The sequence below is a fragment of the Sphingobacteriales bacterium genome, assembly GCA_012517435.1.
Classification (GTDB): domain Bacteria; phylum Bacteroidota; class Bacteroidia; order CAILMK01; family JAAYUY01; genus JAAYUY01.
In genome coordinates, this window is the sequence record JAAYUY010000147.1 from 1 (window position 1) to 52,040 (window position 52,040).

Below are 52,040 nucleotides of genomic sequence, written 5' to 3' on the forward strand. Positions count from 1 at the left end.
TATTTGTATTCCTGTATTCTTTTTCAGCTCGGTTTTAAACTGAATATGTTTTTGATACCATTCTTCCCATTTTTCGTCAAACAGCTCAATATCGTCAACTGTTTCAAGCAGAAGTGGATATTGTTCGGGCAGATAAAACGGAAGGATAACCTGATTTGGAGTGGAACGAGCCATAGTTTTTTATAACAAAAATATCACCCCTTCGGGGTTCTATTGTATTTTTTCGTTACAAAAATATCACCCCTTAGGGGTTCTATTGTATTTTTTCGTCTTACAAAAATATCACCCCTTCGGGGTTCTTTTGTCTTTTTTCATCTCCAATAAATAATGTCACCCCTTCGGGGTTCTAATGTATTTTTTCATCTCCAATAACAATAATGTCACCCCTACGGGGTTCTATGGGTGTATGTCACCCCTTCGGGGTTTAAGTGGCATTTATCATGATTAACCCTCAAATCAAAACTGTTTCTCGCATTTTACACGGATCAGATCGGCTTCAACGCTTTCATCTGAACAGGACAGGTGATCGCAGGTAACGCAGGTATTTACCCTTCTTCTGGCAATACGCTGAATGTTGAGCAGGTGCTGAACACTGATATTGTCGGTGGTAATGTTTTTTCCGCCACTGCCACAGGCAAGTGTCATGGAAGGTTGAAGCATGTTAAACGTCCCTCCCAATGCTCCCTGCGAGGCGGGTGTATTGACAAGAATTCTGCCGGCATTCATGATGGTTGCAAATTCCTTTATCTTTTCCTCATCATTTGAAAAAATGCTGACCGTATGCCCAAGTCCACCCATTTTATTGATTTTTCTGCACATTTCAATGCCTTCCCTGAAACTTCCTACTTCATAAAAGGCAAGAATGGGTGCCAGTATTTCCAGCGATAGCGGATAATCAAAACCAACCTGATCTTTCTGATATTCAGCAATCAATACTGATGTATCTTCAGGAACATCAATACCTGCCATTTTTGCTATTTTCCATGCAGGCTGCCCTATTACTTCTGCGTTCATCACCCTGTCGCTCTGATTTATGGCTATTTTTCCAACCTTTATTTTCTCTTCCTCATTGAGGAAATAAGCCTTTCGCCATCTGAATTCTTCTCTGACGTTTTCTGCATTGTTTGAGCTCACAACCACTGCCTGCTCGCTCGCACATACGGTACCATAATCAAACAACTTGGAATGAAGTATCTGATCCACAGCAAGTTCTACATTTGCCGATTTCCCGATATAAACGGGAACATTTCCCGGTCCTACACCAATCGCTGGGTTTCCTGAATGATAGGCAGCCCTGACAAGGCTAACCGAACCTGTAGCCAAAACCAAAGCAACTTTTTTATGCCCCATCATTCTGATGGTTTCTTCCTGCGTGGAACGGGGAATCCACTGGATGCAGTTTTCTGGTGCACCTGCTTCGAGTGCAGCCTCATAACATATTCTGGCTGCTTCATTACTGCATTTTTTTGCAGCTCCATGCGGGCGTATGATAATAGGATTACGTGTCTTGAGGGCAATTAATATTTTAAACAATACGGTGCTGGTTGGATTGGTAATTGGAGTAATACAGAAAACAGGTCCCAACGGACGGGCTATTTCAGTAATATAATCGCTTTCTGCAACAACCCCGACCGTTTTTCTATCTTTGATGTCTTCATAGACAAACCGGGTAGCGATGGTGTTTTTACGGGCTTTGTCCTCCCATCTGCCCAGCTTTGTTTCTTCATAAGCCATTTTTGCCAGCCTGATACGGTTGTTGAATCCTGCCCGGTAAACTGCTGCCACAATTTTATCCGTTTCTTCCTGACTATAGGTGGCAAAATGTTCTGCTGCCACTGCAGCATTTTGCATTATTTCTTCGATGTCAAGCCCCGGAGTCGTATAAGTATTTTTCATTGCTCTTTAATTTCGGTTTGTCTGAAGGTAATGAATTAATATGCAAAAATATGAATATGAATTAAACCGGCCTTTCATTTTCTATAAATCTGTTGATAAAATCAAAAATGTTACTTCATGTTTTGAGTAAATTTGCCGCCCATGTATGTCATAACAGATATTGAAACGACAGGCTTAAACCCACGCTGGGACAGAATTACAGAAATATCTATGATTGCCTTTGACGGAGAAAAAGTTATCGAAGAATTCAGCACACTTATTAATCCTGAGCGTTTGATTCCTGCTCAGATCACACAACTGACCGGAATTACCACTTCCATGGTCGAAAAAGCCCCAAAATTTTATGAAATAGCGAGAAAGATAGTCGAATTCACGGAGGGAAAAATTATCGTTGGACATAATATACAATTTGATTATAATTTTCTACGCGCTGAATTTCAGCATCTTGGATATGAATTCACCCGGAAAACCCTTTGTACGGTAAAATTATCTAAAAAGCTGTTTCCCGGTTTTCGTTCCTACGGACTTGGAAACCTTTGTAAAAGCCTGAACATACAGGTTAACGACCGTCACCGGGCAGCCGGAGATGCCATGGCTACCGTGGAAGTTTTCAGAAAGCTTTTAATGATGGAAGGGAAAAACGGCCAAAGCTTTCAGGATGTTTCTGCCATCCCTTTTAAAGACCTGAATCCTGCCCTGAAAAGACAGACAATTGAAAACCTGCCGGAGAGCTGCGGGGTTTATTACCTTTTCAATGAAAAAAAAGAATTGATTTATGTTGGTAAGAGCCTGAATATCAGGAAAAGAATCATTGAACACCTGCGCAAGCCATATGGTATCAGAGTAAACGACATGCGTCAACATATTACCGATATCAGCTATGAGTTGACCGGCAGTGAGCTGATTGCCCTGTTGATGGAATCGGCAGAGATTAAGCTACATCAACCCTTGTTTAACCGTCAGCAAAGGAAAACCCTTTTCAATACCGGATTATATTATTTTTTCAATGAGGCAGGCTATTGTTGTTTTACGATAGAAAAAGTTAAATCAGATAAAAATCCCATTGCATTATTTACCTCAAAAATGTCGGCTCGGGGCTATCTTGAAAACCTGCAGCGTCAATATGGCTTATGCCAGAAGCTGTGTGGCCTCTACCCTGCTTCGGGAGCTTGTTTCGAATACACCATTCAGCTTTGCCGGGGTGCCTGTTGCGGTGAAGAACCGGCAGAAAGCTATAATGAGCGTGCTTTGAGAGCTATTGAAAAAACAGAAGGCCCGAAAGAAAACCTGTTTATCATCGATAAGGGAAGAACCATAAAAGAAAGAGCAGTGGTCAAAATTGAACAGGGACGGTACAAAGGATATGGATATATTGATCTCGACTGTTTTTCAGGGAGTCTGGAAGAATTAAACGATTGTGTTCATTTTCAGGAAGATAACCGCGATGTGCATTTTATTATCCGTCATTATCTGCAAAAGAATAAGGTTGAGCAAATCATCAGGTACTGAGTCGGGTATTATTTCCCCTAACTTTCTTGCATTTTCTTTCAATTCATTTATAATCAATCACTTATGATTTTTATAAAAAGATTTTCCAATGCTGAAAAGCTGTTATCTTTGCAGGCATTAATAAAGTAACAGTTTTGGCTAAAATCATCAATACTTATATTAAGTTGATATTGTTAGTGAAACGAAAAAATGAACAAAGATAAAAAATGACAAAGCGGTTTTATTCAGTCATCAAAGGCACGGGAGCATATATTCCTCCGAAGAGAGTAACCAATGAAGATTTTTTAAAGAATGAATTTTACAATCAAAACGGAGAAAAATTAGAAAAAGAGAACAGTGAAATTATCCGTAAGTTTTACGAAATCACAGAGATAGAAGAAAGAAGATACGTAGATGACGAATATGTAACTTCAGATATAGGTTATTTTGCAGCAGCAGATGCACTCGAGTCAAGTAAAACGGATAAAGAAGAACTTGATTATCTGATCGTTGCACACAATTTTGGGGATGTCAGAAAAGACAATCCCCGCTCAGATATGGTGCCCTCTCTGGCTGCAAGGATTAAAGCAAAATTAGGTATCAAAAATCCGTTTACAGTAGCTTTCGATTTACCATTCGGATGTCCGGGCTGGCTTCAGGGAGTCATTCATGCCGATTATTTCATCCGCAGCGGAGATGCCAAAAAAGTCATGGTGGTTGGAGCTGAAACATTATCAAGAATTTCCGATCCGCACGACATCGACTCCATGCTTTACAGCGATGGTGCCGGTGCTGTCATTCTCGAAAGTGTTGAAAGTGAAGTCCCTGTCGGGATTTTGAGTCACCTTACCCGTTCCGATTGTGTGGAATACAGCCGATTGCTCAGCATGGGGCCATCCAATAATCCATTTTACAAGGGAACCGAAATATTTCTGAAGATGAACGGGCGTAAGTTGTATGAATATGCTCTGAACACTGTTCCGCAAATGGTCAAGGATTGTCTGGCAAAAGCTGGCGTTCTTTTTCAGGATGTCAGAAAAATTCTGATTCACCAGGCAAACTCAAAAATGAATCAGGCCATATTAAGCAGGTTATACAAATTGTTTGGAAATAATGAAGTTTCCGGAACCATCATGCCGATGACGATCAGTAAACTGGGAAACAGCAGTGTCGCTACCATTCCGATTCTACTGGATATGATTTTTAAAAATAATTTCAGCGGTCAGCAAATAGAGCTTACAGATTGCTTTGTGATGGCATCGGTAGGTGCCGGTATGAATGTCAATGTAGTGGTATATCAAATGCCAACGGAATAAGTATAACATTCTCAACTGCCTTTTGTTTTTAAAGAAATAAGATTGTAAATGGTGATGAGTGATGAGTGATGAGTGATGGGTTCAGTTTCACGGATTTTTGTGCCAACTGAAAACTGCCTACTTTTTAATTACCTTCTGCCTGTTTCAGAGAATCATGTAATATCCCTGATAAAAATTCAAGATTAACCAACTGTGTATTACGCTGTTCTGCCGGTCACACTCTGTTAACCATCATTGAACCAATGCTCAATTAATTCAGCTTTAACAATAATGGCTTTATACCGGTGCTTGCAGAAATTTATTGACCATTTCGTGCAATTCTTCCATTTTAATAGGTTTTGCCAGATAGTCGTTGCAGCCTGCTGCCAGAATATCTTCCCTGTCGCCCGACAAGGCATAGGCTGTTACTGCTATCACCGGCACTTCCGGCCTTATTTTTTTTATTTCCCTTGTGGCATCCAGACCATTCATCCCGCTCATCTTAATGTCCATCAACACCAGACGAATGTCGGGATTTTCCTTAAATACCCTGACAGCCTCTGCCCCGTTTTCGACATGTATCACTTCCACGTTCAGGTATTTAAGCATTTTAAACACCACCAGATAATTGTAATACTCGTCTTCGGCAAATAATATCAAAGCCGGTTTCTGCGTTTCCTGACTCATTTCTCCTACCATTGCTTTATGTTAATTTTTTATCGGTATCGTAACATGAAAAACAGTACCTTTTCCAAGCTCAGATTCCACCCTGATCCGCCCATTCAGTAATTCTGTATAAGCCTTACATATTGCCAGCCCAAGACCTGTTCCCCTGAAAAGCTGGCTTTTATCGCTTTCGACCTTGGTAAATTTTTCAAAAATAAATTCATGATTTTCAGGTGCTATGCCAATTCCGGTATCACTGACCCTGAAACACAACTCATTCTCCCGCCTTTCACACATCAGGCTTACCTCACCCTTCTCAGTGAATTTAAAAGCATTGGAAAGCAAATTGTTGATGATTTGTTTTAGCTTGGTTTCATCGGTTAATACTTCCTTCTCAGCCTCTGAGATTGAATTAACCAGAATAAAGTTAATTTCAGGATTCTTGTTTTTGTCCTCATATTGTCTGTAAAGGTTATTTATCATTCTGTTTACATCGAACATCCGGTAAACGGCTTTTTCCTGACCCGATTCTATCATAGAATAATTTACCGTTTCGGTAACCACATCGATGAGCTGATAGCCGCAATCCTTGATAACTTCAATGTATTCCTGCAATTCTTCCATGGTCGTGCCGGGAGCAGTCAATAATTCGATAAAGCCGATTATCCCGTTGAGAGGTGTCCGTATTTCATGAGAAATATTATTGAGGAATGAAGATTTGAGCCGGTCGCTTTCTTCTGATTTTTCCTTGGCGGCAATCAGATCTTCTATCATTTGTTTTTTCTCGGTAATATCTTCTTTTACGCCCAGAAAATGTGTAATTTCTCCATCTGCAGAAAAGATAGGGGCTATTCTGGCTGATTCCCAGTAAAATTGCCCGTTTTTCTTCCTGTTGTAAAATTCCCCCTGCCAGATTTTTCCTGATGTAATAGTTGACCATAGTTCCTGGTAATAGGCCTGGGGATGAAATCCTGATTTTAAAATCCCCGGCTTCTTCCCTTCCACCTCTTCAAATGAATAACCTGTAAATTCTTCGAATTTCGGATTGACATACTCGATGAGCCCATCTTTATCGGTTATTACAATAGCTGCCGGACTTTGAACAACAGCTGTCGAAAGTTTTTTGGCTTCTTCTTCTGCCCGTTTAAGGTTAAGATAAATGCTGAACTGGTTGGCAATGATTTCAAAAACATCGAGGTCTTGCAGGCTGTAAGCATCCGGATCATGATAATTCTGGGTTACCATGGCTCCCAAAACATTATTTTCGTTGATTAAGGGAACACCCATCCAGCACTCAGAGCGTGAGCCAAGATGTTTTATAAGCCCTTTTTCTGCAAGATCATCAATATCCTTCTTTTTTAACAGCAACGGACGTTTTTCATGTATCAGGTAACCTGTGAGTGATTTTTCTGCCGGCCACTCCTGAATATTGTCTTTTTCATCTGTCAGGAAGGGAGTTGACAACATGCCTGTTTTTGGATTGTAAAGTGCTACATAAAAATTGGAAGTATCAAATAACCTGTTTAAAACGGATTTCACTATTTTATAGAGTTCATGGGCAGTTTTTGCCATCAGAACGGCATCGGCAATGGCATATTGCACCATCATAATGAGGTCGTTACGATGTTTTTCAGTTACATCCCTGATAATGGCCCCAATACCCGGTCTGTTTTCCGATAATGTCAGCGGGAATTTGGTCGTTTCAAACACCTTTTTTCCGATGTTTTCATAATTCACCACTATTGTTTTTTCATTTATGACCCTTTCGTCAGATTTCAGGCAGATACTAGCCTGCTCTTCACTCATCAGCTCAAAATCCGTTTTCCCGATGATTTCTTCCATGCTCCGTTTAAAAAACTTTTCTGTCGCTCCGTTCACGATTAAATACTTCTTGTTTTCATCCTTGATAAACATCAGATCATTACTGGCCTCCACAAATGAATTATAGATATTTTCCTTTTCCCTGAGCAATTCCTTTGTTTTTTTCATGGAGGTCATGTCCATGACGGTTACAATCAGTCCTTTTTGTTTATCAGCCGGATTGAGGTGGTTGGCTGAAAGATAAATATGCATCGGCTCTCCGCTTTTTCTGATCCAGATGGTTTCTGTTTCTGCAATTTCATCCCTCTCCATTTCAGCGATTATCTTACCTATTCTGTTGTACTCTTCTTCATCCGGATAAAGAAAGCGGGCATTTCTGCCAATCAACTCTTCCCGGCTATAACCTGTTATTTTACAAATTGCTTCATTGATCTCGATGATAACTCTGTTGATCAAATGACAAATGCCCATGGTTGAAGCATTGAAAATGCTTTTAAGCTTTTCATGGTTAATTTTGTTTTCCTCCTCAATCCTGATTTTTTCTTTTCTGAGCTCTTTTTCTTTTAAGGCATGTCCCATGGCTGAACCAAGCCTGCGGATATGCTCCTTGATGACATAATCCCAGGCCCCTGCTTTCATGCATTCCACTGCGGTCTCTTCGTTCAGTGAGCCTGTCAGCATGATGAAGGGTAAAGTCGGATCTTTTTCAATGACTATTTTAAGTGCCTGCATGCCGGTAAAGGCAGGCATATTGTAATCGCTTAACACGATATCAGGTTGAAATTGTTCGAGGGCTGATATTAAGCCCGCTTCATTATCGGTAACCAGAAGGTCAGCATCAGGAAAACTGTGTTTTATTTCTCTTTCAGCAAGTGTGATATCTGCCTGAAAATCCTCCAGTAAAAGTACTTTTAAGACATTTTTCATCAGAAACATTTATTTATTGAGAATACAGGATTGAGCAAAGGTAAAGTTATGTGATAGCAAAAGCAAATTAAATTTTTTTTGTTTATTTAGATGGTTCATTAATCAGCAGCCAGTAGAGGCCAAGATTTTTCACCGTTTCAAAAAAAGTATCAAATTCGACAGGTTTGACCACATAACTATTGGCACCAAGCTCATAGGCTTTTTTTATGTCGGGGTCTTGCCTTGAAGAAGTAACAATGACCACGGGAAATTTTCTGGTTTCGGAGTTGTTTTTCAGAATCTGAAGCACTTCCAGCCCGCTGATTTTAGGGAGTTTCAGGTCGAGGAAAATCACTTTCAGATTTTTGTTTTTGGGAACACCTGAATATTTTCCTCTTGAGAAAACAAAATCAAGTGCTTCGGCACCATCTTCCACCAGAAAGATTTTGTTCATTAGCCCACCTTTTTTCAAGGCTCTCAGCATCAGTTCGGCATCTGCCGGATTGTCTTCCACTATCAGAATTTCAACTGCCTGAATGTCTTCCATAAAACATTTATTTTTAAGTTGAAAAAATGAATCTCTATTTAAAAAATAATTTTTTCATCCTTCCAAAGGTAATGAAAAATAAAATTTAGCCCCCTCCCCTGGTTTTCCTTCCGCTTTTACATTTCCCCCATGTTTGCTGACTATTTGTTTGACAATTGCCAGGCCTACTCCTGTTCCTTCAAATTCTCTTTTGTTGTGTAAGCGCTGAAAGACCTTGAACAAATTCCCTTTAAAGCGATTATCGAATCCGACTCCGTTGTCCTTTACATAGAATTCACAAGTTCCTTCTTTTTTTGCACATCCGATTTCAATGACAGGATCTGAAACATTGGCACTGAACTTCAGTGCATTGCTGATCAGATTGATCCATACCTGTTTGAGCAGAATGTAGTCTCCTCTGACCTTGCTCAATTTATGAATTTTAACCTGATATTTACTTTTTTGTTCTTCATTCATGATTTCATTCAGTATTGATTTAACCAATGTTTCATTATTAACTTCCTCTTTCTGAAGCTCTGCCCTTCCTACTCTCGACAAGCGAAGAAGGTCTTCAATCAGATGCCCCATTTCCAATGCGTTTTCCGCAATGATCCTGCAGTAATGTTTTCCCTCATTGTCCAGATTTTCCGCATATTCATTCAAAAGAATTTTGGCAAAACCATTGATTGCCCGTAAAGGTGCCTTGAGGTCATGTGAGACTGAATAAGTAAATGCTTCCAGTTCCCTGATCGTATTTTCCAGCTGGATTGTCCGCTCTTCCACCAGCTTTTCCAGCTCTTTTCTGTATTTTTCCAGTTCTTTTTCTGCTTTAACCTTTTCGGTAATGTCCTGAATGATACCACCCAGAAGTATTTCATCTTCTGCCACCTCTATTCTGAATTTCTGAGTAAAAAGTACATGTTCAACACCATATTTGTCTTTCCACGTTTCTTCATAACTGCAATATCCCTTTTCAAGAGCCTCTGTGTCTTTTGCTATCATTACGCTGGCTATTTCAGGCGGAAAAGTTTCCTCTGGTCTGCGGTTTTTCCATTCCTCGAAAGGAAAATAATGGCAGAATTTTTCATTGGCATAAATAGGCCTCAGTTCCGCATCTTTTATCAATATCATGGCCGGGATGTAGTTCAGCAAAGCATTGAGCTGTGCCTGATTTTCGCGTAGTGTAGCCTCTATCTTTTTGGATTGAGTGATGTCGGAAATGACATGAACGGCACCCTGAAATTCCCTGTTTTCATTTAAAATCGGGTCAACCGTAATCAGATAGGTGTTTCCATTGATAACCATCTCCATTACTTCCCTTTCCAGGCTTTTTTTCATCCTGACAAAGGGGCAGCCTTCGATGGGGCAAGTGGTCTGGTGAACCTTCTCATAACAATATACACATTTTCCGTTTCCTCCGTTGTTCCCGAACATCTTATCAAAAGCATGGTTCGTTTTCAGTATTTTCTGATCACTGTCCAGCAATATAATTCCGTCCTGAATGGCATCAAATGTAATACGCCATTGTGTTTCAGAGCGTTTCAGCTCAGTTTCCCTGATATATTTTTCAGTTACATCCTGGTCAAAAACAAGGAAGGCAGGTCTTCCTTCCCATTGTATATTGGTAACTTTCCTGTCAAGCCACCTGATCCGGCCGCTTTTATCAATGATTCTGAACTGATAGTTTTCAGGGATATTCAAACCAGCCGTCCTCTTTTTCAAATAATCAGTAACCATTGGCCTGTCATCGGAGTGAATGATTCTTAAAGGATCGCCATTGTTCAGTTCTTCAATCGTATATCCTGTAATATTTATCAGATTAGGATTAGAAAACCTGATTTTCCCGTCCTGAACAACTGAAATTGTTTCCATGGCATTTTCAACCAAAGCGCGGTATTTTTCTTCACTTTCCCGTAGTGCCTTTTCAGTATTTTTTAGCGGTGTGATATCGAGCATGGAAACAATAATAAAATCTAATTCGGGAGCATGTCCTATGGTTAAAATAGCGTCCCTGATCTCCCCGCTGGCATGAATCAGGCGTGCTTCATATCGCTTGGGAATGTTTTCCCTGGCAGTAAAACGTTTCTGAAAATAATCCAACATCAATGGAAGACTTTCAGTCGCCACATATTTTTCCCATTTTGTCCCTATCAACTCCTGCTGTGAATAACCTGTTATCCGGTAACATTCCTCATTTGCCATTGTAATGACGCCATCCTCCCTGACAATAATGGTTGCTGTTCCGGTGTTCTCAAAAAGGTTCCGGTAGAGAATATGCGATTTTTCCAGTTCCTGACGTGCTGCTATTCTCTCTGTGATATCCTGAATAACGGCCAGAAAAACCTTTTTCCCTTCAAAATCAGACAATTGCAGATTGACCTCCACAGGATATTCGCTTCCGTCTTTCCGTAAGTGAAAGGTTTCAAACCTGACAACTTCTTCTCTCCTGTTTTTTAACGGCTCTAATAATTCATTGAATGTCTTTTGATTAAACCTCTTTTTTAAATCAAGTGGTGTCATTTCACGGAGTTGCTCCATGCTATAGCCCAGATTCCGTAATGCTCCCTGATTGACATAAATAAACTTGAGAGATTCAGCATCGAAAATATAAACTTCATTGACCGATCGGTCAATGGTAAATGTCAACATTAATTTCTCCTGAAGCAAAGCCTTTTCATCTTCCAGTATGCTTAAAAGTGCCTTGCGTGATCTTTCAGCTTCCTCAAGTAAATTTTTTTGCTGTTCGAGCAGATTCAGGTTGCTTACTTTCTCGCTCTGCAGCTTGTCAATCATTTCGTTTAGTTGTTCCTGATGTAAACTACTTTCGGCCCGAAGATTCCGTAATTCGAGGTGAAGGTTAGCCCTGAGCACCAGCTCTTCGGTATCGACCGGCTTTGCCAGAAAATCAACTGCTCCTGCCTGATATGCTTTTAACCTGTTTTCTATGTGGCTATAGGCACTCAGCATAATTACCGGCAAATTATTAAATTTCTTATCCGAAAGCAAAGATTTACAAAATTTAATGCCATCGCTATCAGGGAGTTTGATATCGAGGAGAACGAGATCGGCCATGTCATCCGACAAAATTTGGCGTGCTTCGGCAGCACTTCCGGCTACTATTGTCTGAAAACCATTGATTAACAGGACTTTTTTAATTAATTCCACCCATTCGGCTTCATCATCAACTATCAGGATTTTTCTTTCTTTTTCCATGTATTCAGGATTAGTTTTGACTAAATTTATTGGAAAGCGGCAGGTAAAAACCAAAAACACTTCCTTTTCCCTCCTCACTTTTAACCTCCATGTAACCATGGTGGGCTTCCACAATTTTTTTTACAATATAAAGCCCCAGCCCTGTGCCTTTCTCCCCTGAAGTTCCTTTAGCACCAAGGGTCTGAAAGGGTTGAAACAAGAGTTTCATGTTTTCAGGGCTTATTCCTTTTCCATGGTCAGCCACAGAAATATGGATAAAATCTCCTTTTTTCCTGCACTTAATTTCCACCACGGAGTTTTCAAAAGAAAATTTAACGGCATTGCCAATGAGGTTATTAAGAACCTGTGTCAGCTTTCTGCTATCTGCCTGAATTTCAATTTTTTTCAAAGAGGATTCGAATTTCAGGTTAATCTTTTTTCCGGAAGAAAGTACCTGATTCAACTCAACATTTTGCCGGATAAATTCCACCAAATCAATCTTTTCAGGGATGATTTCAATTTTCCCGGATTCAATTTTCGAAAAATCAAGCATATCTTCTAATAAATTCACCATGAAACGGGATGATTTTTCAATAATCTTCAGGAACTTAAGTTGCTCTTCTGTCAGGTTGTTTCCGGCATCAAAAATCAGAAATGAAGCATAGCTGGAAATAATACTCAATGGATTTCGCAGGTCGTGGGCAGCCATCCCGAGAAACTTGTTTTTCAAATCATTCAATTGAATAAGCTCTGCATTTTTCTTTTCGAGTTGCCGGTGAAGATTGATAAGTTCATTGTTGAGCTTTGAAATTTCATAAAAAATTTCGTTAATATCTCCCTTATCCGGAATACTTTTTTGCCGGTTCCTTTCCTTTATCAGTTGCCTGATCTGATTGGCCTGCTCGTTACTCAGATTGAATAGCTGCTCAACCCAGTTGTCCGGCCCTCTGTCGAATTCTGCTCCGAAAATTAACACTTCCCCATCGAGGACTGCCCCTGTGAATTGCAGCACTTTCAATCCTTCTGGCGTTACGACAACCAATTCATATCCCTGAACATACCTCTCTTCCTTGATTTTAATGAAAAAATCGAGTGCTTTGGATTGTGAACCCGGATCAAAAATTTTCGAAAACAAATGGCCTTCTATCTTTTCTTTCTTAAAACCAAAGTCATTTTTTACCAACTCAACGACAAAACCGTTGTCGTTGCACAACATGGAGAATATCTTTGTTTTAAGCATTGTCTGACTCATATTTCAACCATTTTTTCAGCTTCACAGACAGCTCCGAGTGCATCGGAGGCATAGGCATCGGCACCGAAAATATTCCAGTTTTTACTGAATTCGTTAATAGCCACCCCGCCAATTATAATTTTCAGGTCTCTGGCATATTTGCTTTGACGAATTTGAGAAATTGTGTCTTTTAATAAAGAGCGATGGTAAGGCAAAGCTACCGAAAGCCCCAGCACATCGGCCTGATATTCTTCGGCAGCATTGATCAGAACGGAGGCAGGTGTATTGGCACCCAGATAATAAGTATCCCATCCTTCCATTTCGAAAAAATCGGCTACCATGCGTATGCCTATTTCGTGAAGTTCTCCGCCCACACAGGCACCAATAAAGGTTTTGCCTTTTTTTTCATTGTTGAAAATATAGGGATACAACTGCGACATAATCATCTGGGTGGCTGCTGAGCAAAAGTGCTCCTTAGCCACACTGATCTGATTCGACATCCAGAGCCTTCCTACTTCATACTGTGCAGGTTGAAAGATTTTCAGGTAAATGTCTTTAACGGGGCAACCTTTCATAAATGTTTCCATAATCAGGGAGGCAGCTTTATTTTTATCTCCCGAAAGCAAGGCATTCAGATAGGCTTTCAGCACATCTGCAAGTGGTTCATCTTCCTGAATATAAGAGGAAATACTTTGCAAAGGCTTATTCAATTCATTCAAGCCTGCCTGAATAAAAACGGCAGTGATCTGTCCATATTCCGGTGAGGCTTCTTCAATAGCCAGTTGTGTGCATTCGAGCGTTTTGGGCACTACATCATCCGGAAATTTCAGATTATGGAATAAAGTTTTCACCCATACCACATATTTGCTGAAAATCTCCGGATTGTTTTCGGCAATGGCCTCACCCAGAAAAGGCAAATGATATCCGGCATCACGAATACTGAGTTTTTTACCCTCATCACCATAGGTTTTCCAGAAATCAGGCTGCATGCCATACTGTAATTCCACTATCCTGACGGCCAGATCATTTTTTCTGACTTCGAGAAAATCTTTAATCTGCTTGCTTTTTTCCATTATCATATTTCTTTGTATTTAGGAGGCTGACCCAGCTTTGTTAACAATTCGTTCACTTCTTTTTTCAATTCAATATTCCTGCTCTCCCTGCCGACAGTCACGGAATACCAGCGCTGGAGTTCGTCCAGTTTTTCTCTCAGCTCTTTTTCCATCTTTCTCTTTTCGGTGATATCTACCATATAGCTCAGCACCAGTTTTTTACCACCTGCCTGAAGTAAAGATGAAAACATGATAAATTCTCTTGACATGCCATGATCTTTACTTTCAATTACAAAAGGAAAATTCAGGCTGTATCCTTTTTGCCTGAGTTCTTCAAAATGCCTGAAATGTTGCTCTTTCACCTGATCGCTCAAATTAAGAAACGGAACATCTTTCACATTAAAGCCGATAATAGCCTCTTTTTTCATATTCAAGGCATTCAGCAAAGCATCGTTGACATCAACGAATTGCATATTTTGCATATCTATCATAGCTCCCGGCAAAGGGCTCCCATGAAATGCCTTCGAGAATCTCTCCTCATTCTCGCTGAGCAGTTCTGCCATGCGTTTCTGATAAACCACTTCATACAATACATCAGCCATGTATTCAACAATTTCGAGATCGTTTTGGGTATAGTCTGCGGCTTTGTTTCCCACTCCCAGAACCGCAACAATTTTATTATTCCTGAAAACAGGGACAACCAACTCGCGGATCACTTCAGCATGCCCTTCAGGCATTCCTTTTTTGTTTGGTAACGACTGATAGTCATTATGAATGATGGCTCTTCGTTCCCTGATACAATCGACCCAAACGCCTGCTTCATTAATATTATAATGCAGCCCTGAGCCTTCAGCCTTGCAAAATTTCTCCTTTGTCTGCGTTGACCATGCCTGCAACTGCAGGTGTTGTTCATCTTCAGCCACGAAATGATAAAATCCTATATTGCTATCAACAAGATTTACAGTTTCATCCAGCATTTTCGTACAGGTTTCTTCAACATTATGATGAGCAGCGTATTCGAACAATCTGAGCCTGATATCTATCATTTTCTGTGCAAGACGCTCTTTGGTCTGGTCTCTGAACACGAGGACAACACCTAAAATATTACCATTTTCATCTTTGATAGGGGCGCCACTGTCGGCAATGGGTATTTCCTTTCCTGCTCTGGAAATCAGCAAGGTATGATTAGCCAGTCCGACCACCGTGCCCTCTCTTATAACTTTATCGAAGGGGCTTTCCACTTCCTGACGGTTTTCTTCGTTAATGATCCGGAAAACTGTCCTCAGGTGTTTGTGCCTTGCTTCTTTTTCGGAATAGCCGGTCAGGCGGGCAGCTTCCTCATTCAAACGCGTAACAATCCCTTTTTCATCAGTAATGATAACACCATCACCTATGCTGTAAATAGTTGTTTTCAGTAACTCTTCACTTTCTTTCAAGGCCAGTTCAGCCTGTTTTCTGATGGTAATATCCTGAAATGCGGTAGCAAACCTGTCAGGAGCAGGACAAAAGACACTGATGGAAAAATACTTGTTCAAAGGTTCAAAAAAGGTCTCAAAATGATAGGGGTCAGCGGTCCGGGCAACCTTTAAATATGTTTCAAAGTAAGGTGGTTCGTTGGTTTGATATGCTTCGGTTGCCAGTTTACCCACCACCTCAGAAGCTTTCAGATTTAGCAACTCCTCATATTTTCTGTTTACATTGAGGATTCTGTAATTGACTGCCTCGCCTTGCTCATTGTAAACAATCTCATGCAGGCAAATGCCATCATTGGTCGATTCAAACAAAGACCTGTATTTTTCTTCACTTTCTTCAATTGCTTTCTGTAATCTTCTTTCATCTGTCTGATCCCGGAAAACGAGGATGGTGCCTGTTATATTTCCACTTTCATCTTTTACAGGTGCGCCACTGTCGGCTATGGGAATTTCATTACCATCCCTCGAAATCAGTAAGGTATGATTGGCTAATCCAACAACAGAGCCTTCCCTTTTCACCCGATCAATAGGATTTTCAACTTCCTGCCGCGTATCTTCGCTGATGATCCTGAAAATCTCCGGAAGCTGACGATCAATGGCCTCTTGTTCACTATAGCCTGTAAGCCTTTCTGCTTCAGGATTCATGATTTCAATGAAGCCGTCCTTGTTTACAACCATTACGGCATCTCCGATGCTGTATAGTGTGGCTTTAAATTCTCCCTGAGTAGTGTAAAGTTTTCTGTAAATACCCGCCTGCCTTGATTTCATTATGAAAAGGCCGGTGAAAACAATAAAACCAAACAAAACGGCAAACAATACAATCAACAATGCAAGTTCATGATAAACATCATTATATAGTTCCTTCCTGTCTGTTTTAGCCACCATTACCCATGATGTGCCGGGGATTTGAGCCAGATAGGCAATGACCTTCACCCCACGGTAATCTTTTCCTTCAAACATGCCGGTCTGACCTCTCAATGCCCTGACGGCAGGTAAATTTGTGTTGCTTAAGGGAAATTTTATTTTCAAAGCAGCATCCTCATTAAACCTTAGCCTGTTCAGGAAAACCACACTGTCGCCATCCGCACGGGCAATAAGGGTTTCGGAAGATTTACAAGGAACCGGCCATTTGCTTAGCACGGGATATAGAAAAGAATCCGGAGAAACCCTGCAAACCAGCACTGCCAGAATATTTTGGTTATCATCATACACGGGGGACATAAAATCAATATGAATCTGCCGGTGAACCTTGCAGGAATAGAGGTCTGATGATATAACCTGCCTTTTCATTGCACACTCTTTTATTTTCTGTCTGAAAACCACATCGGTTTGAGCCGAATCAGGAACTGCAGAAAGCAGGATATTTCCATTCGTATCGGCAAGCAAGATGTTCTGTAAACTATGTAGCTTCTTGTTAATCAGCAGATTATAACAGATATCGAGACTGTCTTCAGAGAGTTTTTTTTCCAGCCATCGTTTAAAATAAAACTTTCGCAATTTGCCTTCTGATAACAATTTTGTGTCATGTAACTGGTCATTATACCATTCCGAAATATCATCTATTTTTAACCGTGCAATGGCTTGCAATTCATTCTTAAGCACCCGTTTTTCACTGTTTATTTCATTTTGGATATATATTACGGCACTTACAGTCAGAATGATAAGCAAAGAAATATACAGCAGTTTAAAGAGGGGGTTTTTGCTTTGTGGTAATTTTATATGGTTACTCATCCGGTAAATTTTTAATGCTCGTTCAGGAAAATGCCTCAAAAAATCAGTTCAAAGTTAAATAACACGAAAATAAAATACAAATTTTTTTATAAGTAAGAAAACATCAACGTTTTACCTTAGTATGAATAAAAATTTTACTGATAATATAGAAATACCCGAGAGAATTACTCCACTAAAAAACATCTGTTTCCATTAATTGATTTAACTTTGAAACGAAATAAAACGGAGTAAATACAGAAAAAACCTATTAAAATCAAAAATATGAAAAGGAAAATGCTTTTTTTACTGGTAATTGCCCTGACAGGATGCAAAGTAAGCAATTACTATCAGCTTTACACGACATCACCGGAAAACGGACAGTTAAGTGCGTCCAGTATCAGCTTTGAAGATGAGAACCTGCTGGTCAGCTACAATCTCTGGGGCGTTGGCGGGGATTTCAGCTTCAGTATTTATAACAAATCCTCAGAAGATGCCGTGATTGAACTCAGCAAATCATTTTATGTGATGAACGGGTATGCCAATGATTATTTTAAAAACAGGGTCTATACCAAATCAACCAACACGGGTGTTGTCAGTCCGCTGGTAACCACACCGGTGGCCGGTTCTATGTCGGGCTATTCCACTTCCTATTCCGAAAACCCGGAATTAATTATTCCGCCACAAACCAAAAAACTCGTTTCGGAATATACCATCAACAGCAGCTACTACGACCACTGTGATTTACCAAAATTCCCCCCGAGAAAAAACAACCACTCGCTGACTTTCACCAAGGAAACCTCCCCTTTTGTGTTTTATAATATCATTACCTATAGCCTCAATGGCATTGAAAAAAGAATTGAAAATCATTTCTTTGTCAGTGAGATTATCAACTTGCAGCAAAAAGATATGGTTAAACTGGAAGAAGTGAAAAGATGCGGGAAAAAAACAGGACTGATGACTCAGGTTTTTACCAAAGCCTCCCCTGAAAAGTTTTATATCCCCTATCTGAACCTGAGTACACCTCCCAAAAAATAGACCGGCAGAAGAAAGGTCAGATTTTTAACAAAACGTCATAGCGAATTGATTTTGAGAATTATCTGATATGGGTAATGGGTAATGAGTGATGGGTGATGTGTGATGGGTGGGTGGAGATCAATGAATGTTTTCAGAAAGCTTTGGAAAAAGAATGTTGAAATATTAATGAATAAAGCTAAAAGGTTGTTAAGGAAAAACTATCTGATGTTCTGACTTTATCTTTATTGCAGGTGAATCGCAAAAAAGAATCACTGCGATTGTCAATCGGTAAAATTCATGTTGTATAATTTCCGGTTACAGTTATTTTTGCAGGCCAATGAAAAGTAAAAATTTTTAAATTAAATTAAATTATGAGAAAAACAGCATTATTCAGCCTGATGATTTTAGTCATGATTTCCTGTGGAAAAAAACAGGCAAAAGTTACTGAAATCGACATCAACAAATTTGAAGAGCAAGCTGCTACCCTGGTGGATCAGCAAGTGAGTATGACCGGCATGGTAGTTCATATCTGCAAACATGGCGGGAAAAAAATGTTCCTTGTTGGTGAAAATCCGGACAATAAAATTGTTGTATTTGCCGGAGAGCAGATCAGTGAATTTCCTGTGGAACTGGAAGGCAAGAAAGTGAAGGTTTTTGGAATTATAAAAGAAGAAATCATCACCGAAGATACTATCAGGCAATGGGAAGCCGAAGATGCCGCCAACGACACAGCAAACAAAAGCATAGAAGTCAATGCCGGAAACGCCCAACCTGTTGATGCCAAAGCAGTGAAGGAAGGAAAAGTGGAAAATGTAGCTGTAAAAGATACAGCAAAATCAGAATGTATAGATGAGTCAGCCGAACATAAGGAAGGAAAATGCGAAGACGACCGCTATGCTGCCATCCGTCAGAAAATTGCCGAAAGCAAAGACGGCAAATACAGACGCTACTGGATAGAAGTAACTAAATTCGAAGAAGTTAAAGAATAACGACCTACCTTTAAAACATCCAAAGAGCTGTTTCCTCCGGAGACAGCTCTTTTTTTGAATTTTTTGCCATGAAAATAAACTGGAGAAAATGGAACAGGGTGATACACCGCGATTTGGGGTATTTCTTTTTTGGTGTTACCCTTATTTACGCCATTTCAGGTATCGCCATCAACCACAATGAAATCTGGAATCCCAATTACATCATTAAAGGGAAAGATATTTCGGTTAAACCTGTTGCAAAGGAAAGCATATCAAGAGATTATCTCGACAGTCTGATTACCGCTCATGGCGAAAGGGGTCTGAAAGGTTTTTATTTTCCGAAAGCCGGATTGGTAAAGGCTTTTTTCAAAGAAGGACAGATTGTTATTGATTATTCTACCGGAGAAGCACGGATAGAAAGCATAAGGAAAAGGCCTTTTTTCAATCAGATCAACTTTCTGCATTATGACCCGGGACGCTGGTGGACTTATTTTTCAGACATTTATGCCATTTCGCTGGCATTGATGGCTATCACAGGGCTTTTTATTGTCAGAGGTAAAAACGGACTGCTCTGGCGCGGACTCATTCTTGCCCTGGCCGGACTGACCATCCCCATTATTTTCCTGTTGTTTTTCAGGTAAATACAAACAAGCTTCAGTAGAAATAATCAACCAAAGGCAGGCAGATTTCCCTTCAAAACCATTATCAGGTTTCCTTTACTAAAATATATTGATTTTAAAGATTCTGCTTCCACGCTCAGTATCCACCCTGACCAGATAAATCCCCTGCCGGGCAGACGGAATTTCCATATAAAGCTGATTGCCCTGAACAAAATGTTTATCCGTTATCATCACTTTCTGCCCAATGGCATTGAAAACTTCGGCAGAGATAATGTTTTCCTCCGAAAGAATATAAAACTTCCCGTTATTCGGATTGGGATAGAGTGAAATATTCAGCTGTCTATTTTCTTCTGAAATACTGCCACATTCATACACATTCACATAACGGATAACAGAATCTGCCACATTCCCGCTGGCATCCTTTGCATGATAAACGATGTTGAAAAGCCCGACATAACGATTGGGCAAATATTCCTTGTAATAAGTACCTGTTACCAAGGCAGACGGATTCTTGTCATAGTTATCGGTTACATCGAACAACAGGTCTGACGTATCGGCTGTTTTATACCTGCATACATTCAAAACGCTGGCTCCCTTGAGTTTGATGACAGGCTTTATCCTGTCAACCACCTGAATGGTAAAGTTCAGATAGGCCTGATTTCCAGCTTTGTCGGAACAATAATAGATTAAAGTATAAAATCCAAGTTGCCGGGCAATACCATCCGGAAATGCCTGATAATAGCTGCCGGCAGAATCAATGTTAACAGATGGATCATAATTGTCGGTGGCTTTCACTTTCAGCCATGGGATTGCATGATCGACATCCACAATTACAGTATCCTGGTCATTGTATAAGGCTGTGAACTGAGGCCTGATGTCGTCATACACCACGACCACACGGGAAACAGAAACCGGACCGTTGCCACAGGAATCGCTGACGCTGTATTTTAAAACATAAGTGCCTGTTTTTGCTACATCTACATTGCCGGATATAGTAATACTGAGTTTTTTATCATAATTATCGGTTGCCGAAGCACCCGGATCAGACCATGTTGTAAAGACTCTGACAGAGTCAACAGACTTGCCAATCAGGTTTATCGCAGGAGGAATTCTGTCAATGACATAAACATCCCTGAGCACCGAAGCAATGTTTCCGGCCATATCCATCACCTGATACTGGATTTGATATTTGCCTAAAAATTTGTTTTTCAGCATGTTATTGATAATCGTATCGTAAATACCGCTACAGGAATCATAGGTTAAAAATCCCGGATCGAAATAAGTATCTCCTACATCAATGGTATCAGGATTGTTACCCAGTAATTTCAGATAAGGTGCATGTTTTTCAGGTGTGATAATGACAGTTCTTGTAGCCTGGCCATGGTTTCCGAAACTATCACGAACTGCATAATTTATCTGGTACGTACCAGGGGAAGTCCAGTCAACATTATCTGTTTTTAAAATCTGAGAGGTCATATTTCCGAAAAGATTTGAAACAGCAGTAGCTCCCGGATCATTGAATAAGGAGCATTGTTCAACAGAAACGGTATCGTTTCCTATCAGCGTCACAACGGGTGCCAGGGAATAATTCCTGATAATTACTTTATAGTCTTCAAATTCACCAATGAGATTTGTTCCGCAAGGCAGATTGGGAAATCCTGCAATACAGACCCCTATTCTCATTTTAGTCGGGCCTGTCTGAGCGTAGCCGGGTACCCTGATGGTATCCGTATATGAAAGTGAAGTACCGGAAGGCTGATATAGTACTTCTTCCCCCTGATCGTTGAAATCACCGTCAATATTCCAGTCAATCCAGACTTTTCGTGTCATGGCATTTAAATTTGTATTTCTGGAAATGGTGATGACATGTTTGGCATATTTGTCAAGGTATGTATAATAATCTTTGGAATAATCGCTATAAGCTTTTGATCCTGAAGAAGAGCTGCAATTGATAGTGCCTATTTGAACACGGTTTATACCGATATCACTGTTCAGGTTGTTGACCACCGGAATACAGTAATCAATCGGATAAACATAACAAGTTCTGGTAAATGTATCTTTGCTGCTCCCGTATGAAGCAATGAGGGTAATGGTATAACAGGTAGTTTCATTGAAGATAATCTTAGGATTGTTACCGTTCGGATAATCCGAAACAGGGGTAAAACTGGAAGGATTGATGTCCCATTTAAAACTATTGGCACAGCCTTTTGTCAGGTTGGTGAATAATACCTCATCTATTGATTTTCTTGGTTTTACATTGTCAGCAATGAAATCAGCCTGAGGAACTGTAGTCGGAGAAATAATGACAATATTTTTGACAAATACAGAATCGCCACCGCAGTTTTTAACTTTCAGTTTTACCGGATAAACCCCCGATGAATTAAAGGTATGTAATCCATCTTTTGCTGTTGACTGAGCAATACCGGTTCCTTCAAAATCCCATTCATAAATCAGGTCGCTTCCGGTGGATAAGTTCTGGAAAGCAATCTCAACCCCTACACAACCTGAGTCAGGGCCGGTAAAATAAGCCGCAGGTTTTGATACCTGAGACTGAGTTCCAAACCATTCTCCCAAAAATCCCTTGTTAGTGCCGTTTGCGTTGGTGGTAAACTGGAAAAACATTCTGCCGCTGGTAGCGGTAAGTGTTTTCGGAAAAGTACTGCTCGACAGGCTTCCGGTGAGTCCATTGGCTCCATAGGTATTGAAATCCCATAAAGGTGTCCCCTGACTTCCTGTGCCATCATATACTTTGAGATAATCACCCGAAGAAAGTTCAAATTCATAAAAGGTAAATGTCAGGGTATCGACACAGGGAGTCAGCTGGAGGGTACAATTCAGATTATTGGAATAGTCGCCCTGAGGTCCGGAGTCATCTGTCAGGAGTCCAAATGGAGAAATGGCAACTTCCGGCAAAACATACTGACACATGTATTGTAACGGTTTGACAATGATATATTTATTCACCCTGACGCTATCAACACCTTTTGAATTTTTCACGATCAGCCTGACATCATAAGCACCAGCCACTTCAAATCTGATGATAGGATTCTGGCTGTAACGATCGGTAAAATTGATAAAATAGAAGGTAGGAATATTACCGAGATAAGGATCGTTAAAGGTTTCAGGAAAAATCTTCCATTCCCATTCGGAGGGGCAGCCGGTGGAAGCATCAAAAAAATTGACCTCATCAAAAGGAGATATAATATTTTTATCACTGAGAAAAGCGGGAACAGGCTTACTCAGAGGTGCACGTATATATACCGTATGGGTAAATGTATCGCTTCCGTAACAATTGGTACTGATAAGCATGATGGTTGCCGAGGTCATATTCTTTGGAAAAACATGAACAAGGTTCAGTGAATTTGTATCATAAACTCCGTTAATATACCAGGCATGGCTGACCGGATCAAGAGCAGTGTATTTATTGAAAAAGGCCACAGGCGATTCATTGCAGATGGTATCCTGCGTGATAAAGCCTGCGGTTGGCTTTATCCCCTGATAGGTCGGTTCATCAGCTCCCAGAAATCCGGCATAGGGGCAACGTGAATCACCATCCACATCTTTACTGAGCCATGTTTTCTTTCCGATATACGGGGGCTGTGTGGATACCAGATGTAAATTAGCGGAAGAAATAAAATTGGGATTTTTCTGATCATAGGAATATTTGTCGTGCGGTACGGCAAAGTATGTATTATCTGTTTTGAAACCTGTCAGGTTCAGATAAGATTTGTTGTTGATAAAAAACTTACGGTTGGTGGTTCCGACATAATAATATAAATTAAAATCGAGCTGAGGCAATATGGTATATGAAAGCACCGTCATTGAAACCAGCAGGTTTTTATTGGAGCTGACAAGAATATTGTTGAAAATTTCGGAACCTCTCGTATAAAACAGACAGATAGCACTCGAAACGCTGTCATCATTCGTACCGTTAACCACAATAGAGTTGTTGTAAATTCTCAGCATTAAATCGTAATAGGAATAAATACCCTGTTGTAGGGCACTGTTGGAAAAATTGTAAATCATATTATTGATAATAAATGAGCTATCCGAAATAGCCGCATTTTCGGCATTCAGGGAAATACCACAACGCCCCGGATTGATAATATTCCCGTCAATGACGGTTCCTCCACAATAATAATCAGACATAATGCCTACGGCCTGAGCTGATTTCATATTGGTAATGGTATTGTACTGAATAGTCGTTCTGACCATACCCGACTGTAATATTGCCGCATAATAATGTTCGGAAAAATTATTTCCGATGACCTTGTTGTAATAGCCTAAAGATGAAGCTCCACCACTTAATCTGACACCGGTATGACCTCCGGTAATGCTGTTTTGATAAATCAGGTTGTTGTTGATATTCATATTCTGCCCGCTGCTGCCGTTTTCATCAAATGCAAGCAGAATGCCCGCCACAGTTGAACTGCTATAATTTCCGACCACAATCGAGCATTCTCTGATGGTGTTGTGATGAGAATTATTTCCGATATACACCCCCAGTTCATAGGAAGTTCCTGTGTTAATTATTTTCATTCTTCTGAAAGTTACATAGGAGCATCCGTTTAAAACCACTGTAGCCCTGTCGGAAGAAGAAACTCCGGCATAACTCAGGCTTACTTTAGTTACATCCTGTCCGTCAAAAGTAACCGTATTGGTGGATGACATCCCTGAAATATCAGGGATAACCACTCTCCCGTTGTAAGTTCCCGGCAATATGTTAAAAGTAACCGGACCTGAAATACCACAGTTTTGCATAGCGGCCACTGCAGCTCCAAAAGTCTGAAAATCACCATTGGTGCCAATAGTATAGGTTCCGCTGATGCCTGTGCAGATACCTTTAAGGATGGTATCATTGGTAGGATCAGAATCAGCACCTGTTCCATTCGGATTTGCAACCCAGACCTTTAACTGATGAGAGCCGGATGTACTTACATTTAATGAAGTGGTAAATTTATAAGATTTTGTTTCTCCCGGGGCAAGAGATGTTGTTATATTTGTTAAGGTTACAGGAGTTGAATTGTCAAGCTTAAATCCTGCATCAAATTTTGTGATGGTGTTTGTTGAGAGATTGGAGTATTTTATCCAGATAGTATTGGCTCCTGTTCTAAATACGATGGGGCTGTCAATACTGGTAAGTGCCAGATCAGTACCTCCGGGCTTTACAATGGTCAGGTTAAAATCTTCGGTTTCCCCATAAAACTGAGAAACACAAGGATCTGTCGGTATTGAATAATAATTTGTCCTGATTCGCACTCTCTTCACACCTATGGATACAGAAGAAGGCACGTACATGGTTCCGGTAGCGGAAGTGGAACTGGTTGTTGTACTGAAAATACTTTCGCCTGCATCGGCAAAATCCCCGTCATTGTTCCAGTCGGCCCAGATAATAATACCGGTCTGTAAAAGACCAGCCAGGCCTATCGTAAAAGTGATGGTATCGGATGGAACTCCCACAAACATGTCTTGATGAAGCACATAGGAATTAGCAGAACATCCATTGTTGGGAAGGTTCAGATTGGTTACCGCTCCTGAGGTAACGACAGTGAGGATGGGGGCATAAAAACAATTGCTTGACGGAATACAATAATTTTGTGCAAGCAAAAAATGAGTATTAACAAATAATACTAAAGCCAATGATGATAAAAGTCTTTTCATAATCTGATTGATTCTAATAAAGATTGAACTTACAAATATAATTATTTAAACGGGAGTCCGGTCAATATTTCTTCATCCATGATTCGACCAACAGGATAAAGGCCAATACGGTTGTCCCAGTAAGGTGATTTGCTGTAAAACCAGTTAAGTATTTCAAAACTGTTGCCGGCAAATTTTTCATCTTTCATCTTTTCCTGAAATTCTTTTTTCAGATTTTCGTCTTTTGCCAGCATTTCCCGTGCTAATTTCTCCATGACATAGCTTTCGCTGTATTCCTTTTGTTCAAAAATACTGTTAAAAAAGCCCCAGAAAACATAACTGGAAGGCCCCTGAGGTTCAAGTGCGTGAATAGCCACCTGAGCCGAAGGCTGCCTGAGTCTGATAATGGCAGAGCCTTTGGGAAATGTTACCACTTCAGTGGAGGATGTCAGATCAAAGCGGGTTACGGTTTGTCTGCCTTCATAAGGTTTGTTACTGAATTCAGGGTTGTTCAGGCGGTATAACTCTACTTTAATTTTTGCAGATTGTGAAAGGTAATCCATTCTGACTCCCAGTATTTCAAGCCTTTTAATGACTTCTTGCCATTGAGGCGGAATGATGTAAGCTGCCGGAAGGTCAATCATTACCGAAGGCAATTGACGGTTGAAATAAGGAATCTTAAACTCTTTTGGTTTATTGGAATATCTGAACCAGTCTCCCCCACTTAAATCACTCTTAACCACCTCATAATCAAAACCTTTAAAGCTAACAATGGTGCTGTCGGGTGATGGTGTCCATTTTAAAATATATTTGCTTTGCATGAAAGATTTTGACCCTACATAAAAATCAGCTTCCCGTATAAGATTTTTAAGGTTTCTTGATTCTTTGTTCAATACCTCAAGGGTATATTTCAGCATGCTGATGGTGGCATCAACCCTTGTTTTGTAATCTTTCAACATGTGGTTCTCAATCAATAAGCCAGGCCTGTTTTGAAGGGCAGTATAGCCATGAGATAAAACCGGACTTCCGACCCAACTAATCAATCCGCTTCGCGGATCATGCCATTTTCTGAAAATCACATAAGGGAAAATGGGGATTTTATCCTTTTCCATTTTATCGCTGACATATTTCAGAAACACATTTTTCTGCCAGTCGGTCAGTGATTCTTTCATGTTTCCGAAAATTTCGAGATGATAGGTCAGAACATACTGATAGTCAGCACCATCAGTGGAGTGTATATCTATAAAAAAATCGGGGAGCCATTCGTTAAACAAGCTATGCCATGCCTGAATCTCAGGCGCATCTGCTTTGAGGTAATCACGGTTGAGATTGAGGTTGGTGGCATTGGTGCGGAAGCCCATTTCCTCCGGCCCGTTTTGATTGATTCTGTTGTATTTACCAAAATGTTCATGTCCGTCAACATTCAGGATAGGAATAAACAAAATGGTAACATTTTTTAGTAATTCGCTGTATTTTTTATCAATGACCATATCCCTGAAAAGTACCAGTCCTGCATCTTTTCCGTCAATCTCTCCGGCATGAATTCCTGCCTGTATCAATACGATAATCTTTTCAGTCTGTTTTACTTCCAGTGGTTTTTTCATTCCGTCACGGTCGATAATCAGCAAAGGAAGATCCCTGCCTTCGGGCGATTTGCCAAAAGAGGTGAAATAAACCCAATCGGAGGCTTTATCGAGCCGTTTACAAAACTCAATGGTTTCATCATAGCGGGGAGTTGCCTTGAACCCCGATTTTTCGTAAAAAGTTTGCCAGTCTTCTTTCTGCGAAAATGCACTGAAAGAACCTAAAATAATGCTGAAAGCAAAAAATGATTGTAAAAACAGCCTCATAATCAATCGTTTATTGATGAACTTTTTTATAAAATTTTTTCGAAGTATAATCAAACCGGATGGCATAGTAAAAGAAATAGATGGCTGCACTCAACATGCTGAATCCGAGTGCAAAAAAGAAAACCGAAAGCGGAAAATGAGGAATATTGAACCTGTAAACAGTCAGAATGCCTAACACCACCATAAATGCCATGATTCCGTAAGACTTCCAGTCGAAAAATCCAAAAATGCAGGCATAATTGGTTTTTGAGATAATACGGAAAGTATGTTTTTTTATCAGCCTGAAGAAAACAAAATAGAAAAAGATCAGGTATGAAGGCAGGCTTAATGCAGCAAAAAGCCAGAAACTATCAGAACCCATTAAAAAATACTTTGACGACAACATCAGAATTCTGACCGAAACCATTAGCCAGAAAAGTCCGGCAACGATTAGTAATACTCTTTTGGGAACAGCCGGATTAAGTTTTTTGGCAAGACTTTTAAAATTATCCATTGTTCTGTAAATAATGACAATGCTTTTGAACTTTCAAAAGTAGAAAAAAATTACTATTGGACATAACATTAAGAGTTCATGCACAATTTAAACCGAAGAATGTAGCGAAGAATAATCTCAGCAATCTGACATCTGACTGCGGGATAATTATACCAAAATCCGAAATTCTGTTCAATTGTCAGTCTGAAATTAATTAGGTTTGCCGTAAAATTAAATCCTGAAATAACCAGCCGGATGCTTAATAATAAATCAGTTGCTGTGGTCGTTCCAGCCTATAATGAGGAAAAACAAATAGAAAAAGTTTTATCGACCATGCCAGCCTTCGTTGACAGAATCATTGTCGTAGATGATTGTTCAACTGATCGTACTTATCAGATAACCGAAAGTTTCAGGGAAAAACTTGGAAAATCTGACATAACACTGAAAATCAATTCTTTAAAAGAAAGAAACGGTTACAATCATGCCGATTATATGGTTGAAGAGCTGATGAAAAAAGAATCGGAAGAGCTTCCTCCTTTTGAAATCATTGAAGGAGAAGAGAATGACCGGCTCATCAGCATCAGACTGAAAGAAAACAGTGGTGTGGGTGGTGCCATTGCAAGGGGATATAAATGGTGTAAAGACAAAGGTATTGAGTGTTGTGCGGTGATGGCAGGCGATGGACAAATGGACCCGGAAGAACTTGAATCCATCGTTTTGCCGGTGCTGACTGGCGAAGCTGATTACGTCAAAGGCAACAGGCTGATACACAAAAGTGCCCCGTATATCATTCCCCGAACAAGATTTTGGGGCAATTCAGTTTTATCCATACTTACCAAAATTGCTTCAGGATACTGGCATGTGAGCGATACACAGTGCGGATATACGGCTATTTCACTTAAAGCATTGCATTCCATTGAATTACATAAGATTTACAGGCGTTATGGCATGCCAAACGATTTACTGGTTAAACTCAACATTGCCCAGTGCAGGTTAAAAGAAGTGGAAATAAAACCTGTCTATCACATCGGAGAAACATCCAAATTGAAACCTTTCAGAGTAATTCCCACCATTTCGTGGTTACTTATAAAGTCTTTCTTTCACAGGCTTTGGCAAAAATACCTTTTAAGAAATTTTCATCCACTATTTATCCTTTATCATATAGGTTTTCTCCTCTTTTTTGCCCTCATTCCCTTTATTATCTATATGGTTCCACTCATGTTCATGCCGGGACGACAAATTTCAAACAGTATTATGTTTATTGTATTGTTCATCACCATTTCCATGCTTCAGTCCATCTTATTCGCCATGTGGATGGACATTCAGGACAATGAACGTTTATATAAAGATTGACCATAATGCCGGCAATATTGAATAAACCTTTAAAGTTCTGGCTGAACCTGCTCATTTATCTTGCCTTTATTTTTCTAATCTGGATGCTTGTAAAATTTGATTATTTTTCATTAAAAGGATTGAAAATCAATATTTTAAATTTGATTTTATCCTTACTCTTTCTTTTTACCGGCTATCTGTTTTTACCGAAGGCATGGCAAAATATATTAAGGCATCACCGAATAAATGTATCATACAAAGAATCAGTCGTTTCTGAAGGAAAACCCATTTTTGCAAAGTATTTACCCGGAAAATTTATGGTTTTAATCGGGCGGGCCGGATACATCAGTCTGAAAGGGGCTCCCCTGACCCAAACCTCTATCATCTCATTCAAAGCACAGATGATTTCATTGATCGTTAATCTTTTAATCGGATCGGTAGTAGTATTTGTTCTGCCTGTAACTGTAACCGAAATGATAGTCTGGTTTGGCCTGACCCTTTCCATTTTCCTGATTCTTTTTATCAGACCCGTTCACAATCTGGCTGTCAGACTGGTTAAAACAATCTTCAGAAGTTCAGCAACAGTAAACTTCATCAATATCAGGGAGAGTCTGCTTGCAGGCTTTTGGTATGTTGCTGCTTATTTTTTCTGGGGGCTGGGCTTCACTTTTCTTTGTTTAAGCATAAGCGGAAAGCTGATGGCAGTTGATTTACCTTTGTTTTCACTGGCTACCTCTGTTTCCATCATTGCTTTTATTTTTCCCGGAGGACTGGGCATCAGAGAAGGAACATTGGTTTATTTTCTGGTTAAATCAGGCTTAAGCCCGGAATTATCGGCTACAATTTCTGTTTTATCCAGATTATGGTTTTTATGCGGTGAAATTTTTTATTTCGCTTTAGCCTTTTTACTGGAAAAGAGGTTAAAAAATCTCACCGGCAAAAGCATGAATGACCTCAATGACAATTAAAATAATAACTATCCACTCAAGTATTTCACCCTTGCGGTGATACAACATTTCGATAAAAATTTCAAGGTTGTCCCTGATAATTTCCACATTTTGAATAATCAGATGCGTACGGGTTTTGATTTTAAAAATTTCTTTCAGTTCTTCGTCCAGGGTTTCAAGATATTCATTATCCCAAGCATTTGGCGGAGAATCAATCTCATACAGGTTTTCACTGATCCGGTTGTTGATACTCAGTGCTTTGCCCACAAATTTTTTCAGTCGTGTCATGCCAATCTTAAAACTGCCATACTTTTCAAGTTTAAATGTGTATTGCTGTATATCTTCCAGCAATTTCTCCGTTTGTTTTTTATAATAGGTAAGTGTAACACTCTGGGCAAGGTTAAGCATAATGGTTTTAATGGCTTCATAATCAAATTCAGGAATGAGTGTTTTGTAATAACCTACTTCTATTTTCTCATTTCCGGTCAACACCTGATACACTTCTCCGATACGCTCAGGCAATGGATTGGGGCTGCACTCCAGAATTTGCTGATATAATGAGGCTACCTCCTCTTCATTGTAGCCTAAAAAACAAACTACTCCATATTTGAATAAATAAATGACCTGATTGTTCTCATTTCCCCACAATATCTCATGTCTGTTCATTTTCAATATTTGTCCGGGAAACAAATGTTCAAAATTTTTAATGTTGTTCCATTCGCTGAACTGATAAGCTATTGCTCTCATTTTATTTAAAATTTTTCAGTGAAAAACCGGATTGACAATCCATTTACGAAAGCAAATTTACAGGTGTCATTTTCTGGTTCAAAATTTATTTAATCACATAGCCATTTCATGTCATGTCATTATTCGTAACAAATTGATGTTGAAGTTGATCCGAATAAGATACTGATGCCTGCTTTCAGAACATTGCGGAATATTTCGATGTGACGAAGTTAAAACTCTGCAAACTGGCCGTTAAAATAAATCTGTCTGTTGGGTTAATTTAAACTTTATTAGGGAATGATCACTGAGCACATGAAAAAAAGTCTGAAACTTTTTTAAAAAATCAAAAATCACATTTCAAAAGAATAAAATGAAACCCCTTCTATCAAAATGAAAATCAATAATTTACAATATAGAATTTGCAAAGCCTCCAAAGCAGTTTTTATTTTTGAATCGAAATTTTAAAAGTTGACGACCATGAAAACAATGAAACAAATTCTGATGGTGACAATTGTAGCAAGCATGATTAATACCAATGGACTTGCTCAGAATGTCGGTATTTCTGATGATGGAAATTCATTCACGCCAAACAGTACATCTGTTCTTGAACTGAAATCTACTTCAAAAGGTATTCTGATCCCAAGAATGACCAATTCAGATCGTGTGGCTATCTCATCACCTGCTACTGGTCTGATGGTTTATCAGACGGATGGGAATGCCGGATTTTGGTTCTATAACGGGACACAGTGGACCAAAATAGGTACCGAAGATGCAAATCCTGTCAGTAAAACAGTCAGCTGTACATTAACCACCAATGAAACACTTGTACTCGCAAGCAACGACATCACTATTACCTTGCCTGCCATTAGCTCTGCCAATAACGGTTTGGCTATCACCATTAAAAATGTTGGGTCTTATAAAGATCTGATAGTAATTCAGCCTAACTCAGGCAGTTATATTGACAGTAAAAACAGTACAAAGCTCTACAGATGGGAATCGAAAACATTTCTGGCAGTCAATGGCGAGTGGATGATTAAAGAAAAGGATTTAAGCCCGGAAAACGTTTTTGATGTATCACCCAATGGCAGTTGGACTACACTGGATGAAATAATAGAGTTTCTGGATGAACACATGTCAAATGCTTCAATTGTCAGATTAAATTCAGGTACATATTCCATTTCCTCAACCATTACGATTGATCTGCCCTACAGCCTGACGATAGAAGGAATCTCCTACGGCAGCGCAATCATTCAGTCTGCCTCCGGACTTGATGATCAACCCATGTTCGTCTGTGAAAGCGAATGTTATTTCAAAATGCTGACTTTTGACGGATCTGGTCTGAGCGGATATGGTTCCAGTGTCAATGAAGATGCTATTCATTTTAACGGAAGTGGTACTTATAATGAAGTGAAAGACTGTGTATTCAGCACTTTTTACAGGGGTATTACCGTAACAACAGATGCAGAACTCTGGATTTTTGAAACTGATTTTGAAGATATGACTTTTGCAGGAATACAAATCAAAAGTTCAACGTCAGGAACTACCTTTAAAATCTCCGAATGCGACTTTATGAATTGCAGAAGAGGCCTCGAACTGAATAAAGGATCGGAAATTACGGCTTCAATCATGAATTGTGGTTTCTATAATGAACAGGGAACTGATACGGCTGTTACCTATTATGGAGGTAATATTTCTTTTTCAGACCTGTTTTTTACCAATAATACATGGAACTATACCGGCAAATTCTTCGAAGGATACGACTTTACCAGATCTGACGGACGCGATGCCAATATCAAAATTCTGAACAATTCAGGAATTGAAGACCAGAACCCCAAATGCAAGATAAATGTTAACAATAATTCTTCTACTACAAATATTTCTTGTTCCGGAACATGGTATAAAGCACAGTGGACAAATACCTCATACCTCACCTGTAAGTTTGCAGTAAATAATAACAGAATCACCTATCAACCGAACAACAAAATGTATGGCATGTTCATTATCACAGGAAATATTTCAGTAAGTTCGACAAGCCGGATAATTTCAATCGGACTCGTGAAAAACGGAAATACCGGTGTACGCTATGGCGAATGCGACCTGAGACCATCGGCTGCCAGTTCTCCCATGCAATTTGCAACGGTGATATTTGTGGGCGATATCTCTCAAAATGATTATTTTGAAGTGTATTGTGCAGCAAATGCTTCCTGTACTGTTACCTTCCAGGATGTGCAGTGGTTTACTGTAACTTATTAAAATGCCTGAAAGTCAGAAAAATGGTTAATTATCACCAAATAAAAATTACAGTCATGAAAAAGATCATCATCATCATCGCCTGTCTGATTACACAGCTACCGGTGATAACATATAGCCAATTCATCAACAATGGTGGGCACATCAGCCTGACAAACGGTTCAGCACTGGTAATCAATAATATGAATTTCACCAACCAAAGCAGCACATACAGCGGAGACATCACCAATTCAGGGAAAATATTCATCAGCGGAAACTGGACTAATTCTGCAAGTGATGGCCAGCTTTTCGATTCAACTGCTTCAGCGGGTGAAGTCATATTCACCGGAAGTTCAGCTTATACTATTTCAGGTGCCCCTACCCACTTTTATAAACTGTCCATCGACCAGAACGCATCGGTTGATGTGGCTGCAGCTAATCTGATAAAAGTTTACAATGACCTGACCAACAATGGCACCTTTACCCTGAAGTCGAATACCAGCCGCACCGCCATGCTGATTGATGCAGGAAGTCCTGACAACCTCAAAGGCTCAGGGACATACCGCTTTGAACGATATATCCCTCAGGATGGCTGGCATTATGTATCCACTCCTTGTGTTTATACCAGTAACAGCGTTAACGTTTTCTGGGGGGCTGCCCTTTACGACTACAATGAAACCACCAAAAGCTGGAATAAAAAGACAAACAACCAGCAATTGGATGTCATGCGTGGCTACGATGCATATTTTAAAAACGGAGCTAAAACAGTGGTTTTTGAAGGAAAATATAATACAGGGCAGATTTCAATCAGCCTTACCAAAAACGGGGATGGATACAATTTTGTCGGGAATCCTTATCCTACAACTGTTAACTGGGATGAATCTTCAGGTTGGGTAAAAACAAATGTTGACAATGCCATTTATATCTGGGATCCTACACTCAACAGCGGACAAGGCGATTATATGGAATATGTCAATGGTGTAGGGAACCGTGGTGGTACACGCTTTATTCCGGCCACTCAGGCTTTCTGGGTAAAATGCAACAGTGCATATGGCGGATCGCTGACCATTAAAAATCAGGCAAAATGTTCCAATAGCTCAGTTTATTTCAGATCCGCTGACCAACAGAATGAAATTCTCAGGATTAAAGCCATACAACCACCTTATGATAATGAAGCCACCATCAGCCTGAATCCTGACGCCACTTCAAACTTTGACGGGCAATATGATGCCCTTAAAATCTTTCACAACAATATTTCCATCCCGCAGATATATACGGTAAGTTCAGACAATAAAGAGCTGGCTATCAATTCGTTGAATATTCCTGAAAAGGCCGATGGCATTCCATTGGGACTAAAACCCGGACAGGACGGAAAATGCACCCTTTCTTTCAACCTGTCTGAAATTTCTCCAATGACAGATGTTTATCTGGAAGATAAATTCAGCGGAAGGTTTATTGATCTCAGAGCCAATCCCGTCAATGTTTTTGATGTGCTGATGAGTGACAATCCTGACCGCTTTGTCATTCATTTTGCAAGAATTCAGTCCGTCAGCGGAATAGATGAAAAAAAGCCTGGTGAAAAGAATGATGTTTACAGCTATTATGCCAATGGAAATATTTATGTCTTCTCTGCCGATGAGATGCTGAATACGACTTATAAAATCTTCGATCTGTCCGGAAGGGAAATTAAATCCGGCAAAATCAACGGGAAAGGTGTTAGTCCGGTTTTATTCAATGTAAGCAAAGGTATTTATCTGGTCAACCTGAACAATAATGGCGAGGCAGAAACCTATAAGATCGTAGTAACACAATAGACACAGGAAAAGTAAGCACATCATACCGGAAAAGTTACAGGCTGGGTCATAAATCAGGCTCAGCCTTTTTTTTAGTTTAAAATTCAGCGAGATCTAACCCGGATTAAACCTAATTATCGGACAGAGAAATTCTTTCGGTTTTTATCCCGATATAATATTGATTTTCAGGTCTAATGTATCAACTCACCCCCGGCCCCTCTCTTTCGAAAAGAGAGGGGAGTTCATCACGTTAACAAATTTTGCCATGAAAAACTAAATAAGAGAAGTCTCATCAGGACGAAACTGTTAATATATCAACTCACCCCCGGCCCCTCTCTTTCAAAAAGAGAGGGGAGTTAATCACGTTAACAAATGTTGCTAAGAAAAAAATAAGAGAAGTTTCGTGTATAAAAATGATTTTTAGTTAATTGCGTTTATGAAATCCCGGCAAAATCAGCATCAGGCTTGCCAGTAATAAAATCGAACCAAGTATTGCCTTAAGTGTATGTTTATCAGCAAATCCAAGAAAATAAACCCCTAAAATTATCCCTGACAGTGAACCCACTGACATGATAACTGCAATGATGATAGATTTAAGTGGTAAATACCCATAGCTTCTGTACGTCAATGCTCCTGAAAATACGGTAGGAATGGACACCAGCAGACTGATGGTGCCGGCAGTTTTAATGGGTAAGCTGAAGAGATACATCAACAAAGGGATTCTCATTTCACCACCTGCCACGCCAATTCCTACACTGATGGCTGCGATGAGGAAGCCTGTTACAACTGCAAATGTATATTTTACATAGCTGCTTAATGCAATTGAGGTGATTTCTTTTTGAGAAACAGCTTCATACAACATCCACAAACCAACCACAATCAGGTAAATATAAATGAATGCAGAAATAATCCTGTTAGAAATCAGTCTTACTTTCCTGACTCCGAAATATGAGCCAATCAGCGAAGCCAGAATAAATACAACACCCAATATCCAATCATCTGTGTGTATTTGTGCAAAACTTTTCCATCTTTTAAAAAAAGCAAAAACAACTGTAAAACAGCCAACTATCAGATTTACAGCGGCTGCAGTTTTAGCATTCTTTTTAAACAACCACATCAGGTAAGGCATCCGGAACTCTCCCCCGCCTACCCCAATCAGACCAGCAGCCACTCCGGTTGCAAATCCTACAGTCAACGTTAAAACGGATTGAAAAAATGAAAACTTACCTGAGTTTTCTGTTGGCAGCTTTGATTCGGATGTTTGCTCGTTAATCATAAGTTTGGATTTAACGGCAAAAGTAAGATATGTATGCCAAGCATTCATAAATTTTGCAGATTTCTCTCATTTTCCTGAAATTTGCCAGAAAATCAAATCTTTGAAAATTGGTCATCAGCAATCCAGCCTGTTAGCAAACAGGTTCAAAACTGACAACATGCAAATAGTCCTCAACCCGATGTAATTAATGTTTTTAAACTGCCACTCATATTACAGTCTTCGATACGGAACTCTTTCCGTTGAATCACTGATAGCTGCAGCGAAAAAATTCAATATTCCGTCTCTTGCGCTGACCGACATCAACACCTCCATGGGAATACCTGATTTTGTTCGCGAATGCAATGAAAATGGCATAAAACCCATTGCTGGTATTGAATTCCGGAATCATAAGAACCAGCTTTTATATGTAGCCATTGCGAAAAACAATGAAGGATTAAGGGAGATTAATGAATTTCTCAGCCAACATAACTTATCGAGGACACCCTTGCCTGCCTTAACACCTGAATTTAATCATGTTTATGTGATTTATCCCTTTGATAAATCCTCTGAGGTGAAACTAAGAGATTTTGAATTCATCGGAATAAAACCATCCCAACTCAACAGACTGATCACCTCCCCTATCCGAAGAATTTCATCAAAACTGATTGTTTTACAAACTGTTACATTTGACAATGAAGAAGATTATGAACTTCATTGCCATCTGCGGGCAATCGATAATAATGTTTTACTTAGCCGTCTTTCTCCGGATCAGATAGCCTCAAAAGACGAAACCTTTAGAGATCTGAACTGGATTTTAACTGTTTATTCAGCCTTTCCCATTATTATCAGAAACACGGAAAAACTTCTCGAAGATTGTGATATTTCATTTGATTTTCAATCACATAAGAATAAAGCCACCTATACCGGTAACAGATATGACGACAGATTATTGCTTGAAAAACTTGCCATCGAAGGGCTTTATACCCGCTATGGTAAAGACAACACTCAAGCCAAGCAACGCCTGCAACATGAGCTGGAAATCATTGATAAGCTTAATTTTTCAGCTTACTTTCTGATCACCTGGGACGTGGTGAATTTTTCGATGAACCGAGGTTTTTACCATGTCGGGAGGGGAAGCGGTGCCAACAGTATAGTGGCTTACTGCCTGAAAATCACCGATGTTGACCCTATTGAACTCGACCTGTATTTTGAACGTTTTCTGAATCCCAAGCGAAGCAGTCCCCCCGATTTCGATATAGACTATTCGTGGAAAGACCGTGATCATGTCATTGATTATATTTTTAAACGTTACGGTAAAGATTATACTGCCCTTTTAGGAGCCACCACTACCTTTCAGGGAAGATCCATCCTGCGGGAACTGGGAAAAGTTCAGGGACTGCCTAAGGAAGAAATAGATGAGCTGGTATCTCATCCTGAAAAAGCCGCTACCCGTGACCATATTTCAAGGAAAATCCTGCAAATAGGCCGTAAGATGAAAGATTTTCCCAATATCCGCTCCATTCATGCAGGTGGTATTCTGATTTCTGAAAAGCCTCTTTATTATTACACTGCTTTGGATTTACCCCCAAAAGGTTTTCCAACTACCCAATGGGATATGTATGTGGCCGAAAGCATTGGTTTTGAGAAACTTGACATCCTCAGCCAGCGGGGTATCGGACATATCAACGAAAGTGTTGAAATAATCCTGAAAAACAAAGGCGAACAAGTAGATGTGCATCAGGTCGGAATGTTTAAAAATGACCCACAGGTAAAAAAACAGCTCAGAACAGCCGAAACCACCGGTTGTTTTTATATCGAAAGTCCTGCCATGCGTGGCTTGTTGCGAAAGCTGAGATGTGATGATTATCTGACACTTGTAGCAGCCAGCTCTATCATCAGACCGGGGGTAGCCCGCTCGGGGATGATGCGGGAATACATCTGGCGTTTTCATCATCCCGGGGAATTCAGCTACATCCATCCTGTCATGGAAGAGCAACTGAAAGAAACCTATGGCGTAATGGTTTATCAGGAAGATGTTTTAAAAGTCTGTCACCATTTTGCCGGCCTCGACCTGGCCGATTCCGATGTGCTGAGACGTGCCATGAGCGGGAAGTTCAGAGGGAAAAAAGAATTCCAGCGTATCGTTGACAAGTTTTTCGCCAACTGCAGGGAAAAAGGCTATCCTGAAGAGATTACCAAAGAAGTATGGCGTCAGATTGAGTCATTTGCCGGATATTCTTTTTCAAAAGCCCACAGTGCATCTTTCGCTGTCGAAAGTTTTCAGAGTCTGTGGCTGAAAGCCCATTACCCGCTTGAGTTTATGGTAGCAGTCATCAATAACTTCGGAGGTTTTTACCAGACCTGGGTTTACGTGAATGAAGCCAAAAGACAGGGTGGCATCATAGAGTTGCCGGATGTCAACAAAAGCGAATATAAAACAAGTATTGACGGAAAAAATATTTATCTTGGATTTCAGCATATTTCCAATCTGGAAAAAAATGCCAGCCGGCAAATCATTGCTGAAAGAAATAAAAACGGTTACTTTAAAGACCTTGAAGACTTTATTGAAAGAGTAAATATAGCTGTCGAACAACTCAGGATTTTAATCCGTACCGGAGCATTTCGTTTCACCAACAAAAGCAAGGCAAGCCTGTTATGGGAGGCTCATTTGCTGAAGGGGAAGAACGACCCTGCTCTTTATCAATCGAAATTGTTTCATGTCCCCTCAAAAAAATTCGTACTTCCTGAACTCGAATACAGCCAGATTGAAGATGCCTATGACGAGATTGAACTGCTTGGTTTTCCGGTTAGCCTCTCCTGGTTCGACCTGCTGAAAACCAGCTACCGCTCCCCTGTTCACTCCAACAACCTGATTGATTATGTGGGAAAAAGAATTAAAACCATCGGACAGCTTGCAACCATAAAATTTGTCAGAACCGTAAAAGGAGAAATGATGCATTTCGGAACTTTTATCGACCAGTATGGTGAAGTTTTCGATACAACTCATTTCCCTGACTCACTGCGAAAATATCCCTACCGTGGTAGCGGAATGTATTTACTTGAGGGAATTGTAGCTGAAGAATTCGGCTATGCTACCATCAATGTGGAAAAACAGGCTAAACTGCCATTAATCCCTGATCCGAGGGAAAAAGACGAAAAATGAAGGTCAGCTCATCATAAAACACGCTTAGGGTAAGAATTTATAGAGTCGGAATTCATTATTACTGTATATCAATTTATTACGGGAAGGAAAGGCTTTCAGGTAAATAATCAGTGCAGAGTCTGGTAATTCAGTAGTATTTTCAAGGAAGTAATTGACTTTGTATTTTTTATAAAGATAATCAAGGCGAAATGGATTTCTTTCTTTGGAATTATTGGCAAGACCATAGCGGTTTGTATAGAGAGACAATGCTCTTGGCTTTTTGAAAACGATCACTGCATCTTCAGGAGTATTTTCAGTAATATAGCTGAAAATTTCCTGTGCAGAAGCCTGTTCTGTCCCGGAAGGATAATCTTTCGTTTCAATATGCCAGACAATTCCCGGATAGTACAATACAAGCAGCAATACCGGAATAAGAAACTGAACTTTTAACCATTTCTTATTTAAAAAGCGTGATAACCAAAGCATTCCATAATAAAAATAGATGAATAAAAAGGGCATTACCGGCAACAGATACCTGAAACCCGGGTTGGCCGGATAAATCAGAAGAATGAAAACAGTCAGGGAAAAGAGCCAGTCGGTTAGCTGAACCGATTTCCTGATTTTATTGACTAATCCTATCAACATGAGTATGGTAAAAATGTAATAAAAAAGCAGCTGTATGCCATGGGTGATTTTTTTGAAAGTAAAAAACCATTGGAACCAATCGAGGTAATTTTTTACATTTTTGAGGATTACCGTGTTGACATCATGCTGAAGAAAGTAACTGAGGTAACCTCCTTCAGCAGGTTTGGGAAAAGCAATTTTTTTGATGATAAAAAATGTAGCAAATGAAGTTACGACTACTACTGCTGAAAAAATAAACTGCTTTGAAAAATCGAATCTTGAAGATTTTTTATTAAAAAACCCGAAAATTCCGGGAATAAGATTAGCCAAAACAGCAAGGGGAAAAACAATACCTATCGATCTGATATTCATCAGAAAACCAATTAAAAGTCCCATCAGCAGGGCGAAACGAATGCTATAATCCCTGTGTTTTTCAAACTGATAAATCAGAAAGAAAAAGAAGGCAATGAAGGGAATATCAGACAGGACATATTGCTTGAAATCAAGAGTAAAGCGGTGATAAACAATCAATAGTACCATTAGTACAGATATCCACACGGGAATATATTTCCTGAAGAAATAGAATAAACTGATACCGGCAAGCACTAAAAAAATGGTCATATAAACGGAAAAAGCCTTAAAATTAAGGCCAAATATCAAATAAACAGGTACCAGCAAAATACTGAAGCCCACTGACACATTGGCAATCATAACCGGATTATCTTCATTGTAAACCAGGCGGGTATCCTGAGGACTCTGGCATTCGGCAATTTTTTTTGCCTGATGGAGGTATAGGGCAAAATCATCTCCCCAGTCGGTGTAGCCGTGAATATTGATAAAAAACAGCGGCAATAACAGGATGAGCAAAATGACTACAGGATTCAGGCTATTGATCCTGATTTTGACTACCGTAAAAATTTGGTTCACGTTTTTCACGTACAATATATTTAGGTCGTTGCTTGATTTCCATGAACATTTTACCTATGTATTCACCCAGAATTCCGATCGTAATCAACTGAATGCCACCAAGAAATAAAACTGAAATCAGGATGGATGTCCAGCCGGGCAGCGCATTGTGCAGCATAAATTTAGCAATCAATGCATAAATGATATAAACAAAAGCAATAACAGACACCAAAATCCCTGAAAGAGTAGCAATACGCAACGGGCGGACTGAAAAAGAGGTAATGCCGTTTATGGCAAGGCTGATCATTTTTTTCAAAGTAAATTTTGTTTTACCACTGAATCGTTTATCTGCCTCATAGTCCACTACAAAACTTTTAAAACCCGTCCATTGAACCATTCCCCGTAAAAAGAGGAAATACTCATTCATGTTTTTAAGTTCGTTCACCACTTTGCGGTCGAGCAGGCGAAAATCGGAAACCCCTTCCTCTATCCTTGTGTCCGAAATAGAATTAATAAAAGAATAATAAAGCCGTGAGGTCAGGTTTTTGAGAAAACCTGCATGATGATTGGCTTTTCGTCTGGCGTAAACAATGTCGTAACCTAATTTCCAATGCCGGTAAAAATCAGCCAGAATATCAGGAGGATGCTGCAGATCAGCATCCATGCTGACAACGGCCTGTCCGGCAGCTGCATCCAGTCCTGCCTTGATAGCATATTGATGCCCGAAATTTCTTGTAAAACGTATTCCTCTGACTTCCGGATGGTCATCAGCCAGGCAGTTGATACTCCCCCAGGTTGAATCGGTACTCCCATCATCAACAAAAATAATTTCAAAGCTGGTTCTGATTTTTTCTCTGAACACCCTGCTGACTTCCTGAAAAAGTTTGTCAATGTTTTTATCTTCATTGAATACAGGAACGACTATGCTTATTTCAGGAATTTCCCTCATCTGACAGTGTCGATTTTTTGTAAAAACATATTTTCTATGATAAAATACAATAAAATTGCCAGTGCAATTATCGGAAATATTGAATTAAACGTAGAATTTCCACCTGAATAAATCAATAATGGCGTTACCGACAATGGAAAAGAGGCTATTAAAAACCAGCCAAGTTGAAATTCCTTTTTCCTGAAAAGCCAGACCATGACCGGAAACAACAGCCAGCCACAGTATCTGAAAGGCAGGGAATTGCTGAAAATCCGAAGAATTCTTTTCAAAAGAATTCCCAGGTACCAAAATGGATCATGCCTGATGTCAGACAATACTTTTTCTTTTACAATCGGCTCATATTCAGGGATTTCTTCAAATTTTACATAATAAAGGCTATCCTGATCGTAATAGGCATCAAGGTGATATTTTCCCGAATATTTGTAGTTTATGCCGGTTTTTAGCCGGAGTAGTGGCAGGGCATAATGATAAGCTACCGTATCCTCCCATCGATAGCCGTATTTGGTATCGAAATCCCCAAGTCCGCAAAAGACAGGATGCCAGAAACTATGTGCTGAAGCTCTCTTGCCGTTGTAGGGATGTCCGCCTTTTTCGATAACCAGCTGAGTGGTTTTATCAAATTTTTTGTCAAAATAATTTCTCACCAACATCCTCATGGAAAAAAATGAAACGGACAAAATACTGATCAACAATATTTTATGATAAATTCTTAAGCTTTTAGATGTCAGATAAATCAAGAAAGCGGAAAAAATGACTACCAGAATTTCTCCCCTGATTTCTGTAAAAAATGCAATGATGATTCCTGAGGCTAAAGGCACTAAAAAACCTGATTTTTTTAAATTTTTACCGAAAATGAAAGAGGCATTAAGTCCGGAAATCAACAAAAACACCGATCCCAACAATGCAAAAATATTTTTTTCCCTGAAAACGGCATACTGATAAAAAGGTGTCAGCATGACGATGAACACTATCAGCAGCCCCGGCAAGCCCTTCCCGTTTCTGTAAAAGCCAATGAAGAATATCATTAATGAAGCTATGAAAACCAGTGAATTAAAAAGTTTCAGTTTGGGATTCTCAGGGCCTTCAACAAGGGCATCAGGTAAAAAGGCAAAAATTCTGGCATTTTCTCCCATACGCGACCAGTGGCGATATTCCATGATCAGATTTTGTCCACGGGTTTGTATGAGTCTTTTAGCTCCTTCTTTTGAATAATCAGAGGGTGTCAGGGTATCAAGAGTAGCAAGCGGAAAATTTCCGGTGTAATAATAGAAATAAAGAAAATGCATGGCCATCTGATAAGAAAAACCTGTGGTATAAAGCCTGACCTGCTTTTTTTTCAGGGAAGGACCGGAAAGATATAAAATACAGCAAATCAATAATATAAGTAACAATCCTATGTTTCTGAATTTAGTACTATATTGAAATTCCAACAGTTTGAGCTGTCTGATAATTCTGTTCACCGGATTTTTTCCTGCCTTTACCGGATTGTACATATTTAAACGTCAGATTAAGTTTATTTTTGCATTCAAAAGTAAGTCTGCCTGTTAAATCTGCCAGCAATAATATGAGATATAAAAACCAGGTCGTATTTTTTATTCTGATTTTAGCAGAAAGCCTACTGCTGACCGTCTGGAGAGGAAAAACAGGTGTTTATTTGAGCCCTTTGCTCATTTTTTTTATCTCATTATCTGTTGGGATGTTTCCACTGTTTTTCCGGTCTGAAAAATTTTCCCCAACAAAGGAAAAATCATCTATATTATTGATTATCAACATAATAAGTTTAATCTCACTTACCATTCTTATTCTGTTTTTATTTGCAGCCATTTTCAGAAAAAATCCCGTTAATCCTGCCTTATCAGATATTATTCCTACCGTTGACATATTAAGCCACCGGCTTCTGGCAGGAGAAGACCCCTATCAGTTAATCACTGAATATGGCTATCATATCCCCCCGACTTACCTGCCTTTTCAATGGCTGCCATTTGTCATTTCATCTTTCTTCGGCTTCGGCCATCGCTGGATACCTGTTGTTTTCTGGCTCATCAGCCTGCTGTTTTATGAAATATACGTTTTTAACTCCATAAAATCTGAATTGCCCCGTTTTTTGGCTTCATTGCTGCCTCTTTTGATTTTACTGATTTTCGTGCTTGATTTTCCTCAGATGTTTGCCGTCAGCATTGAATTGCTTCCTGCGGCTTATTACATCCTGTTTGGCTTATCTCTGCTCAGTTCAAATATCTTTCTGAAAAGTTTTGCAGTCACCTTACCCCTGTTGAGCCGTTTTTCTTTTATAGTGTGGCTTCCTGTCTGGTTTGTCAGCCTGCTGAAAACAGAAAAAATCAGGAAACTGTTACTTTTTGCAGGGATTGCAATGATGGTTATTCTGTCTGTTTATATCCTGCCATTTTTATCAAAACGCCCCGCAACACTCATAGATGGCATGAAATATTATACTACGTCTGCCCTTGGCGAATGGATGCCAAAAGATTATCAGAAAGCCGGAGAAAAACCGGTTCATCTTTTCAGAGGTGTGGGTTTTGCCTGTTATTTCTACGATTTTTATCCGGGAAGTATCCGTAACAGACTCTCAGCCCTGAAAAAAACACAGCTTTCTCTGGTTATTTTGACATCTTTAATCTTGATTTTCTTTGTTTTAAGAAAAAAAAAACCGGATTGTCTGTCTTTATACCTGCTCTCTTCATTAAAAATATACCTGACAGTTTTTTATGCCTTCATTCAGGTGCCTTATGTTTATCTTCAGCTCGTACCGGTTTTTATCTCTGCCATATTATTTTCAGGCTATCTGACAATACACGGCTCCAATACAAAAATTATTAGTGATGCTTAGAAAAACGACAATATTTACTTTGCTGAACAGCATTCTTTTGTTTACGTACGGGCAAAACAAAATTGGTTTGACCCTGACAGGTGGAACATTTTCAAATTATTCATTTTCAAAGATTTATCTGATAACTGACGGTACTTCCGACTCCAATGAATCCTGCGTCAGCCTGCGACCTTTTTATTCCTTTCAGGCCGGCCTTTGCTTCAATTATTATCCACATGAAAAATTTTTTATCACAACAGGCTTTAATTATGTTTACCGTTATATCGACATCAATCTGTTTCCCTATAATGTTCCCTTTATTTATACAGGCACAAAACTTCAGACTTTTCAAATCCCTTTGAAAGCAGACTACATCTTATTCAGGTCGAGAAATAATCTCTCTGCAGGATTAAGCACCGGCATCAACATTTCCTTTTATAAGGCTGAAAATCAGGAATTTGGAAAGTGGCAAAACACCATTGTCATGACCAAACTTATCCGTGATGGCTTTTTCTACACCCTGAAACTGCCTGAATCGCTAAGTCCTGAATGGCTTGGCAGCATTGATTTTGGCTTACCCCTTACGAGCAAACTGAATTTAAGAACACATCTGTTTTTCACCTGTCCGTTTATCAAAAACCTCGGTCATGAATTGTTTTACTACAAGCGGATTGATACTTCTGTCATAGCCGACAAGGAATTTACTTTTTATGAAAGGGACATCAGGGTGGGTCTGGAAATAGATTTTGAGTTTCGTCCTGAATGCTTTTTCAATTGTAACAAATAAAATGATTGCATCGTTAAAATAAAACATGGTATTAATCTTTAAAAAATCTTAAAAATGAATAAGCCTATGAGTCAAGGTATTTTCTGGGGCATACTGATTATCATTCTCGGTATTGTCTTATTAATCAAGCAGTTAGCTAATCTCGACATCCCTGTTTTCAGGGTCATGCTGGGTGTGTTTCTGGTCATGCTGGGCATCAGGTTATTGTTTTTCGACAGTTTTAAATTTGGCCATCAGAGTGGTGGAGATGTGGTCTTTGGCAACAAGGAAATGAGATTTGATCCTGAAATCAAAAAATATGACTGTGTTTTCGGCTCAATGACCGTTGACATTTCGAATATTGACTACAGTCCTGAAGACAATTATGAGTTCAATGCAGTTTTTGGTGAGCTGAACATTGTGGTCAATCCAAAGACCTATGTCAAACTGAAAAGCGATGTCGTACTGGGAAATATCGAAATTCCCCAATCTGTTCGCTCTTATGGTTATGAAGATCAGGTGGATAGCAACAGTATTATGTTCAAGGCAAAAGCAGCAGCTGTATTCGGGAGTATTAAGTTTATAGTCAAATAGGATTCAACTACTGATACCTGATTTTCCGCCCGATTTTCAGGATGGTGTTTCTATTAATCCCATTGAGGCGGCAAAGCGTATCGATGGATACTCCATACATTCTGCTGATTTTATAAAGGGTATCGCCCTGCCTGACGGTGTGATACTTCATTGCCTTTACTTCTGCAACATGACCGAAAGTAGAAGCACAAATGGCCAAAGTTTCATCTTTAAGCGTAAAGTTTTCAAAATCAATTAGTAAAGTAGGATCAAAGGCCTGTCCCATAAAACGTGTTTCGAAATGAAGATGAGCACCTGTAGCCCTTCCGGTAGCCCCTCCCAACCCGATAAGCTGCCCTGATCTGACAAACTGCCCGTTATACACCAGCATTTTTGAAAGATGGGCATACATAGTTTCAATGCCGTTGTAGTGTGATACGATAACCAGATAGCCATAGCCCCTGTAATAGCGGGCAAACCTGACCATTCCGTCAAAAGCACAGTAAACACTGTCGCCCCATTTCAGGCCAATGTCCACTCCACTGTGAATACGGCCATTTCTGAACCCAAACGGGGAATTTACCTTTCCACAAACAGGCATAAAAAACCGGCAGCTATCATCAACCAGCTGAATCCAGGTGGTATCTTTTTTCTTTGTCAGGTCGATCCGGTAAGGATTGGGATGAAGAGAATCCCATATACAAATTAATAACTCATTATCAGACTGATATGAAACCGTATCAATGATAATTTTGAAAAAAGGAGAATCAATTTCAGCAGCACGCAAATTCCATCTGATACCCAACAGACATACTGCTATAGCAATGAAATATTTGAATCTCTCCGGCAAGCCTGAATATTTTAGACGGGCAAAAATATGACTTTCAGCTAAATATAAAAATTTCAACCCGAAAAAATAGAAAATTTTTCACTAACTCACTCATGATCAGTTTAAGAAAAAAAATTCAGGATTTAATGTTTGTTGGGATAATCATACCTCATTGATATTGAAAGAAAATGAAATCGAGGTGATGGGTGATGAGCTCAGTTCCCCGGATTTTTGTGTCTGCTGAAAACTGCCTGCTGCCTGATTTTCGTACAGAAGTATTGAAAAATTCAGCTGAATGGAAGTTAGGTCTGTTCTGCCTGATGACTCAATACACTGCATTTTAGTACTACTGGTCAATTCTGGCCACGCTTTTCACACCTTTCACCCTGCGAAGACGCTCTATCAGCTGATTCAATTGCTCTGTATGTTTTACCTGAAGTTTAAACAGCCCGGAAAACTCATTTTGCCTCGATTCTATATTTATGGAAGTGATATTCACCGAAAAGGTATTTGATACAATATTGGTCAGCCTGTTGGCCATTCCGATTTCATCCTCTCCTTTTATCATGATACTCACCTCAAAATAATTGTCTTTGATGTCAGAAGCCCAGCATGCTTCAATCCTGCGATATGGATAATTGGTAAGTAAAAATCTTGCATTCGGGCAGTCTTCATGGTGAATGGTGATACCTTTATCTATGGTGATAAAGCCGAAAATTCTATCTCCCGGAATGGGATGACAACATTTTCCAAACTGATACGAAACATTTTTCAAGGCAGGATCGACAATCAGAATATCCGTTTTTAAAGGCTGCTGCCGGAATTTTTCCTCTTTTACAACAGATTGCCTTGTTTCTTCTTCCCTGCTTTCCCCGCTCAGCAATGCTTTAATCTCCAGCATATCGATACTGCCATCTGCAATACCGGAATAGAGGTCTAAGGAATGAGGAAGTTTATAATGTTCAATTAAAGAACTGACAATCATTTCATTATATTCCAGTTTCCAGTTCTTCAGTTTCCTTTTCAGTATTTCCCTGCCCCTTTCAGCAAACTTATGTTGTTCTTCAGTCAGCCATCTTTTAATTTTGGTTTTGGCCTTTGAGGTAACGACAAAATTCAACCAGTCTTTGGTAGGCTTCTGGTTCCGAGAAGTCAGTATTTCAATTCTGTCGCCATTCTGAAGGATGTATTTGAGCGGTACAAGTTTATTATTGACCCTTGCGCCCGTACATCGCGAGCCAATTTCCGTATGTAACTCGAAGGCAAAATCAAGCACGGTGGCTCCTTTTTTAAGCTTTTTCAATTCAGATTTTGGCGTAAACACAAAGACATCTTCCGTCCTGACAGGCTTATTGATCCCGCTCAGGGCATCAATCAGGTTTTTCTCTGGCGATTCAAGTATTTCTCTTAAAGAATTCAGCCACTCTTCATAACTTTTATCCGTTCTGATACCCTTGTATTTCCAGTGAGCGGCAAGTCCTTTTTCAGCAATCATGTCCATCCGTGCACTGCGAATCTGTACTTCTACCCAGTGGTGGTCAGGCCCGAGAACTGTCGTATGCAGCGACTCATAACCACTTGATTTTGGTATTGTTATCCAGTCTCTTAATCTTGCGGGATTCGGCTCATAAATAGAGGTAACCAGCGAATAAGCCAGCCAACAGGCTTCTTTTTCCTTTTGTTTTTCTACCTGAAGAATAATTCTGACGGCAAAAAGGTCGAATACCTGCTCAAAATTCACATTCTGTACCTTCATTTTACGCCAGATACTGTGTATGGATTTAGTCCTCCATTTCAATTCAAACTTTAATCCGGCATTGCTCAAGGCCGTTTTTAACGGACTGCAGAACTGCTCGATGTATTCTGCTCTTTTAACAGTAGATTTTTCAAGTTTTGACAAAATACCATAGTAATCATCAGGATGTAAGACAGAAAATGCATTATCAAGCATCTCACGGTTGAGGGAATACAAACCCAGCTGATGTAATACGGCAGCATAAATATGATAACTGATTTGTGCAACAGACTGAACTTCAACACTATCATGATGTTCTTTTCGTAAAATTGCCAGAAATTCAGCTATTCTGACCAGTAAAATACGGATGTCGGACAACAAATTCAGGCTGAGCTTCAGATAATTATCGGGCTGGTTGATTAGTTTCAGGGTATCAATGTTCTCAATTTTTTCGGCTTCGTGCAGCCAGTCAATGACTTCGACTGGTAAAATTTGTTTGCAATCCGATGAAAAATCTTTGTTCTTAAAAAATGGATACCATAGCAAGGCCAGGCAGATTGCTTCGCTTTTCAGCCCCATTTCATTAAAAGCTATCCTTCCGGTCTCGGTGGCTATTTCGTATTCTTGTGGTATGATGAAGTTTTCTGAAGAAAAATAATGCTTTGACAACAACTCAAAAACCTGACGCAGTACTTTTTTACAGGAAGGTGAATCCAGGTTGCTTGTTTTCAGAAACCATTTATAATCAGCGGCAATAACAGACTGGCTGTACATCTTCGTTGGATAAAATTTAATGCAAATTTCGTAAATTATCAATGATTTGAAAAGCTGATTTCCCGAAGTACACTTTTGGAATTAAGGTTTAATTTTGCCTTATGAAAGAAATTCAATCTGTCAGGCTGGATAAGTATTTATGGGCAGTCAGGATTTACAAAACGAGGTCACTTGCTGCTGAGGCCTGCAATGGCGGGAAGGTAAAACTGAACGGAGAAGCCGCCAAACCCTCTAAAGCAGTGAAAGAGAACGATACCATTGAATTGTACAAAGACTTTGTTCATCATCAGTTCAGGGTGATTCAGCTTTTGGAAAAACGTGTCGGACATTCCATCGTGAAAGATTACCTCGAAGACCTGACACCGCCTGAAGAATTTGAAAACAGGAAAATAGTGGAACAATCAGCCTTTTATCGCCCGAAAGGACTTGGAAGGCCTACCAAAAGAGAAAGGAGACTTTTAGATAAAATTAAAGGTAAATAAGCAGAATGAAATCTTTACAAAAATACATTTTATTATCCCTAATTTTTGTCCTTTTCTTAACAAAACCCTCATTTTCACAGAATTATGACATGGTCGTCAACGTTACGGATAAAATGATAAATAAACTTCTGGCTGCCATTGGTCCTGTTTCAGGGGAAGAAGAATACAGTGTCATGTTTATTAAAGGAAAATATCAGTGGAAAGTTGAAAACCCCGTTATTAAACTTGATGAAGGCAAATCATGGTTTGAAGCTGACGTAAAAGTAAATACGGGCAATCTGAGCTATTCCGACAGGGTTAATGGGCTGATTAACATTAATTACAACAAGCAGACCGACAAACTTGAACTCAGGTTCGATCATGCCATGGTGGACATTAAAACCAAAATTCTGGGCAAAGAAAAGCTGATTACCACCATCGATATCGCCAATTATTACAAAGTGCCGTTTATTTTTGACGGTCCGGGCTCTTATGCCGAAGAATTTTCCTTTGAAATGCCGGATGGAAGCATAAAGAGACTTAAAACGGTGGTGAAAAACTGTGATATTGCAGTCAGCAAAGGCATTATACAAATGAAGGCCAATCTTGATTTTGTTGATCCGAGTAAGGTAAAACCTACAACCACAGTAAGCCAGACAACCACCCGGACAAATGTTAATGATGATGTTGCAGGAAAGACCAACACGAAAAAAGAGAAAAGAAAAAAGAGAAAAGAAAACAAAGGGAAATAAGAACTTAACCATAAAAAAAACGTTTAAAATGTTGACAAATAAAACAGTTTTGATTACGGGAGCCAGCAGCGGTTTCGGGGAAGCCTGTGCCATCTTGTTTGCCCGTGAAAAATGCCGTCTGATATTATGTGCCAGACGTGAAGAAAAACTACATCAACTGGCTGAAAGGCTGAAGAAAGATAATAATTCCGAAATACTTGTCAGGAAACTGGATGTCAGAAACAGAAAAGAGGTCGAAACATTTGTCGGAGAATTACCTGAATCATGGAAAAACATTGACATTCTGGTCAACAATGCCGGATTGGCCAGCGGGCTCGACAAGGTTCAGGAAGGTGATATTGACGACTGGGAAAAAATGATAGATACCAACATCAAAGGCCTGCTCTACCTGACCCGGGCCATTGTCCCTCTGATGATTGAAAGAGGTATCAAAGGCCATGTCATTAATATCGGCTCTATTGCCGGAATTTATGCATATCCCAAAGGGGCAGTGTATTGCGGGACAAAGGCTGCTGTCAGAATTATTTCAGACGGACTGCGAATGGATCTGGTTGAAAATGAGATAAAAGTAACCAATATTCAACCCGGTTTAGCAGAAACCGAATTCAGCATTGTTCGTTTTCATGGAGATATCGGTAAAGCAAAAGCTGTTTATCAGGGTCTTGAGCCATTGACCGCCATGGATGTGGCTGAAACGGTTGTTTTTGCTGCCAACAGACCCCCTCATGTACAAATTTGTGAGATTACACTGACACCGCGCTGCCAGGCTTCTGCTACCATTGTTTACAGGAAGTGAAGCAAGGGAAGCGGGTGATGAGTGATGGGTGATGAATAATGGGTTCCGGGTTGTATGTACCGATTTACGATTTTGGATTTACGATTTATGATTTTCAGTATTCCCTGATCCGGATTCCGGTTTTAAGATTCCTGTTCCTGCTGAAGACAGTCCCCGAAACGCCCTTAGCTCCCCTCTCTTTTCGAAAGAGAGGGGCCGGGGGTGAGTTAGATACTGTTACCAAAATATCCTCCCTACAGGCCTTGAATGGATGTTGATCCTTTATTTTATGAAACAATCATAAAATCCCGAAACGCCATCAGCTCCCCTCTCTTTTTGAAAGAGAGGGGCCGGGGGTGAGTTGATACATAAACAATTCCGTCCCTACGGGACTTGATCGGTTGTTTTTTCCTGCTGTGCTCAGTATTCCTTATCCTTAGTATTGTTTGAAAATTCATGCAAAGAACCAAAAAGAGTTGATAAAGGAGAGGTGAATAAGCATTTTTACCTAATCAGGTGAATCGTTCCGGAATGAAACAGATTTTTTCCGTCTTGAAGCCTGATATTGAGCTGGAAAGAATAGATACCAGCGGGGCAGATTCTGTCACCGGCTTTTCCATCCCAGCCTTCGTAAATACTATTACTTTCAAAGATTTTGCTTCCCCATCTGTCAAATACCCGAAGATTAAAATCCCTGATGCTGATACCCTTGATGCTGAAAGTATCGTTGAGGCCATCTGCATTGGGTGAGAAGGCATTAGGAATCCAGATAACAGCAGTATAGGGAAGGCAAAGGACATTGCTAAGGCTTTGCTGCTGATTCCCA

36 protein-coding genes are annotated in these 52,040 nt (G+C 39.7%); 16 read left to right on the forward strand and 20 right to left on the reverse strand.

Annotation, left to right across the window (positions count from 1 at the left end; genetic code table 11):
* Positions 1 to 174 (reverse strand): hypothetical protein (locus tag GX437_08260; protein ID NLJ07646.1); only part of this gene is annotated, 174 nt, incomplete at its 3' end.
* A 282-nt stretch (positions 175 to 456) separates the two neighbouring features.
* Positions 457 to 1,896, reverse strand: a complete 1,440-nt coding sequence (locus GX437_08265) for an aldehyde dehydrogenase family protein (protein ID NLJ07647.1) — start codon at positions 1,894 to 1,896, stop codon at positions 457 to 459.
* Between the two features lie 141 nt (positions 1,897 to 2,037).
* Between GX437_08265 and GX437_08270 the strand changes: the two genes are divergently transcribed.
* Positions 2,038 to 3,405, forward strand: a complete 1,368-nt coding sequence (locus GX437_08270) for a GIY-YIG nuclease family protein (protein ID NLJ07648.1) — start codon at positions 2,038 to 2,040, stop codon at positions 3,403 to 3,405.
* A 206-nt stretch (positions 3,406 to 3,611) separates the two neighbouring features.
* A complete protein-coding gene (locus GX437_08275; GenBank protein ID NLJ07649.1) occupies positions 3,612 to 4,700 on the forward strand; it encodes a ketoacyl-ACP synthase III in 1,089 nt (362 codons plus the stop codon).
* A gap of 276 nt (positions 4,701 to 4,976) precedes the next feature.
* Here the strand turns inward: GX437_08275 and GX437_08280 are convergent, their stop codons facing one another.
* The 7 genes from GX437_08280 to GX437_08310 form a co-directional block, all read right to left on the reverse strand.
* The gene (locus tag GX437_08280) at positions 4,977 to 5,378 is read right to left on the reverse strand and encodes a response regulator (GenBank protein NLJ07650.1); all 402 of its coding nucleotides are present in this window, start codon (positions 5,376 to 5,378) and stop codon (positions 4,977 to 4,979) included.
* 9 nt (positions 5,379 to 5,387) lie between these two features.
* A complete protein-coding gene (locus tag GX437_08285; protein NLJ07651.1) occupies positions 5,388 to 8,093 on the reverse strand; it encodes a PAS domain S-box protein in 2,706 nt (901 codons plus the stop codon).
* Between the two features lie 82 nt (positions 8,094 to 8,175).
* A complete protein-coding gene (locus GX437_08290) occupies positions 8,176 to 8,619 on the reverse strand; it encodes a response regulator (protein NLJ07652.1) in 444 nt (147 codons plus the stop codon).
* 54 nt (positions 8,620 to 8,673) lie between these two features.
* The gene (locus GX437_08295) at positions 8,674 to 11,811 is read right to left on the reverse strand and encodes a PAS domain S-box protein (protein ID NLJ07653.1); all 3,138 of its coding nucleotides are present in this window, start codon (positions 11,809 to 11,811) and stop codon (positions 8,674 to 8,676) included.
* Positions 11,812 to 11,821: 10 nt separating this feature from the next.
* On the reverse strand, positions 11,822 to 13,042 hold the full coding sequence (locus tag GX437_08300) for a HAMP domain-containing histidine kinase (GenBank protein NLJ07654.1): 1,221 nt from the start codon (positions 13,040 to 13,042) through the stop codon (positions 11,822 to 11,824).
* Entirely contained in the window at positions 13,039 to 14,094 is a 1,056-nt protein-coding gene (locus GX437_08305; protein NLJ07655.1) for a cobalamin-binding protein, read from the reverse strand. Before GX437_08305 ends, GX437_08300 begins: the two co-directional genes overlap by 4 nt.
* Positions 14,095 to 14,096: 2 nt before the next feature.
* Positions 14,097 to 17,276: a PAS domain S-box protein gene (locus GX437_08310; GenBank protein ID NLJ07656.1), complete on the reverse strand. Its 3,180-nt coding sequence runs from the start codon at positions 17,274 to 17,276 to the stop codon at positions 14,097 to 14,099.
* A gap of 261 nt (positions 17,277 to 17,537) precedes the next feature.
* On the opposite strand from GX437_08310, the gene GX437_08315 reads away from it, so the two are divergent.
* From GX437_08315 to GX437_08325, 3 genes are all read left to right on the forward strand, one after another.
* Positions 17,538 to 18,290, forward strand: a complete 753-nt coding sequence (locus tag GX437_08315; GenBank protein NLJ07657.1) for a hypothetical protein — start codon at positions 17,538 to 17,540, stop codon at positions 18,288 to 18,290.
* A 350-nt stretch (positions 18,291 to 18,640) separates the two neighbouring features.
* Entirely contained in the window at positions 18,641 to 19,258 is a 618-nt protein-coding gene (locus tag GX437_08320) for a hypothetical protein (GenBank protein NLJ07658.1), read from the forward strand.
* Positions 19,259 to 19,326: 68 nt separating this feature from the next.
* Positions 19,327 to 19,878, forward strand: a complete 552-nt coding sequence (locus GX437_08325) for a hypothetical protein (GenBank protein NLJ07659.1) — start codon at positions 19,327 to 19,329, stop codon at positions 19,876 to 19,878.
* A 78-nt stretch (positions 19,879 to 19,956) separates the two neighbouring features.
* Here the strand turns inward: GX437_08325 and GX437_08330 are convergent, their stop codons facing one another.
* From GX437_08330 to GX437_08340, 3 genes are read right to left on the reverse strand one after another with little or no spacing between them, the layout of a single operon-like run.
* Complete coding sequence (locus GX437_08330; protein NLJ07660.1) at positions 19,957 to 25,518, reverse strand: DUF5011 domain-containing protein; 5,562 nt, start codon at positions 25,516 to 25,518, stop codon at positions 19,957 to 19,959.
* Positions 25,519 to 25,559: 41 nt separating this feature from the next.
* On the reverse strand, positions 25,560 to 27,347 hold the full coding sequence (locus tag GX437_08335; GenBank protein ID NLJ07661.1) for a M14 family metallopeptidase: 1,788 nt from the start codon (positions 27,345 to 27,347) through the stop codon (positions 25,560 to 25,562).
* Positions 27,348 to 27,357: 10 nt separating this feature from the next.
* Positions 27,358 to 27,840: a hypothetical protein gene (locus GX437_08340; protein ID NLJ07662.1), complete on the reverse strand. Its 483-nt coding sequence runs from the start codon at positions 27,838 to 27,840 to the stop codon at positions 27,358 to 27,360.
* 234 nt (positions 27,841 to 28,074) lie between these two features.
* Here GX437_08340 and GX437_08345 point away from each other — a divergent pair, with 234 nt between their 5' ends.
* Positions 28,075 to 29,172 carry a glycosyltransferase gene (locus GX437_08345; GenBank protein NLJ07663.1) on the forward strand — a complete coding sequence of 366 codons (1,098 nt, stop codon included), beginning with the start codon at positions 28,075 to 28,077 and terminating at the stop codon, positions 29,170 to 29,172.
* 5 nt (positions 29,173 to 29,177) lie between these two features.
* Complete coding sequence (locus GX437_08350; GenBank protein ID NLJ07664.1) at positions 29,178 to 30,119, forward strand: hypothetical protein; 942 nt, start codon at positions 29,178 to 29,180, stop codon at positions 30,117 to 30,119.
* On the opposite strand, the gene GX437_08355 is transcribed toward GX437_08350, so the two are convergent.
* The gene (locus tag GX437_08355; GenBank protein NLJ07665.1) at positions 30,072 to 30,845 is read right to left on the reverse strand and encodes an RMD1 family protein; all 774 of its coding nucleotides are present in this window, start codon (positions 30,843 to 30,845) and stop codon (positions 30,072 to 30,074) included. The genes GX437_08350 and GX437_08355 overlap by 48 nt on opposite strands.
* A gap of 456 nt (positions 30,846 to 31,301) precedes the next feature.
* Here GX437_08355 and GX437_08360 point away from each other — a divergent pair, with 456 nt between their 5' ends.
* Together GX437_08360 and GX437_08365 are read left to right on the forward strand one after the other, a co-directional pair.
* Positions 31,302 to 33,077, forward strand: a complete 1,776-nt coding sequence (locus GX437_08360) for a hypothetical protein (GenBank protein ID NLJ07666.1) — start codon at positions 31,302 to 31,304, stop codon at positions 33,075 to 33,077.
* Positions 33,078 to 33,130: 53 nt separating this feature from the next.
* Positions 33,131 to 34,867, forward strand: a complete 1,737-nt coding sequence (locus GX437_08365; protein ID NLJ07667.1) for a T9SS type A sorting domain-containing protein — start codon at positions 33,131 to 33,133, stop codon at positions 34,865 to 34,867.
* Between the two features lie 403 nt (positions 34,868 to 35,270).
* On the opposite strand, the gene GX437_08370 is transcribed toward GX437_08365, so the two are convergent.
* Positions 35,271 to 36,122, reverse strand: a complete 852-nt coding sequence (locus tag GX437_08370; protein NLJ07668.1) for a sulfite exporter TauE/SafE family protein — start codon at positions 36,120 to 36,122, stop codon at positions 35,271 to 35,273.
* A gap of 187 nt (positions 36,123 to 36,309) precedes the next feature.
* On the opposite strand from GX437_08370, the gene GX437_08375 reads away from it, so the two are divergent.
* Positions 36,310 to 39,264, forward strand: coding sequence for a DNA polymerase III subunit alpha (locus GX437_08375; GenBank protein NLJ07669.1), 2,955 nt, complete (start codon positions 36,310 to 36,312; stop codon positions 39,262 to 39,264).
* A 24-nt stretch (positions 39,265 to 39,288) separates the two neighbouring features.
* Here GX437_08375 and GX437_08380 read toward each other — a convergent pair whose 3' ends face one another.
* The 3 genes from GX437_08380 to GX437_08390 are packed head-to-tail and all read right to left on the reverse strand — an operon-like array spanning position 39,289 to position 43,215.
* The gene (locus GX437_08380) at positions 39,289 to 40,794 is read right to left on the reverse strand and encodes a hypothetical protein (GenBank protein NLJ07670.1); all 1,506 of its coding nucleotides are present in this window, start codon (positions 40,792 to 40,794) and stop codon (positions 39,289 to 39,291) included.
* Positions 40,754 to 41,722, reverse strand: a complete 969-nt coding sequence (locus tag GX437_08385; protein NLJ07671.1) for a glycosyltransferase family 2 protein — start codon at positions 41,720 to 41,722, stop codon at positions 40,754 to 40,756. The genes GX437_08380 and GX437_08385 overlap by 41 nt, the downstream gene beginning before the upstream one ends.
* On the reverse strand, positions 41,719 to 43,215 hold the full coding sequence (locus GX437_08390) for a hypothetical protein (GenBank protein ID NLJ07672.1): 1,497 nt from the start codon (positions 43,213 to 43,215) through the stop codon (positions 41,719 to 41,721). Before GX437_08390 ends, GX437_08385 begins: the two co-directional genes overlap by 4 nt.
* Before the next feature lie 71 nt (positions 43,216 to 43,286).
* On the opposite strand from GX437_08390, the gene GX437_08395 reads away from it, so the two are divergent.
* The 3 genes from GX437_08395 to GX437_08405 are packed head-to-tail and all read left to right on the forward strand — an operon-like array spanning position 43,287 to position 45,909.
* Positions 43,287 to 44,570 carry a hypothetical protein gene (locus GX437_08395; GenBank protein NLJ07673.1) on the forward strand — a complete coding sequence of 428 codons (1,284 nt, stop codon included), beginning with the start codon at positions 43,287 to 43,289 and terminating at the stop codon, positions 44,568 to 44,570.
* Complete coding sequence (locus GX437_08400; GenBank protein ID NLJ07674.1) at positions 44,563 to 45,336, forward strand: hypothetical protein; 774 nt, start codon at positions 44,563 to 44,565, stop codon at positions 45,334 to 45,336. The genes GX437_08395 and GX437_08400 overlap by 8 nt, the downstream gene beginning before the upstream one ends.
* A 54-nt stretch (positions 45,337 to 45,390) precedes the next feature.
* Positions 45,391 to 45,909 carry a hypothetical protein gene (locus GX437_08405; GenBank protein ID NLJ07675.1) on the forward strand — a complete coding sequence of 173 codons (519 nt, stop codon included), beginning with the start codon at positions 45,391 to 45,393 and terminating at the stop codon, positions 45,907 to 45,909.
* 7 nt (positions 45,910 to 45,916) lie between these two features.
* On the opposite strand, the gene GX437_08410 is transcribed toward GX437_08405, so the two are convergent.
* Both GX437_08410 and GX437_08415 read right to left on the reverse strand, forming a co-directional pair.
* Positions 45,917 to 46,738 carry a peptidoglycan DD-metalloendopeptidase family protein gene (locus GX437_08410; GenBank protein ID NLJ07676.1) on the reverse strand — a complete coding sequence of 274 codons (822 nt, stop codon included), beginning with the start codon at positions 46,736 to 46,738 and terminating at the stop codon, positions 45,917 to 45,919.
* Positions 46,739 to 47,063: 325 nt separating this feature from the next.
* Positions 47,064 to 49,226 (reverse strand): bifunctional (p)ppGpp synthetase/guanosine-3',5'-bis(diphosphate) 3'-pyrophosphohydrolase, encoded by a 2,163-nt coding sequence (locus GX437_08415; protein NLJ07677.1) that lies wholly within the window; start codon positions 49,224 to 49,226, stop codon positions 47,064 to 47,066.
* A gap of 101 nt (positions 49,227 to 49,327) precedes the next feature.
* Here GX437_08415 and GX437_08420 point away from each other — a divergent pair, with 101 nt between their 5' ends.
* The 3 genes from GX437_08420 to GX437_08430 are packed head-to-tail and all read left to right on the forward strand — an operon-like array spanning position 49,328 to position 51,235.
* Positions 49,328 to 49,708 carry an RNA-binding S4 domain-containing protein gene (locus GX437_08420; GenBank protein ID NLJ07678.1) on the forward strand — a complete coding sequence of 127 codons (381 nt, stop codon included), beginning with the start codon at positions 49,328 to 49,330 and terminating at the stop codon, positions 49,706 to 49,708.
* Between the two features lie 5 nt (positions 49,709 to 49,713).
* A complete protein-coding gene (locus tag GX437_08425) occupies positions 49,714 to 50,439 on the forward strand; it encodes a hypothetical protein (GenBank protein NLJ07679.1) in 726 nt (241 codons plus the stop codon).
* Between the two features lie 28 nt (positions 50,440 to 50,467).
* Positions 50,468 to 51,235 (forward strand): SDR family oxidoreductase, encoded by a 768-nt coding sequence (locus tag GX437_08430; protein ID NLJ07680.1) that lies wholly within the window; start codon positions 50,468 to 50,470, stop codon positions 51,233 to 51,235.
* 483 nt (positions 51,236 to 51,718) lie between these two features.
* Here GX437_08430 and GX437_08435 read toward each other — a convergent pair.
* Positions 51,719 to 52,040 (reverse strand): gliding motility-associated C-terminal domain-containing protein (locus GX437_08435; protein ID NLJ07681.1); only part of this gene is annotated, 322 nt, incomplete at its 5' end.

Excerpts from the sequence above, each read along its gene's own strand:
- GX437_08270 (NLJ07648.1), top strand. The coding sequence starts at position 2,038 with ATGTATGTCATAACAGATATTGAAACGACAGGCTTAAACCCACGCTGG.
- GX437_08390 (NLJ07672.1), bottom strand. The coding sequence starts at position 43,215 with ATGTACAATCCGGTAAAGGCAGGAAAAAATCCGGTGAACAGAATTATC.
- GX437_08370 (NLJ07668.1), bottom strand. The coding sequence starts at position 36,122 with ATGATTAACGAGCAAACATCCGAATCAAAGCTGCCAACAGAAAACTCA.
- GX437_08265 (NLJ07647.1), bottom strand. The coding sequence starts at position 1,896 with ATGAAAAATACTTATACGACTCCGGGGCTTGACATCGAAGAAATAATG.
- GX437_08330 (NLJ07660.1), bottom strand. The coding sequence starts at position 25,518 with ATGAAAAGACTTTTATCATCATTGGCTTTAGTATTATTTGTTAATACT.
- GX437_08325 (NLJ07659.1), top strand. The coding sequence starts at position 19,327 with ATGAAAATAAACTGGAGAAAATGGAACAGGGTGATACACCGCGATTTG.
- GX437_08385 (NLJ07671.1), bottom strand. The coding sequence starts at position 41,722 with ATGAGGGAAATTCCTGAAATAAGCATAGTCGTTCCTGTATTCAATGAA.
- GX437_08415 (NLJ07677.1), bottom strand. The coding sequence starts at position 49,226 with ATGTACAGCCAGTCTGTTATTGCCGCTGATTATAAATGGTTTCTGAAA.
- GX437_08295 (NLJ07653.1), bottom strand. The coding sequence starts at position 11,811 with ATGGAAAAAGAAAGAAAAATCCTGATAGTTGATGATGAAGCCGAATGG.
- GX437_08300 (NLJ07654.1), bottom strand. The coding sequence starts at position 13,042 with ATGAGTCAGACAATGCTTAAAACAAAGATATTCTCCATGTTGTGCAAC.
- GX437_08345 (NLJ07663.1), top strand. The coding sequence starts at position 28,075 with ATGCTTAATAATAAATCAGTTGCTGTGGTCGTTCCAGCCTATAATGAG.
- GX437_08420 (NLJ07678.1), top strand. The coding sequence starts at position 49,328 with ATGAAAGAAATTCAATCTGTCAGGCTGGATAAGTATTTATGGGCAGTC.
- GX437_08315 (NLJ07657.1), top strand. The coding sequence starts at position 17,538 with ATGAAAAGGAAAATGCTTTTTTTACTGGTAATTGCCCTGACAGGATGC.
- GX437_08425 (NLJ07679.1), top strand. The coding sequence starts at position 49,714 with ATGAAATCTTTACAAAAATACATTTTATTATCCCTAATTTTTGTCCTT.
- GX437_08395 (NLJ07673.1), top strand. The coding sequence starts at position 43,287 with ATGAGATATAAAAACCAGGTCGTATTTTTTATTCTGATTTTAGCAGAA.
- GX437_08340 (NLJ07662.1), bottom strand. The coding sequence starts at position 27,840 with ATGGATAATTTTAAAAGTCTTGCCAAAAAACTTAATCCGGCTGTTCCC.
- GX437_08365 (NLJ07667.1), top strand. The coding sequence starts at position 33,131 with ATGAAAAAGATCATCATCATCATCGCCTGTCTGATTACACAGCTACCG.
- GX437_08350 (NLJ07664.1), top strand. The coding sequence starts at position 29,178 with ATGCCGGCAATATTGAATAAACCTTTAAAGTTCTGGCTGAACCTGCTC.
- GX437_08290 (NLJ07652.1), bottom strand. The coding sequence starts at position 8,619 with ATGGAAGACATTCAGGCAGTTGAAATTCTGATAGTGGAAGACAATCCG.
- GX437_08305 (NLJ07655.1), bottom strand. The coding sequence starts at position 14,094 with ATGGAAAAAAGCAAGCAGATTAAAGATTTTCTCGAAGTCAGAAAAAAT.
- GX437_08285 (NLJ07651.1), bottom strand. The coding sequence starts at position 8,093 with ATGAAAAATGTCTTAAAAGTACTTTTACTGGAGGATTTTCAGGCAGAT.
- GX437_08310 (NLJ07656.1), bottom strand. The coding sequence starts at position 17,276 with ATGAGTAACCATATAAAATTACCACAAAGCAAAAACCCCCTCTTTAAA.
- GX437_08400 (NLJ07674.1), top strand. The coding sequence starts at position 44,563 with ATGCTTAGAAAAACGACAATATTTACTTTGCTGAACAGCATTCTTTTG.
- GX437_08430 (NLJ07680.1), top strand. The coding sequence starts at position 50,468 with ATGTTGACAAATAAAACAGTTTTGATTACGGGAGCCAGCAGCGGTTTC.
- GX437_08275 (NLJ07649.1), top strand. The coding sequence starts at position 3,612 with ATGACAAAGCGGTTTTATTCAGTCATCAAAGGCACGGGAGCATATATT.
- GX437_08375 (NLJ07669.1), top strand. The coding sequence starts at position 36,310 with ATGTTTTTAAACTGCCACTCATATTACAGTCTTCGATACGGAACTCTT.
- GX437_08320 (NLJ07658.1), top strand. The coding sequence starts at position 18,641 with ATGAGAAAAACAGCATTATTCAGCCTGATGATTTTAGTCATGATTTCC.
- GX437_08360 (NLJ07666.1), top strand. The coding sequence starts at position 31,302 with ATGAAAACAATGAAACAAATTCTGATGGTGACAATTGTAGCAAGCATG.
- GX437_08405 (NLJ07675.1), top strand. The coding sequence starts at position 45,391 with ATGAATAAGCCTATGAGTCAAGGTATTTTCTGGGGCATACTGATTATC.
- GX437_08335 (NLJ07661.1), bottom strand. The coding sequence starts at position 27,347 with ATGAGGCTGTTTTTACAATCATTTTTTGCTTTCAGCATTATTTTAGGT.
- GX437_08280 (NLJ07650.1), bottom strand. The coding sequence starts at position 5,378 with ATGGTAGGAGAAATGAGTCAGGAAACGCAGAAACCGGCTTTGATATTA.
- GX437_08355 (NLJ07665.1), bottom strand. The coding sequence starts at position 30,845 with ATGAGAGCAATAGCTTATCAGTTCAGCGAATGGAACAACATTAAAAAT.